Annotated in this window: 56 protein-coding genes, 1 tRNA gene and 2 pseudogenes (1 of these 59 cut by a window edge); 35 read left to right on the top strand and 24 right to left on the bottom strand. The window is 66.2% G+C overall.

Features of this window, described 5'->3' with window-relative positions; all coding sequences use genetic code 11:
• Positions 1–405 (top strand): annotated as a pseudogene (locus tag QM682_RS11400) (hypothetical protein); the annotation flags it as partial.
• Positions 406–909: 504 nt separating this feature from the next.
• On the opposite strand, the gene mdh reads toward QM682_RS11400, so the two are convergent.
• A complete protein-coding gene (gene mdh / locus QM682_RS11405) occupies positions 910–1,872 on the bottom strand; it encodes a malate dehydrogenase (protein WP_415129800.1) in 963 nt (320 codons plus the stop codon).
• A gap of 190 nt (positions 1,873–2,062) precedes the next feature.
• On the opposite strand from mdh, the gene QM682_RS11410 reads away from it, so the two are divergent.
• From QM682_RS11410 to QM682_RS11470, 13 genes are all read left to right on the top strand, one after another.
• Positions 2,063–2,803, top strand: coding sequence for a sulfite exporter TauE/SafE family protein (locus QM682_RS11410; protein ID WP_415129802.1), 741 nt, complete (start codon positions 2,063–2,065; stop codon positions 2,801–2,803).
• A 79-nt stretch (positions 2,804–2,882) separates the two neighbouring features.
• Entirely contained in the window at positions 2,883–3,734 is an 852-nt protein-coding gene (locus QM682_RS11415) for an HpcH/HpaI aldolase/citrate lyase family protein (RefSeq protein ID WP_415129804.1), read from the top strand.
• 42 nt (positions 3,735–3,776) lie between these two features.
• Positions 3,777–4,328, top strand: a complete 552-nt coding sequence (locus tag QM682_RS11420) for an NnrU family protein (RefSeq protein WP_415129806.1) — start codon at positions 3,777–3,779, stop codon at positions 4,326–4,328.
• Between the two features lie 7 nt (positions 4,329–4,335).
• On the top strand, positions 4,336–4,542 hold the full coding sequence (locus tag QM682_RS11425) for a DUF1737 domain-containing protein (protein ID WP_415129808.1): 207 nt from the start codon (positions 4,336–4,338) through the stop codon (positions 4,540–4,542).
• The gene (locus QM682_RS11430) at positions 4,539–5,573 is read left to right on the top strand and encodes a MaoC family dehydratase (RefSeq protein ID WP_415129810.1); all 1,035 of its coding nucleotides are present in this window, start codon (positions 4,539–4,541) and stop codon (positions 5,571–5,573) included. Before QM682_RS11425 ends, QM682_RS11430 begins: the two co-directional genes overlap by 4 nt.
• 320 nt (positions 5,574–5,893) lie before the next feature.
• Complete coding sequence (gene sdhC / locus QM682_RS11435; RefSeq protein ID WP_415129812.1) at positions 5,894–6,286, top strand: succinate dehydrogenase, cytochrome b556 subunit; 393 nt, start codon at positions 5,894–5,896, stop codon at positions 6,284–6,286.
• Between the two features lie 9 nt (positions 6,287–6,295).
• Positions 6,296–6,685 carry a succinate dehydrogenase, hydrophobic membrane anchor protein gene (locus QM682_RS11440; RefSeq protein WP_415129814.1) on the top strand — a complete coding sequence of 130 codons (390 nt, stop codon included), beginning with the start codon at positions 6,296–6,298 and terminating at the stop codon, positions 6,683–6,685.
• Between the two features lie 9 nt (positions 6,686–6,694).
• Complete coding sequence (gene sdhA / locus QM682_RS11445; RefSeq protein ID WP_415129816.1) at positions 6,695–8,497, top strand: succinate dehydrogenase flavoprotein subunit; 1,803 nt, start codon at positions 6,695–6,697, stop codon at positions 8,495–8,497.
• A complete protein-coding gene (locus QM682_RS11450; protein WP_415129817.1) occupies positions 8,497–8,865 on the top strand; it encodes a hypothetical protein in 369 nt (122 codons plus the stop codon). Before sdhA ends, QM682_RS11450 begins: the two co-directional genes overlap by 1 nt.
• 1 nt (position 8,866) lies before the next feature.
• Positions 8,867–9,178 carry a hypothetical protein gene (locus QM682_RS11455; RefSeq protein WP_415129819.1) on the top strand — a complete coding sequence of 104 codons (312 nt, stop codon included), beginning with the start codon at positions 8,867–8,869 and terminating at the stop codon, positions 9,176–9,178.
• On the top strand, positions 9,178–10,023 hold the full coding sequence (locus tag QM682_RS11460) for a hypothetical protein (protein WP_415129821.1): 846 nt from the start codon (positions 9,178–9,180) through the stop codon (positions 10,021–10,023). Before QM682_RS11455 ends, QM682_RS11460 begins: the two co-directional genes overlap by 1 nt.
• Before the next feature lie 10 nt (positions 10,024–10,033).
• Positions 10,034–10,813 (top strand): succinate dehydrogenase iron-sulfur subunit, encoded by a 780-nt coding sequence (locus QM682_RS11465; RefSeq protein WP_415129823.1) that lies wholly within the window; start codon positions 10,034–10,036, stop codon positions 10,811–10,813.
• A gap of 119 nt (positions 10,814–10,932) precedes the next feature.
• Positions 10,933–11,073, top strand: a complete 141-nt coding sequence (locus QM682_RS11470) for a hypothetical protein (RefSeq protein WP_415129825.1) — start codon at positions 10,933–10,935, stop codon at positions 11,071–11,073.
• Between the two features lie 667 nt (positions 11,074–11,740).
• Here the strand turns inward: QM682_RS11470 and QM682_RS11475 are convergent.
• Positions 11,741–12,433, bottom strand: coding sequence for a metal-dependent hydrolase (locus tag QM682_RS11475; RefSeq protein ID WP_415129827.1), 693 nt, complete (start codon positions 12,431–12,433; stop codon positions 11,741–11,743).
• A gap of 130 nt (positions 12,434–12,563) precedes the next feature.
• On the opposite strand from QM682_RS11475, the gene gatC reads away from it, so the two are divergent.
• The 4 genes from gatC to QM682_RS11495 are packed head-to-tail and all read left to right on the top strand — an operon-like array spanning position 12,564 to position 15,481.
• Positions 12,564–12,851: an Asp-tRNA(Asn)/Glu-tRNA(Gln) amidotransferase subunit GatC gene (gene gatC / locus QM682_RS11480; protein ID WP_415129829.1), complete on the top strand. Its 288-nt coding sequence runs from the start codon at positions 12,564–12,566 to the stop codon at positions 12,849–12,851.
• On the top strand, positions 12,848–14,332 hold the full coding sequence (gatA, locus tag QM682_RS11485) for an Asp-tRNA(Asn)/Glu-tRNA(Gln) amidotransferase subunit GatA (protein ID WP_415129831.1): 1,485 nt from the start codon (positions 12,848–12,850) through the stop codon (positions 14,330–14,332). Before gatC ends, gatA begins: the two co-directional genes overlap by 4 nt.
• Before the next feature lie 22 nt (positions 14,333–14,354).
• Positions 14,355–14,858 (top strand): hypothetical protein, encoded by a 504-nt coding sequence (locus QM682_RS11490; RefSeq protein WP_415129833.1) that lies wholly within the window; start codon positions 14,355–14,357, stop codon positions 14,856–14,858.
• Positions 14,855–15,481 carry an N-acetylmuramoyl-L-alanine amidase gene (locus QM682_RS11495; RefSeq protein WP_415129835.1) on the top strand — a complete coding sequence of 209 codons (627 nt, stop codon included), beginning with the start codon at positions 14,855–14,857 and terminating at the stop codon, positions 15,479–15,481. The genes QM682_RS11490 and QM682_RS11495 overlap by 4 nt, the downstream gene beginning before the upstream one ends.
• An 823-nt stretch (positions 15,482–16,304) precedes the next feature.
• Here QM682_RS11495 and QM682_RS11500 read toward each other — a convergent pair.
• A complete protein-coding gene (locus QM682_RS11500; protein ID WP_415129837.1) occupies positions 16,305–17,465 on the bottom strand; it encodes a calcium-binding protein in 1,161 nt (386 codons plus the stop codon).
• A 774-nt stretch (positions 17,466–18,239) separates the two neighbouring features.
• Between QM682_RS11500 and QM682_RS11505 the strand changes: the two genes are divergently transcribed.
• The 5 genes from QM682_RS11505 (at position 18,240) to QM682_RS11525 (ending at position 23,980) form a co-directional block, all read left to right on the top strand.
• Positions 18,240–19,343 carry an ABC transporter ATP-binding protein gene (locus tag QM682_RS11505; RefSeq protein ID WP_415129839.1) on the top strand — a complete coding sequence of 368 codons (1,104 nt, stop codon included), beginning with the start codon at positions 18,240–18,242 and terminating at the stop codon, positions 19,341–19,343.
• A 28-nt stretch (positions 19,344–19,371) separates the two neighbouring features.
• Positions 19,372–20,454, top strand: a complete 1,083-nt coding sequence (locus QM682_RS11510; protein ID WP_415129841.1) for an ABC transporter substrate-binding protein — start codon at positions 19,372–19,374, stop codon at positions 20,452–20,454.
• 103 nt (positions 20,455–20,557) lie between these two features.
• Positions 20,558–21,640: an ABC transporter substrate-binding protein gene (locus tag QM682_RS11515; RefSeq protein WP_415129843.1), complete on the top strand. Its 1,083-nt coding sequence runs from the start codon at positions 20,558–20,560 to the stop codon at positions 21,638–21,640.
• Between the two features lie 79 nt (positions 21,641–21,719).
• A complete protein-coding gene (locus QM682_RS11520) occupies positions 21,720–23,021 on the top strand; it encodes an ABC transporter permease (RefSeq protein ID WP_415129845.1) in 1,302 nt (433 codons plus the stop codon).
• 5 nt (positions 23,022–23,026) lie between these two features.
• The gene (locus QM682_RS11525; RefSeq protein ID WP_415129847.1) at positions 23,027–23,980 is read left to right on the top strand and encodes an ABC transporter permease; all 954 of its coding nucleotides are present in this window, start codon (positions 23,027–23,029) and stop codon (positions 23,978–23,980) included.
• A 73-nt stretch (positions 23,981–24,053) separates the two neighbouring features.
• Here the strand turns inward: QM682_RS11525 and QM682_RS11530 are convergent, their stop codons facing one another.
• The 14 genes from QM682_RS11530 to QM682_RS11595 form a co-directional block, all read right to left on the bottom strand.
• Positions 24,054–24,998, bottom strand: a complete 945-nt coding sequence (locus QM682_RS11530; protein ID WP_415129849.1) for an AEC family transporter — start codon at positions 24,996–24,998, stop codon at positions 24,054–24,056.
• Positions 24,995–25,795 (bottom strand): MBL fold metallo-hydrolase, encoded by an 801-nt coding sequence (locus tag QM682_RS11535; RefSeq protein ID WP_415129851.1) that lies wholly within the window; start codon positions 25,793–25,795, stop codon positions 24,995–24,997. The genes QM682_RS11530 and QM682_RS11535 overlap by 4 nt, the downstream gene beginning before the upstream one ends.
• Complete coding sequence (locus tag QM682_RS11540; RefSeq protein WP_415129853.1) at positions 25,792–26,592, bottom strand: TatD family hydrolase; 801 nt, start codon at positions 26,590–26,592, stop codon at positions 25,792–25,794. Before QM682_RS11540 ends, QM682_RS11535 begins: the two co-directional genes overlap by 4 nt.
• Before the next feature lie 16 nt (positions 26,593–26,608).
• The gene (locus QM682_RS11545; protein WP_415129855.1) at positions 26,609–27,697 is read right to left on the bottom strand and encodes a DNA polymerase III subunit delta'; all 1,089 of its coding nucleotides are present in this window, start codon (positions 27,695–27,697) and stop codon (positions 26,609–26,611) included.
• The gene (gene tmk, locus QM682_RS11550; protein ID WP_415129857.1) at positions 27,694–28,290 is read right to left on the bottom strand and encodes a dTMP kinase; all 597 of its coding nucleotides are present in this window, start codon (positions 28,288–28,290) and stop codon (positions 27,694–27,696) included. Before tmk ends, QM682_RS11545 begins: the two co-directional genes overlap by 4 nt.
• 4 nt (positions 28,291–28,294) lie before the next feature.
• On the bottom strand, positions 28,295–29,452 hold the full coding sequence (locus tag QM682_RS11555; RefSeq protein ID WP_415129859.1) for a D-alanyl-D-alanine carboxypeptidase family protein: 1,158 nt from the start codon (positions 29,450–29,452) through the stop codon (positions 28,295–28,297).
• A gap of 237 nt (positions 29,453–29,689) precedes the next feature.
• Positions 29,690–30,388, bottom strand: a complete 699-nt coding sequence (gene lexA / locus QM682_RS11560) for a transcriptional repressor LexA (RefSeq protein WP_415129861.1) — start codon at positions 30,386–30,388, stop codon at positions 29,690–29,692.
• 102 nt (positions 30,389–30,490) lie between these two features.
• Complete coding sequence (gene glp / locus QM682_RS11565; RefSeq protein WP_415129863.1) at positions 30,491–31,663, bottom strand: gephyrin-like molybdotransferase Glp; 1,173 nt, start codon at positions 31,661–31,663, stop codon at positions 30,491–30,493.
• A gap of 12 nt (positions 31,664–31,675) precedes the next feature.
• Positions 31,676–32,146: a cyclic pyranopterin monophosphate synthase MoaC gene (gene moaC, locus QM682_RS11570; RefSeq protein ID WP_415129865.1), complete on the bottom strand. Its 471-nt coding sequence runs from the start codon at positions 32,144–32,146 to the stop codon at positions 31,676–31,678.
• Positions 32,143–32,934: an indole-3-glycerol phosphate synthase TrpC gene (gene trpC, locus QM682_RS11575; RefSeq protein ID WP_415129866.1), complete on the bottom strand. Its 792-nt coding sequence runs from the start codon at positions 32,932–32,934 to the stop codon at positions 32,143–32,145. Before trpC ends, moaC begins: the two co-directional genes overlap by 4 nt.
• Before the next feature lie 8 nt (positions 32,935–32,942).
• Complete coding sequence (locus QM682_RS11580) at positions 32,943–33,596, bottom strand: uracil-DNA glycosylase (RefSeq protein ID WP_415129868.1); 654 nt, start codon at positions 33,594–33,596, stop codon at positions 32,943–32,945.
• A complete protein-coding gene (trpD, locus tag QM682_RS11585) occupies positions 33,593–34,621 on the bottom strand; it encodes an anthranilate phosphoribosyltransferase (RefSeq protein ID WP_415129870.1) in 1,029 nt (342 codons plus the stop codon). The genes QM682_RS11580 and trpD overlap by 4 nt, the downstream gene beginning before the upstream one ends.
• Positions 34,618–35,208, bottom strand: a complete 591-nt coding sequence (locus tag QM682_RS11590; protein WP_415129872.1) for an anthranilate synthase component II — start codon at positions 35,206–35,208, stop codon at positions 34,618–34,620. Before QM682_RS11590 ends, trpD begins: the two co-directional genes overlap by 4 nt.
• Positions 35,209–35,373: 165 nt before the next feature.
• Complete coding sequence (locus QM682_RS11595; protein ID WP_415129874.1) at positions 35,374–35,556, bottom strand: hypothetical protein; 183 nt, start codon at positions 35,554–35,556, stop codon at positions 35,374–35,376.
• Positions 35,557–36,121: 565 nt separating this feature from the next.
• Between QM682_RS11595 and QM682_RS11600 the strand changes: the two genes are divergently transcribed.
• From QM682_RS11600 to QM682_RS11625, 6 genes are all read left to right on the top strand, one after another.
• A complete protein-coding gene (locus QM682_RS11600; RefSeq protein WP_415129876.1) occupies positions 36,122–36,595 on the top strand; it encodes a hypothetical protein in 474 nt (157 codons plus the stop codon).
• A gap of 4 nt (positions 36,596–36,599) precedes the next feature.
• On the top strand, positions 36,600–37,775 hold the full coding sequence (locus QM682_RS11605) for an aminotransferase (RefSeq protein ID WP_415129878.1): 1,176 nt from the start codon (positions 36,600–36,602) through the stop codon (positions 37,773–37,775).
• Between the two features lie 121 nt (positions 37,776–37,896).
• Positions 37,897–39,828, top strand: coding sequence for a SurA N-terminal domain-containing protein (locus QM682_RS11610; protein WP_415129880.1), 1,932 nt, complete (start codon positions 37,897–37,899; stop codon positions 39,826–39,828).
• Positions 39,828–41,333, top strand: a complete 1,506-nt coding sequence (gene trpE, locus QM682_RS11615) for an anthranilate synthase component I (protein WP_415129882.1) — start codon at positions 39,828–39,830, stop codon at positions 41,331–41,333. The genes QM682_RS11610 and trpE overlap by 1 nt, the downstream gene beginning before the upstream one ends.
• 147 nt (positions 41,334–41,480) lie before the next feature.
• Entirely contained in the window at positions 41,481–42,098 is a 618-nt protein-coding gene (locus tag QM682_RS11620; RefSeq protein ID WP_415129884.1) for a hypothetical protein, read from the top strand.
• Positions 42,099–42,533: 435 nt separating this feature from the next.
• On the top strand, positions 42,534–43,310 hold the full coding sequence (locus QM682_RS11625; protein WP_415129886.1) for a helix-turn-helix transcriptional regulator: 777 nt from the start codon (positions 42,534–42,536) through the stop codon (positions 43,308–43,310).
• 60 nt (positions 43,311–43,370) lie between these two features.
• Here QM682_RS11625 and QM682_RS11630 read toward each other — a convergent pair whose 3' ends face one another.
• The 4 genes from QM682_RS11630 to fabI are packed head-to-tail and all read right to left on the bottom strand — an operon-like array spanning position 43,371 to position 45,803.
• Complete coding sequence (locus QM682_RS11630; RefSeq protein WP_415129888.1) at positions 43,371–43,850, bottom strand: DUF2127 domain-containing protein; 480 nt, start codon at positions 43,848–43,850, stop codon at positions 43,371–43,373.
• A gap of 7 nt (positions 43,851–43,857) precedes the next feature.
• The gene (gene gpt / locus QM682_RS11635) at positions 43,858–44,355 is read right to left on the bottom strand and encodes a xanthine phosphoribosyltransferase (protein ID WP_415129890.1); all 498 of its coding nucleotides are present in this window, start codon (positions 44,353–44,355) and stop codon (positions 43,858–43,860) included.
• Positions 44,356–44,367: 12 nt separating this feature from the next.
• Positions 44,368–44,967, bottom strand: coding sequence for a LysE family translocator (locus QM682_RS11640; RefSeq protein WP_415129892.1), 600 nt, complete (start codon positions 44,965–44,967; stop codon positions 44,368–44,370).
• Between the two features lie 8 nt (positions 44,968–44,975).
• Positions 44,976–45,803 carry an enoyl-ACP reductase FabI gene (fabI, locus tag QM682_RS11645; RefSeq protein ID WP_415129894.1) on the bottom strand — a complete coding sequence of 276 codons (828 nt, stop codon included), beginning with the start codon at positions 45,801–45,803 and terminating at the stop codon, positions 44,976–44,978.
• Between the two features lie 82 nt (positions 45,804–45,885).
• On the opposite strand from fabI, the gene pdxH reads away from it, so the two are divergent.
• From pdxH to QM682_RS11665, 4 genes are all read left to right on the top strand, one after another.
• Complete coding sequence (pdxH, locus tag QM682_RS11650) at positions 45,886–46,548, top strand: pyridoxamine 5'-phosphate oxidase (protein WP_415129896.1); 663 nt, start codon at positions 45,886–45,888, stop codon at positions 46,546–46,548.
• A 142-nt stretch (positions 46,549–46,690) separates the two neighbouring features.
• Positions 46,691–47,284 carry a cold-shock protein gene (locus QM682_RS11655; protein WP_415129898.1) on the top strand — a complete coding sequence of 198 codons (594 nt, stop codon included), beginning with the start codon at positions 46,691–46,693 and terminating at the stop codon, positions 47,282–47,284.
• Between the two features lie 17 nt (positions 47,285–47,301).
• Positions 47,302–47,775, top strand: a complete 474-nt coding sequence (locus tag QM682_RS11660) for a DUF192 domain-containing protein (protein ID WP_415129900.1) — start codon at positions 47,302–47,304, stop codon at positions 47,773–47,775.
• 60 nt (positions 47,776–47,835) lie between these two features.
• A tRNA-Pro gene (locus QM682_RS11665) sits at positions 47,836–47,912 on the top strand.
• Positions 47,913–48,310: 398 nt separating this feature from the next.
• On the opposite strand, the gene QM682_RS11670 is transcribed toward QM682_RS11665, so the two are convergent.
• Together QM682_RS11670 and QM682_RS11675 are read right to left on the bottom strand one after the other, a co-directional pair.
• Positions 48,311–49,285: a tetratricopeptide repeat protein gene (locus tag QM682_RS11670; RefSeq protein WP_415129902.1), complete on the bottom strand. Its 975-nt coding sequence runs from the start codon at positions 49,283–49,285 to the stop codon at positions 48,311–48,313.
• A 45-nt stretch (positions 49,286–49,330) separates the two neighbouring features.
• Positions 49,331–51,067: a hypothetical protein gene (locus QM682_RS11675; RefSeq protein WP_415129904.1), complete on the bottom strand. Its 1,737-nt coding sequence runs from the start codon at positions 51,065–51,067 to the stop codon at positions 49,331–49,333.
• Positions 51,068–51,394: 327 nt separating this feature from the next.
• Between QM682_RS11675 and QM682_RS11680 the strand changes: the two genes are divergently transcribed.
• Positions 51,395–52,651 carry an aspartate kinase gene (locus QM682_RS11680; RefSeq protein WP_415129906.1) on the top strand — a complete coding sequence of 419 codons (1,257 nt, stop codon included), beginning with the start codon at positions 51,395–51,397 and terminating at the stop codon, positions 52,649–52,651.
• 30 nt (positions 52,652–52,681) lie between these two features.
• Positions 52,682–54,925, top strand: coding sequence for a phosphoenolpyruvate--protein phosphotransferase (gene ptsP / locus QM682_RS11685; protein WP_415129908.1), 2,244 nt, complete (start codon positions 52,682–52,684; stop codon positions 54,923–54,925).
• Positions 54,926–55,031: 106 nt separating this feature from the next.
• On the opposite strand, the pseudogene QM682_RS11690 reads toward ptsP, so the two are convergent.
• Positions 55,032–55,138: pseudogene (locus QM682_RS11690) on the bottom strand (DIP1984 family protein); it runs 431 nt beyond the window's last position.

Genomic DNA, 55,138 nt, shown 5'->3' on the forward strand with positions numbered 1-55,138 from the left:
CGCACTCATGCCATGGAATTACAAACCCTGAACGGCCTCAACTCCGCGCTTACGTCGGTTGCCTCGCTGCTGGAAGCGGCGGGCATTATCCTGCGACAGAACACCAAGAGTTCCCCGCTGAAGGTGTGCGGCATGGCCTTGGCGAAACGGCGTGGGCCGGCCAAGGCGCTCGTCGGGGCGGCGCGGCGGCTGGCCGTGATCCTGCATCGAATGTGGATCGACGGCACGGAATACCGCTGGCAACCGCGGACCGCGCGAGCCGGCCTTCTGCATTCGCGCCAAGGCACGGATAAAGGCCCCGCGCAGGGACGGGTGGGCAGGTATAACCCCGAGCGAGGCTTGAACGCGGCCCATGCCGCGGTTCGCAAAAAGATTGGGATGCCTCTCCTTGCGACCCTATCATGAAGCGGCCCGGTGCCGACTTCGGAGAGAAGCAAGACACCTGCCGGGATCAACCGCCATGGGCGGTGAGGCAGTCACAAACACAGGCGGACTGCGAACCCAGGTTGAAGGTGCTTTGAGCCCTTATCAGTGGTAGACCACTCCCGGCCCCAATATCTCAAACCCCTTTATCTCAAACTCATACATGCCCGAGCGGTCTGCCTTCTCGGCTCTCGCGATCAGCTTGCCCTCAGAGTCCCGAAAAACGGCGTGAGCAGAATGAATTGCCCGATAGCAGTGCGTTCCGTCCGGGTAGGTATACTTCAGCATTCCTCGGCCTCCGATTCGAACTACAGATAGCAGATCGTTCTTGAAGTGTTTCCATTGCCTCACGGCCTGTCAATGGCTGCTTCGTCCCGCGAAGCAGACCACAAGATCATAGTTGTTGACTGACATACCCCCAATAGAGAAAGCCCCGCGGGAGCGGATCCCGCGGGGCGTTTCGTGTGACGTTTCGCGTGGTGGGGATCAGGCCAGCGAGCTGTCGATACCCTTGCAGGCCGAGACAAGACCCTTCACCGCATCGACCGATTTGTCGAACATGGCCTTTTCTTCGTCTTGCAGGTCGATCGCGATGACCTTCTCGATGCCGTTCGCGCCGATCACGGTCGGCACGCCCACATACAGCCCCTCCAGCCCATAGGCGCCATCCACATAGGCGGCGCAGGGCAGGACGCGCTTCTGATCCTTGAGATAGGCTTCCGCCATCTCGATGGCCGAGGTCGCGGGCGCGTAATAGGCCGAGCCGGTCTTCAGCAGGCCGACGATCTCGGCGCCGCCGTCGCGGGTGCGCTGAACGATGGCGTCCAGTTTCTCCTGCGTGGTCCAGCCCATCTTGACCAGATCGGGCAGCGGGATGCCGGCGACGGTGGAATAGCGGGTCAGCGGCACCATGGTGTCGCCATGGCCGCCCAGCACGAAGGCCGTCACGTCGCGCATCGAGACGCCGAATTCCAGCGACAGGAAATGGCGGAAGCGGGCCGAATCGAGCACGCCGGCCATGCCCACGACCTTCTCATGCGGCAGGCCGCTGAACTCGCGCAGCGCCCAGACCATCGCGTCCAGCGGGTTGGTGATGCAGATCACGAAGGCGTTCGGGGCGTGCTTGGCAATGCCTTCGCCCACGGATTTCATGACCTTGAGGTTGATGCCCAGCAGGTCGTCGCGGCTCATGCCCGGCTTGCGCGGCACGCCGGCGGTCACGATGCAGACATCCACGCCCGCGATGTCGGCATAGTCGTTCGCGCCGCGCAGGGCGGCGTCGAAGCCTTCGGACGGGCCGGACTGGGCGATGTCCAGGGCCTTGCCCTGGGGCGTGCCCTCGGCGATGTCGAACAGGATGACATCACCCAGTTCCTTCATCGCGGCCAGGTGCGCCAGCGTGCCGCCGATCTGCCCCGCGCCGATGAGCGCGATCTTGGGTCGGGCCATTGTAACCTCCGATTTCCATGATGTTCGGCCGGTTGGGTAGCTGCTGGAAGGGAAAATCGCAAGCCCGGCCAGTCGCATCGCCGTGATTTCACCGGGCTTGCCGCCGCGATTTTACGCAGTTAGCGATAGCAGTCGGGATTGAGGCGCGGCTAGGTCGCGCCGGGCCGGCCCCAGGACAAGGAGAAGCGCGATGGGATTGGATCTTTCCGGCTGGGTTCTGGCCTGGATCGCGGCCTTCGCGGTCGGCATGTCGAAGGGCGGGCTGGCGATGGTCGGCATGATCGCGGTGCCGCTGATGGCGCTGGTGATGTCGCCGGTCCAGGCGGCGGGCATCCTGCTGCCGGTCTATGTCGTCTCGGATATCGGCGGGCTGATCGCCTTTCGCCGCAGCTTCGACCGCCGCGTGCTGGCGACGCTGCTGCCCGGCGCGGTGGCCGGGATCGCCCTGGGCTGGGCCACGGCGCATGTGGTCGATGACCGCATGGTGGGCCTGATCGTCGGCGTGATCGGCCTGGCCTTCGCCCTGAACGCGCTGCTGCGGCCGGGCCGGGGCGCCCGAGGCCGCGCGCCCGGCTGGGGCCGGGGCAGCTTCTGGGGGATGCTGGCGGGCTATACCAGCTTCGTCAGCCATTCCGGCGCGCCGCCCTATCAGATCTATGCGCAGCCGCTGGGCCTGCCGCCGCTGCGCTTCGCCGGCACCACGACGATCTTTTTCGCCATCTGCAACGCGGTGAAGCTGATCCCCTATGCGGCGCTGGGGCAATTGTCGCTGCACAATCTCTCGGTCGCGCTGGTGCTGATGGTGCCGGGCGTGTCGGGTGTGCTGGCGGGGCTATGGCTGCTGAAGCGCATGTCCGCCGATTTCTTCTATCGCTTCATCACCTGGGCGCTGGTGCTGGTTTCGGCCAAGCTGATCTGGGACGCGCTGTAACGCTGCGGCGCGGCGAAACGGTCTTGTCACTCGGAACTTTTCAGGGCAGGTTCTCGCAACTTTATTGCTTGAGGACCGCATGACCCGTCCCTATCGCTCCGTTCTCTATATCCCCGCCGCCAATGCCCGTGCCATGGAAAAGGCCCAGGGGCTGGCCGCCGACGCCATCATCTTCGATCTTGAGGATGCGGTGGCGCCCGCCGAAAAGCAGCAGGCCCGAGAATTGCTGGGCCAGGCGCTGCTGAACGATTACGGTGGCCGGGCGCGGATCGTGCGGATCAATGGGCTGGATACGGAATGGTTCGACGGCGATGCGCGCGCCTTTGCTCATACCCTGGCCGGAACCGCCGACGCGGTGCTGATCCCCAAGGTCAGCCGCGCGACCGACCTGGACCGCGTTGCCGCGCTGATTCCCAATGCGCCGCTTTGGGCGATGATGGAGACGGCCGAGGGCATGCTGAACGCGGCCGAGATCGCCGCGCATCCGCGTCTGGCCGGCATGGTCATGGGCACGAACGACCTGGCGAAAGAGCTTGGCTCGCGCTTCCGGTCCGACCGGCTGGCGATGATGGCGGGGCTGGGTCTGTGCCTTCTGGCCGCGCGGGCGCATAGGCGGGTGGTCGTGGACGGGGTCTTCAACGCCTTCAAGGACGAAGAGGGCCTGCGCGCGGAATGCGTCCAGGGCCGCGACATGGGTTTCGACGGCAAGACCCTGATCCATCCCGCCCAGCTTGCCGTCGCGAACGAGGTCTTCGCGCCGTCCGAGGACGAGATCGCCCTGTCGCGCCGCCAGATCGAGGCATTCGCCGAGGCCAAGGCGCAGGGCAAGGGCGTTGCCGTGGTCGATGGCCGCATCGTCGAGAACCTGCATGTCGAGACCGCCCGCGCCACCCTGGCCAAGGCCGAGGCGATTGCGCGACTGGCCGGCTAGGCGCAACCTGCTGACAGACGCATCCAGCAGGAGAAAAGCCAGATGACGATCCTGATCCTTGGCGTGGCTCTGTGGTGGGGCGCGCATTTCTTCAAGCGGCTCGCGCCCCGCGCCCGCGCCCGGCTGGGCGACAAGGGCAGGGGGCTGGTCGCCGGCGCGCTGATCGCCGCGATCGTCCTGATGATCGTCGGCTATCGCATGGCGGACGGGCCTTACTGGTGGGGCGTCTCGGCGCCGCTCAAGGGGATCAACAACCTGCTGGTGCTGGGGGCCTTCTACCTGTTCGCGGCGGACGGGATGAAGACGCGGATCGCGGCCCGCATCCGCCACCCGCAATTGACGGGTTTCGCGCTTTGGGCCGGGGCGCATATGCTGGTCAATGGCGACCTGCCGAGCCTCGTGCTGTTCGGTGGGCTGCTGGCCTGGGCGCTGGCCGAGATGGCGGCCCTGAACCGCGCCGCGTCGGCCTGGGTGCCGCCCTCGGGGCCGTTCCCGATGCGCCGCGAAATCATGGCCGCCGTCGGCGCGGTCGTCCTGTTGCTGGTCGTGGGCCTGATCCACCGCTGGTTCGGCTACAACCCGTTCGGGAGTTGAGGGAAACATGCCAAGGATCTATCGCCTGCTGACCGAGGACGACACCTCGGATTTCTGCCACAAGGTCAGCCTGGCGCTGTCCAGGGGCTGGGACCTGCATGGTTCCCCCGCGATGGCCTTCGACGCGGCGCGCGGCGTGATGCGCTGCGCCCAGGCCGTGACCAAGGACATCGCCGACGATTACCATCCCGATATGAAACTGGGGCAGCAATGAGCAAGACCAATCCGGGCCGCTTCTTCGAGGATTACCAGCTTGGCCAGGTGATCCGCCACGCCGTTCCCCGCACCGTGGCCGAAGGGGAAAGGGCGCTTTACCACGCGCTTTATCCGGCACGGCACGCGATCTATTCCTCGGACGAGTTCGCGGCCGCCTGCGGGCTGGACGGCTCGCCCATGGATGACCTGATCGCGTTCCATACCGTGTTCGGCAAGACCGTGCCCGATATCAGCCTGAACGCGGTCGCCAATCTGGGCTATGCCGAGGGCCGCTGGCTGCGCCCGGTCTGGCCCGGCGACACGCTGCGCGCGGAATCCGAGGTGATCGGGCTTAAGCAGAACTCGAACGGCAGATCCGGCGTGGTCCATGTCCGCACCCGCGGCCTGAACCAGATGGGCGAGGTCGTGCTGGAATATGTCCGCTGGGTCATGGTGCGCAAGCGCGACGAATCCGCCCCCGCGCCGGAAGCCCTGCTGCCCGATCTGGCCAGGGTCGTGCCGCCCGAAGCCCTGGTCGTCCCCGAGGGGCTGGATTTCAGCGCCTATGATTTCGAACTGGCCGGAGAGCCGCATCGTTGGGGCGATTACGCGGTGGGCGAGATCATCGACCATGTGGACGGCGTCACCATCGAAGAGGCCGAGCACATGCTGGCGACCCGCCTGTGGCAGAACACCGCCAAGGTGCATTTCGACGCCACCTTCCGCGAGGATGGCAGGCGGCTGATCTATGGCGGCCATGTCATCAGCCTGGCCCGCGCCCTGTCCTTCAACGGGCTGGCGAATGCGCAGATGATCGTGGCGCTGAACGGCGGGGCGCATGCCAATCCCTGCTTCGCGGGCGATACCGTGCGCGCCTGGTCCGAGGTGCTGGACAAGGCCCCGACCCAGGTGCCCGGCATCGGCGCGATCCGGCTGCGGCTGGTCGCGCATAAAGGGGCGGCCGGTGATCGGGGGCTGAAGGACGAGGCGGGGAAATATCTGCCGCATGTGCTTCTGGACCTGGACCTGTGGGCCTTGATGCCGGTCTAGGCCAAAGATGGGGGGAGGGATTCGATGCCTGAACGGGTAAGGCATTTCCGGGTAAAACTCTCGGAAAACAGGGATTATCCAAGGACTTCGGCGTCGGAGGGTGCCGTTAGCGCAATCAGTCCGCCGGACTGTGATCACGGGCCGGGATTGCGTGATCACAAAGCGGAAAAATTGACCAGTTTCAGGGTTCCGTCTGGTCTCGGCCCGTGACAGATGCGACAAAACGACTAGAAGCAGACCCAAAATCTCGGCCAGCCCTTGCCGCCAGCCAAAGCTGCGCAATGCGATGCAAGGGCCTTTGATACGCAGGAGAGCGCACCATGGCTGACGTCAACCGGGGTAACCGGCCGCTGTCACCGCATTTGCAGGTTTATCGCCTGCCCATCGCCGCCGTCACCTCGATCATGACCCGCATCACCGGGCATGCGCTGGTGGCGGGCATCGTCCTGATCGTCTGGTGGCTGGTCGCCGCCGTCAGCTCGCCCGGCGCCTTCGCCTGCGCGGATTGGGTGATGCGGTCCTGGATCGGCTTCATCGTGCTGACCGGCTCGATGTGGGCCTTGTGGTATCACCTGCTGGCGGGGCTGCGGCACCTGTTTTACGACGCGGGCTATGGTTTCGAGATCGCCGAAGCCAAGAAGTCCAGCTATGCGCTGATCGCCGGCTCGGTCGGGCTGGCGCTGCTGACCCTGATCATCTTCTTTGTGTTCTGAGGCCCGGACATGCGTTTCATTACCCCGTTGAAAGCCGCCGAGGGTCTCGGCTCGGCCCATTCCGGCACCAAGCATCACTGGGCCATGACCGTCTCGGCCGTGGCGCTGCTGATCCTGACGCCGCTTTTCATGATCACCGTCGCGCGCGCCATCGGCCTGCCGCGCGAACTGGTCCTGGCCTATTTCGCGCGCCCGTTGCCGGCGCTGATCACCGCGCTTTTCGTGATCGTGGGCATGCTGCACTTCATCAAGGGCACGCGCATCATGATCGACGACTATTTCCAGGGCGCGACGCGCAAGGGCGCGATCATCTTCTCCGTCATCTTCGGCTGGGCGGTCATCGCCGCCGCCGTCTACGCGCTGGCCCGCATGGGCCTGGGCGCGATCATCGTTCTCTGAGGTTTCGCCATGGCTGCTTACAAATACGAAACGCACGATTATGACGTGGTTGTCGTGGGCGCCGGCGGGGCTGGCCTGCGCGCGACGCTGGGCATGGCCGAACAGGGCCTGCGCACCGCCTGCGTGACCAAGGTGTTCCCGACCCGCAGCCATACCGTGGCGGCGCAGGGCGGCATCGCCGCCAGCCTGTCGAACATGGGGCCGGACAACTGGCAGTGGCACATGTATGACACCGTCAAGGGCTCGGACTGGTTGGGTGACACCGACGCGATGGAATACCTGGCGCGCGAGGCGCCCAAGGCCGTCTACGAGCTGGAACATTACGGCGTGCCGTTTTCGCGCACCGAAGAGGGCAAGATCTATCAGCGCCCCTTCGGCGGCCATACCACCGAATTCGGCGAAGGCCCGCCGGTGCAGCGCACCTGCGCCGCCGCCGACCGCACCGGCCACGCCATCCTGCACACGCTTTATGGCCAGTCGCTGAAGGAAAAGGCCGAGTTCTTCATCGAATATTTCGCGCTGGACCTGATCATCACCGATGACCGCTGCACCGGCGTCGTGTGCTGGAAGCTGGATGACGGCACCATGCATATCTTCAACGCCAAGATGGTGGTGCTGGCGACGGGCGGATATGGGCGGGCCTATTTCAGCGCGACCAGCGCCCATACCTGCACCGGCGACGGCGGCGGCATGGTGGCGCGCGCGGGCCTGCCCTTGCAGGATATGGAATTCGTGCAGTTCCACCCGACCGGCATCTATGGCTCGGGCTGCCTGATCACCGAGGGCGCGCGCGGCGAAGGCGGCTACCTGACGAATAGCGAGGGCGAGCGGTTCATGGAACGCTACGCGCCGACCTACAAGGACCTGGCCTCGCGCGATGTGGTGTCGCGCTGCATCACGCTGGAGATCCGCGAGGGTCGCGGCGTGGGCGAGCACAAGGACCACATGTTCCTGAACCTTCAGCACTTGCCGCCGGAAAGCCTGCACGAGCGCCTGCCGGGCATTTCCGAATCGGCCAGGATCTTCGCCGGCGTCGATGTCACGCGTGAGCCGATCCCGATCCTGCCGACGGTGCATTACAACATGGGCGGCATTCCCACGAACTACTGGGGCGAGGTGCTGAACCCGACCGAGGAAAGCCCGGATCGCATCTTCCCCGGCCTGATGGCGGTGGGCGAGGCCGGCTGCGCCAGCGTGCATGGCGCGAACCGGCTGGGCTCGAACTCGTTGATCGACCTGGTGGTGTTCGGCCGCGCCGCCGCGATCCGCGCGGGGCAGGTGATCGACCGCAAATCGGCGATCCCGTCCACCAACCAGGCCGCCGTCGACGCGATCATGGAGCGGTTCGACCGTATCCGCTTTGCCGACGGCTCGGTCCCGACCGCCGAGTTGCGGCTTGAGATGCAGCGCACCATGCAGGCTGACGCCGCCGTGTTCCGCACCGACAAGACCCTGGCCGAGGGCATGGGCAAGATGCAGGTCATCGCGGCCAAGCTGAACGATGTGAAGGTCACCGACCGCAGCCTGATCTGGAACAGCGACCTGATGGAGACGCTGGAACTGACCAACCTGATGCCGAACGCGCTGGCCACCATCGTCGCGGCCGAGGCGCGCAAGGAAAGCCGTGGCGCCCACGCGCATGAGGACTGGCCCAATCGCGATGACGCCAACTGGCGCAAGCACTCTCTTGCCTGGATCGAGGGCAACGATGTTAAGCTGGCCTATCGGCCCGTCCATCTTGACCCGCTGACCACGCAGGACGAGGGCGGGATCGACCTTAAGAAGATCGCACCAAAGGCGAGGGTTTACTGATGCGTCTTTCCCTGATCCTGCCCGTCTCGATGGGCCTTGCCACGCTGGCCTTGTCGGGCTGCGTGGTGCAAAGCCCGGCCAGCATCGCGCCCGGGCCGGTGCCGGTGCCGCCGGTGGCCGCGCCCAATCCCGACATCGCCGTGCGGAATTCCGCGCGGGTGGTGGTCAACCGCGAGATGGCGCGGCGTCTGCCGGGGGCGAACGTGGCACCCTATACCGATTGCGTGATGCAGAACGCGACCACGGCCGAGATGGCTGGGATCGCCGATGCCGCCGATCCCAGCGGCGCGGTGGCCGCCGTCGTCGGCCGTCCGGCGACGACGCAATGCATCGCCGGGGCCGCCGCCGCGGCCAAGCGGACCGTCTGACATGACCGGGCGCGGCGCGCTTCCGCTTCTGGGGCTGGCTTTGCCGGCGCTGGTGGCCTGCGCGCCGCTTTCCGTCGATCAGGCCGAGCGGGTCTGCCTGGACCAGGCCCGCGACGCGACCGGGCCGCGCACCGAAATGGGCATGGGAATCGGCTCGGGCGGCTATCGCGGGGGTTTTGTCCAGGTCGGCCTGTCCTCGGACTACATCATGGGGCGCGATCCCTCGAAGGTCTTCGCGGATTGCGTTCAGCGCCGCTCGGGGCAGAAGCCCACGCGTCCGCTTTACGACCAACCGGGGTGGGGTGCGCGCTGATGTCCCAGGCCCCTCGCCGATTGCTGGTCCATGTCGGACTGCCCAAGACCGGCTCGACCTCGTTCCATCACTATATCAAGCGCAATGCCCAGGTCCTGGCCAAGGATCTGGTGATCCCGAACGAGCTGATCGGCATCCCGATGCGCCCCATCGGGCGCGCGGCCATCGCCTATAGCCTGTCGCCCGACGCCCCGCGCGAGGCGGATCTGCGCGGCGCCTTCGCCGATCTGTTGGCCGCGCTGCCGGATAACGGCTTGCCGGTCCTGCTGACGCATGAGAACCTGGCCGGCGCGATGCCCGGCAATGGCGGCGAGACGCGGCTTTTCCCGATGCTGCCACGGATCGCGGCGATTCTGACCGAGATGGCGCCGGGCTTCGACCCGCATTTCGCCTATTACAGCCGCCCGATGCCGGCCTGGCGGGAAAGCGTCTGGGCGCAGGCGGTGCGCACGGACGGCTATTGCCGGACCTTGCCCGAATTCCTGGCCGAGACGGCGGCCCTGGAAACCGGCCCGGATGCCGGCTGGGACGCCCTGACCGCGCGGCTGGCAGCCCGGATCGGCGCGGATCGCGTGACCCGCCTGCCGCTTGAGGAGGAGCGCGATCCCCTGCGCCCCGGCCATGCGCTGCTGCGGCTGGCGGGCCTTGCGCCGGGCATGCTGGCGGCTTTGGCGCCGCTGGAGCAGCCCGCGATGGCCCGGCTGAACGCGGGTGCCCTGGAATTCCTGCGCCAGGTCAACGCGGCGCCCCTGAACCCCCATGCTCGGGACAAGGTCGTCCGCCTTGTCGCCCGCTGCCAACCCTTGTTCAACGCTGATTTTCGGCCCCAAGGAAACCTCTCATAGGAGCTACCCAATGGTCCAACTTACCCTTCCCAAGAACAGCCGCATGCGGGTCGGCAAGACCTGGCCCAAGCCCGAGGGAGCCAAGAACACCCGCCGCTTCAACATCTATCGCTGGGACCCGGATACCGGCGAGAATCCTCGGATCGACACCTATTTCATCGATCTGGACAAATGCGGCCCGATGGTTCTGGACGCGCTGATCAAGATCAAGAACGAGATCGACCCGACGCTGACCTTCCGCCGCTCTTGCCGCGAGGGGATCTGCGGCTCCTGCGCGATGAATATCGACGGCGGCAACCATCTAGCCTGCATCTATGGCATTGATGAGGTCAAGGGCGACGTGAACATCTATCCGCTGCCGCATATGGCCGTGGTCAAGGATCTGATCCCCGACCTGACGCATTTCTATGCCCAGCACGCCTCGGTCCAGCCATATCTGATCACCGAAAGCCCGACTCCGGCCAAGGAATGGCGCCAGTCGATCGAGGATCGCAGGAAGCTGGATGGTCTTTATGAATGCGTGATGTGCGCGTCCTGTTCGACCTCGTGCCCCAGCTACTGGTGGAACGGCGACCGCTACCTGGGTCCGGCGGCCTTGCTGCACGCCTATCGCTGGATCATCGATTCGCGCGATGAGGCCACGGGCGAGCGGCTGGATTCGCTTGAGGATCCCTTCAAGCTTTACCGCTGCCACACGATCATGAACTGCACCAATACCTGTCCCAAGGGGCTGAACCCGGCCAAGGCCATCGCCTCGATCAAGCATATGATGGTGGACCGGATCGTCTGACCCGCGCGTGCGGTGCATGGGTGCCATGGGTTTTACGCCGCGACGCAGCACTGGAATTTGCTGCGTCGCGGCGTTATCTGTCGGGGCGGGGGGAATGACATTCGACCCCGGAGAGACAGATGACGCCCAAGAACATGCCGGCCGTTCCAAAGCCCGCCGCCGACCGCGAAGCCGCCGAGGCGCTGGCCGTGCTGGATCAGATGTATGGCTATTTCAGCTTCGAGATTGCCGAGCCCGCGAAATTGCGCCGGGCCGCCTGAGGCTTATCCCCGCTTGATCTGAAGCGCGGTCTTCGGAGCCGCGTTTTTCGCCGCGCCCGGCGTCCGGGCGGGATGGCGGCGCGGATGCATGGGTATTTGGAAAACGAAGAAGGGCCGAACTGGATCCCGGCGGGTGCCTGGATTCTTCATGCATGTGAAACCTATTCTCGACGGGGTGATTGCGGGTGCCTCTTTGGCGCCGATCCTGAATTTCTGTGCGGGCGGTATGTCGCGAGATCGTGAGCGGGCCGCTTAATTCGGGGGCGGATAGCCGTCGAGGGGCGGTGTCGGCGTTGGCGGTGGTATCGCGATGTTGTCGGCGCGGGGCTGGCCCGCGTTGCCCAAGCCATGGTTGCCTGGACCTTATGCGCGTGGGAGCGGCCAGGGCATGTTCCGGGCGGGCTTATCCGGCGGAGCATCGAATATGGGCCTGCGAGCATCGGTCTGCCGCCAGTCGCGGGCGGCGTGCTTTGGTGGCTGGACCGTTCGGGCGGGCCATGGGCTGGCTAGGCAGGGTCCAAGGCGCCGCCGGAGGCCGCGGGTTGTTTCGTCCGCCGCGTCCAGGGGCGTCTGGCCTGTCCAGGGAATGCGGCGCGAACCTTCTCCGCCGCGGATCGGTAGGCATATCGTGACCGCATCCGGCCCAGTTTGGGACGCAGCGCATGCGCTAGAGTTCCAGCGGGGTCATCACCTCGGGTTCGATGACATCGACGCCGGGCAGGCCCGCGCGCAGGGCGTCGGCACTTTGTTCGAGCAGCGGGAAGGTCTTGTAGTGGCAGGGCACCACCGTCTTGAAGTCGAAATATCTTTTCGCGGCCCAGGCGGCGCGCTTCATGTCCATGGTGAAATGGCCGCCGGCGCAGAGGATGCCGATATCGGGCCGGTGATATTCGCCCATCCATTCCATGTCCGCCATGATGTCGGTGTCGCCGGTGACATAGATCACATGCCCCTCTCCCGCGATCATGTAGCCGGATTCGTGGCCGGCATAGATCGGGCCCTCATTGCCTTCGATGGATGAGCTGTGGGTCGCGTTGACCATCGTGACCTTCGCGCCCCCCAGATCGACCGTGCCGCCCTTGTTGAAGCCGATCCCCTGGATGCCCTGATGCGTCTGCCAGGTCGAGATCAGGTCGTAGATGCCCACGACCGGGATCTTGAGTTCGCGGGCGATGGCCAGTGTGTCGCCGCTATGGTCGCCGTGCCCATGGGTCAGAAGCACATGGGTCGCGCCCTGGATCGCCTCGCCGCGCCGGTCCTCGGGGAAAACCGGGTTGCCCGAAAGCCAGGGGTCGATCAGGATCACCGCCTGTTCGATTTCAAGCCTGAAGCCGGAATGGCCGAGCCAGGTGAGTTTCATCGCGGGGACTCCTTTTCGCGTGACGCCCATATCCTGCCAAGGTCCGGGGTGGTCGTAAAGTTCCGGCGCCGCCATGGCTTGCCCCCTGGGGGCCGGCTTTGTAAAACCCGCCCAAGCGAAAGGAACCCCCATGGCTATTACTCAGGATGAGGCCCGCAAGGTCGCGCATCTGGCGCGCATCGCGGTCGAGGACGCGGACCTGCCGGCTTTGGCGCAGGAGCTGAACGGCATCCTGCATTTCATGGAGCAGTTGAACGAGGTCGATGTCGAGGGCGTCGAGCCGATGACCGGCGTTGAGCCGATGCGCCTGAAGCGGCGCGAGGATGTCGTCACCGATGGCGAGATCCAGGGCCTGATCCTGAAGAACGCGCCCGATGCGCGCGAGGGCTTCTTTGCCGTGCCGAAGGTGGTGGAATGAGCGATCTGAACCAATTGACCATCGCCGATGCCCGCGACGCGCTGGCCAAGGGCGAGACCACGGCGGTCGAACTGACCGAGGCATGTTTGTCGGCGATCGACGCCTCGGGCGCGCTGAACGCCTTTGTGCATAACACGCCCGAGAAGGCGCGCGAGATGGCCGAGGCCGCCGACGCCCGGATCAAGGCGGGCGCAGCGGCGCCGATGACGGGCATTCCGGTCGGCGTCAAGGATCTGTTCTGCGTGCGGGACGTGCCCTCGCAATCCGCCAGCCGCATCCTGGAGGGTTTCCTGCCGCAATACGAATCGACCGTGACCCGGAACCTTTGGGATCAGGGCGCGGTCATGCTGGGCAAGCTGAACCAGGACGAATTCGGCATGGGCTCATCGACCGAGAACAGCGTTTATGGCGCGACGGTCAACCCTTGGAAGCTGGAGGACGGCGTGGCCCGGACCTCGGGCGGTTCCTCGGGCGGCTCGGCGGCGGCGGTGGCGGCGGATCTGTGCCTGGGGGCGACTGCGACCGATACCGGCGGCTCGATCCGGCAGCCGGCGGCATTCACCGGCACCGTGGGGCTGCGCCCGACCTATGGCCGCGTCAGCCGCTGGGGCGTGATCGCCTATGCCAGTTCGCTGGATCAGGCCGGGCCGATCACCAAGACCGTGCGGGATGCCGCGATCATGCTGGGGGCCATGGCCTCGGTCGATCCCAGGGATTCGACCAGCGCCGACCGCCCGGTCCCGGATTACGAGGCCGCGCTGACCGGCGACATTCGCGGCAAGCGCATCGGCATTCCGCGCGAATACCGCATCGAGGGCCTGTCGGACGAAATCGACGCGCTGTGGTCGCAGACCGCCGCCATGCTGCGCGACGCCGGCGCCGAGATCGTCGACATCAGCCTGCCCCATGCGCGATACGCGCTGCCGGCCTATTATGTCATCGCGCCGGCCGAGGCTTCGTCCAATCTGGCGCGCTATGACGGCGTGCGCTATGGCCGCCGCGCCAAGCTGGGCGCGGGCGACGGCGTGGTCGAGATGTATGAAAAGACCCGTGCCGAGGGTTTCGGTCCCGAGGTGCAGCGACGTGTCATGATCGGCACCTATGTGCTGTCGGCGGGTTTCTACGATGCCTATTACAACCGCGCGCGCAAGGTCCGCGCGCTGATCAAGCGGGATTTCGATCTGGCCTATGCTGGCGGCATCGACGCGATCCTGGCGCCGACGACGCCAAGCGCGGCCTTCGCGCTGGGTTCGTCCGACAAGAGCAACCCGGTCGAGATGTATCTGAACGATGTCTTTACCGTGACGCTGAACCTTGCCGGTCTGCCGGGCATCTCGGTGCCGGTGGGGCTGGACGGGCAGGGCCTGCCTTTGGGGATGCAGTTGATCGGCCGTCCCTGGGAGGAAGGCGCGCTCTTGAACCTTGCGCAGGCGCTGGAATCTGCGGCAGGCTTCTTGGCGAAACCCAAACGCTGGTGGTGACCGGCCCCCTGGAGGCGAAGCGATGCGGAAACTGGTGATCTTCTTGGCGCCGCTGCTGGCTCTGGCGTCCTGCGGCGAGAATGGCGGCTGGAATCCGAATTACAGCGCCATGCATAACGGCTCGGGTTACGCTGGATATATGAACCAGCGCGAGGCCGCCTTGCAGGGCAGGGGCGCGGTGCCGCCGGTAATCCCGGTCGAACTGCCGGCGCAGGCGCCGACGGCCACGGATCTTTCCGGCCTGCCGATCTGGAAGCAGCCGGGCGGGGGCAAGGCGCAGCGCGTGGTGGTCGCGCCCGATCTGCGCGGCTATGCGCGTCGCGAGCGGCAGGCGCCGGGAACCGAGGTCTATCGGCGCACGGGCGGCACGGGCGCGGCGGCGTCGCGAAACTGCGCGGGCTATCCTTCGGCGGATGCGGCGCAGCGGGCGTTCATCGCGGCGGGCGGGCCGGTCCTGGACCCGCGTGGCATGGACCCGGACGGCGATGGTTTCGCCTGCGGCTGGGATCCGCGCCCGCTGCGGTGAGCCTGTCGCCCAATCATGGCGACCGGCGCGGGCAGCGGCCCGAACTGGTCGTGATCCATTACACCGGCATGGCGGATGGCGCCTCGGCCCGCGCGCGGCTTTGCGATCCGCTTGCCGAGGTCTCGGCGCATTGGCTGATCCATGAGGATGGCCGGAGCGAGGCCCTGGTCCCCGAGGACCGCCGCGCCTGGCATGCGGGCGCGGGCGCTTGGCAGGGGCGCGGGGACGTGAACTCGCGCAGCATCGGCATCGAACTGGTCAATCCTGGCGACCGCCCTTTCCCCGAACCGCAGATGGCCGCGCTGGAGGGGCTTCTGCGCGGGATCATGGCGCGCTGGAGCATCGTGCCGGCGGGGGTCATCGGCCATTCCGACATGGCTCCCGGACGCAAGATCGATCCAGGCCCGCGCTTCGACTGGCGCCGGCTGGCGTTGCAGGGGCTGGCGATCTGGCCTTCAAGGTCCGGTCCCGACCTGCCGCTGGAAGACAGCCTGACCCGGATCGGCTATCCTGACAGTCCCGTCCGGCTTGCGGCGTTCCGGTTGCGTTTTCGGCCTTGGGCGGAGGGACGGGAAACGCCCGAGGACAGACGATGCGCGGCGGGGGTGGCGTGCGAAGGATGAGAGTGCGGCGGGGGTAGCCAGGCGGCGCCGGTCGGATGGGGCGAAGGGCCGTTCGCAGGGGGCATTGGGGGTAGCGGGGACGAAGGGCCGCGAGAAACTCGTCGCGACATGGCGAACCGCCTGAGCTTGTGTCCGATTTTATTCGGAGCGCGCGGCTGGGGGCTTCGCCCCCGCGCGTTCCGCGCTCCCCCAGGATGTTCGGGCAAGAAAGACGGAGCCGGGGGTATGCGTTGTTGGGGTGGCCTGGCGGGCTTGTCGGTGGGCCGGCCTTGGCGGGCCGAGGGGGGCTTTCGTGCCGATATGTGCCGGCATCCGGCGCATGTGGAGAATGGTCTTGTCCCGAGCCATTGCTGGACGGGAGGTCGGATGGACTTGCTGGATCGCTGATCCCATCGCTTTCGCGAACGGCGTGGGCATGGCAAGGGCGCAAGGGTCATCACCGCGCGGTTCGATATCGAGGTGGGGCCGGCCTGTTGGCGGAAGGCAGGGTTCAAATGCGCGCGCCGATCCTGCGGGGGAAATGGGGTCGACATGCCTGTCATCCTGGCGCCGGCGCCAAAGCGGCCTTTGCCGGGGGTATCGCCCTAGCCGGCGCGTTGTCCGCCATGGCGCTTTGGGGCCGACCGTCAGGACAGCGAGCTTTCCCGATACGTCCATTTGGCAGAGGCTCGTTCTGGGTTCGGGTCGGGCGCGCGGTGATATCGTGGCCCGGCTGCAAGGCGGGGCTTTCGCGGATCCGGGGCGCGCGGCCATGGGAGAGGCCGGTGCGAAGGGATCGCACCGGCCCGAGGGTTAACCCTATGCCCTGTCCGCCGGAGGTGCCTTACCAGTCGAAGACATGCGCCAGCAGGATGGTGTTGGTGCCGACCGTGATCAGCGTGCCTTGCGAGGTCACCGTCTCGCGATAGGAGGCGCCGCCCAGGTCGATCACGTCCACCCCGGCATCGAAGCCGAGGACCGTGTCTTTGCCGAACGCGCCGCGGAAGATCAGCGTGTCGCGGTCGCCGTCTCCGGGGGCGTAGCTGTTGTAGAACTCGCCGTTCGCGCTGATCAGGTCATTGCCGGCGCCGCCGGTGATGGTGTCGCGCCCCTCGCCGCCCTCCAAGGTGTCATTCCCGCGCGAGCCGATCAGGACATCGTCGCCCCAGCGGGTATTGCCGTGAAAGCCCGTGCCCGTGGAGCTGATCGTGGCATTCGCCCCGGTCATGGTGTCGCGCCCCTCATGGGTCCAGACGGTTTCGAATTGGGAATAGGTCAATGTGCTGCGCGCGCCGCCGATATTGGTCGCGGCATTGCCCGCGGTCGAGCCGTCCGCCGCGATGCTGGTGATGTTGGTCGCGACACCCGCCGAATTCTCCCAGCCGGCCTTGATCCAGATGTTGATCACGTCCGAGCCGGCGCCGCCATAGATAGTGTCGTTCCCGACGACCTCATCGAAATTGCCCTGACCCCAGCGGATGTTGTCAGTGCCCGCGCCGCCGAAGATCAGGTCGTTTCCGGTCGAGCTTTGGACGAAGTCGTCACCCGCACCGGCGCGGATCGTGTCATTGCCCGAACCGCCATCGATGAAATCGCCGCCCCGGCTACCGATGATGCTGTCATTGCCGCCCCCGGCATAGAGGGTCAGGCCGTGGACGGGCGTGCCGCCATGCGCCGATTCCAGCGTCGCGCTGGCGGCGTTGACGGTGTCGTTGCCGTCGCCCAGGTGGATGCGCTCGATCCCGGTAAAGGTCAGCCGGCCCTTGCTGCTGGTCGCGACGCCGTCCTCGCTGGTGCTGAAGGTCAGCGAGACGGGACTGGTTTTGAAATACAGGCGGTCGCCGCCGGTTTTCTCACCATAGACATTGCTGTCGTAACGCTCGTTTAGATCGCCGCCATGAATGGTGGCATTACCGCTGGTGTAATAGAATTCGTCCGCGCCATTCAGGCCCGAGACGGTCTGGTTCGCGATGATGGTGATCTTATCGTCTGAATTAGTAGGCAAGTTACCCTCGCAACGATGCTTGGCCCTTTATTTGGCCTGGTTGATTGCTCTCCGGTTCTGGATCGCATGGGGAGGTGGGGCCGGCACGGATCGCCTATAGGATGTTTTTCATATTAATCATGACTATAGAGGGACCAGAATCGCGGATTCGCCGCGTTCTGGTCGGTTCACATTGACCCCATCGTTAACCACGCCGCGCGAAGGGCGCGGCATCAGGACACAACAAACCATATCCGGCGACCTTGATGGACCGTCGAGTGGCATGCAGATACATCTTTTACGGGAGTTTATTTTATAATATTCCCGTGACGCTAGTGACATCAAGGGATCGATAACCCCTGATTCCGCGAATCGCTAGCACTTCATCGTGCTTTCCTTCAATTGGACCAGATTTGGCACGTTTCCGCCGCATGGCTGCGTGAAATTGCCGATCTGAACCTGTCCGTTTGGTTTAGGACCCGCCAATTCGCAATTCGCTGCGACACTAAAATTGCATAATTGCGACATGCCTGCGGTTTCGCGTCGATGACACGCGGGGAAAGCTGCGCCATAAAGCAGTGCCCGACGCCTCCGCGCAGCCGGAAAGGGACGATTCTGCGAGCTTTTTCCAGATCCTGCGGTGGGTGTGAATGGCACGGAACCGGCACTCGGTGCCTTGATGCTAGGCAATGCCGGCATGGTTGCCCAAGTCGTGCACATGCCGGTTGCAATAGCGCGGGGCAGCCGCTTAGGCTTGATCAGCGGAACAACAAAAATTGAACAGGGGGCCCGCATTTGGCAATCGCAGCCGGTAATGACGCGTTCGTCGTCTTCGATCATGTGCAGAAAAGCTATGATGGCCAGACGCTTGTGGTTAAGGATTTGAACCTCAGGATTGGCCAGGGCGAATTTTTGACCATGCTGGGGCCGTCCGGCTCGGGCAAGACCACCTGCCTGATGATGCTGGCGGGGTTCGAGACCGCCACCCATGGCGAGATCCGGCTGAACGGCCGCAATATCAATGACGTGCCGCCCCACAAGCGCGGGATCGGCATGGTGTTCCAGAACTATGCGCTGTTCCCGCACATGACCGTGGGCGAGAATCTGGCCTTTCCGCTGGAAGTGCGGGGGATGGATTCCTCGGAACGCAATACCCGCGTCGCGAGAGCGCTGGATATGGTGCAGATGTCCAAATTCGCGAACCGCCGCCCGGCCCAGCTTTCCGGCGGCCAGCAGCAGCGGATCGCGCTGGCCCGCGCGCTGGTCTTCGACCCGGAACTGGTCCTGATGGACGAGCCTCTGGGCGCGCTCGACAAGCAGTTGCGCGAGCATATGCAGCTTGAGATCAAGGCCCTGCACGACCGGCTGGGCATTACTGTGGTCTATGTCACCCATGACCAGGGCGAGGCGCTGACCATGTCGGATCGCATCGCCGTCTTCAACGATGGCCGCATCCAGCAACTGGCGCCGCCGCCGGTGCTTTACGAACAGCCCGAGAACAGTTTCGTCGCCGGCTTCATCGGCGAGAACAACGCCCTGCGCGGCAAGATCGAAAAGCTGGACGGCACCCGCGCCCTTGTGCGGCTGGGCAATGGCGATCTGATCGACGCGACGGCCGTGAACATTCACGACACCGGGCAGGCCACGACCGTCTCGATCCGGCCCGAGCGGGTCGAGTTCAAGCCCGACCTGATGCCCCCCGGCGCCCATACGCTGGAGGCCCAGGTCCGCGACGTGATCTATATGGGAGATATCCTGCGGGCGCGGTTGAAGGTTGCGGGCCAGGACGACTTCGTGATGAAATACCGCAATACCTTGGGTCAGGTCCGGCTTAGCCCCGGCCAGAGCATTCGCATCGGCTGGCACCCCGAGGATGCCCGCGCGCTGGACCCGGTATGACTTTCCTCTTTTGCTGCCAGGAGCCACTATGAGAACTACCCTTCTGCTGAGCACCGCCCTGATCGTCATGGGTGCAGCCGCCCAGGCCCAGGACAAGTCGTTGACCATTCTGGGCTGGGGCGGCGCCTATGGCGCGGCGCAGGTCGAGGCATATCTGAAGCCCTTCGAGGCCAAGACCGGGATCAAGGCAGTGATGGTCGATGCCGATAACCCCGCCACCCCGATCAAGGGTCAGGTCGAGGCCGGCAACGTGACCACCGATGTCGCCTCGGTAGAATATGCCGATGCCGTGCGCCTTTGCGACGAGGGGCTGGTCGAGCAGATCGACCCGGCCATCCTGACCCCGGCGCCCGACGGCACCTCGGCCCAGGACGACTTCCTGTCCGGCGCCGTGACCGATTGCTTCGTGGGCACGGATGTCTATTCCTCGGTCATCGCCTATGACGAGACCAAGTTTCCCGATGCCAAGCCGACCGGCCCGGCCGATTTCTTCGATCTTGAGAAATTCCCCGGCAAGCGCACCATGCGCAAGGGCGCGAAATTCGGCCTGGAGCTGGCACTGATGGCCGATGGCGTGCCCCCCGAGCAGGTCTATGAGGTCATGGCCACGCCCGAGGGCGTCGACCGCGCCTTCAAAAAGCTCGACACGATCAAGAAGGACGTGATCTGGTATGAGGCCAACTCCCAGGCCCCGCAGCTTCTGGCCGATGGTGAGGTCAGCATGGCCTTTGCCTTCAACGGCCGGATCTTCGACGCCGCCTTGAAAGAGAAGAAGCCCTTCAAGATCGTCTGGAACGGCCAGGTCTATGAGCTTGAGGGCTGGGTGATCCCCAAGGGCGCGCCCAACCTGGAGGCGGCGAAGGAATTCGTGGCCTTCTCGACCTCGACCGAGCCGCAGGCCCATGCGGCCGAGTTCATCAGCTATGGCCCGCCGCGCAAATCCTCGGCGGCGATTGTCGGCAATGTCGTGGGCACCGATGTGCCGATGGCGCCGAACCTGCCGACCTATGCCGACAACCTCGTCGGCTCGCTGGCGATCGACACCGACTTCTGGGCCGATCACGATACCGAGCTGAAAGAGCGTTTCAGCGCCTGGCTGGTCGCGAACTAAGCCTTTTCGGATCGCGGCGTCCCCCTTGCCGCGATCCGGTCCGCATCCCCGGATGCCAATAAAGGCGGCCAATGCGCCGCAAGCCACCAAAGGGAGAAAGACCATGAAGAAAACTTTTATTCTGACCTCGGCGCTTTGCGGCGTGGCCTTCGCGGCCCATGCCCAGAACAAAGAGGTCAACGTCGTCTCATGGGGCGGCGCCTATGAGACGTCCCAGGTCGAGGCTTATAACAAGCCCTTCGCCGCGAAGACCGGCATCAAGGTCAACATGATCGCCGCCGACAACCCGGCGACGCCGCTGAAGGCGCAGGTCGAGGCGAAAAACATCACCGGAGACGTTTTCGACATCGAGGTCTCGGACGCGATTCGCATGTGCGACGAGGGCGCGTTGATCGAAATCGACCCGGCCAGCCTGCCGCCCGCGCCCGACGGCACGCCCGCGATCGACGACTTCATCCCCGGCGCGCTGCTGGATTGCGCGGTGGCGAATATCTTCTGGGGCACGGTCATCGCCTTCGATCAGACCAAGTTCGGCGATGCCAAGCCCGCGACCGCCGCCGATTTCTTTGATACCGCCAAGTTCCCGGGCAAGCGGGGCCTGCCCAAGAACCCCAAGCGCACGCTGTATCTGGCGCTGATCGCCGATGGCGTGGCGCCCGACAAGATCTATGAGACCCTGGCCACGCCCGAGGGCGTGGACCGCGCCTTCGCCAAGCTGGACACCATCAAGTCCAGCGTGGTCTGGTGGGAAGCTGGCGCCCAGCCGGTGCAGCTTCTGGCCGATGGCGAGGTGGCGATGACCACCGTCTATAACGGCCGGATCTTCGACGCCATGGTAGGCGAGGGTAAGCCCTTCGAGATCATCTGGGACGGGCAATACATGGACATGGACATGTATGTCATTCCCAAAGGCGCGCCCAACCCCGAGGCGGCGCTAGAATATCTGAAGTTCTCGACCGACACCCAGCGTCTGGCCGATCAGGCGAAATGGATCGCCTATGGCCCGTCGCGGAAATCCTCGGCGGCGCTGGTCGGCCTCTACAAGGACGGCAAGACCGAGATGGCGCCGCATATGCCGACCAGTCCCGAGCATATGAAAACCGCCGTCATGGACGACCCGGAGTTCTGGGCTGATCACAGCGCCGAGCTTGCCGAACGGTTCAACGCCTGGCTGGCCGCGAACTGACTGCCGCGCGCTCCGTGGCTCGGTTCCGGCCGGGCCACAGGGTTTTCGAATAACCAGCAGATCGACAAGGGCACCCAGGATGGCCAACGCGCTTGACCCCCATGCCGCCATCGCGACCCAGGCCGGCGGCCCTGACGATGGCGGGATGCTGAAGACCGCCGACGGACGGCCGCTGAAATCGGCGCTGGCGCGCAGTTCCCGCCGCGCCCGGCGCCGGGCCTTCCTGCTGGTGCTGCCGCTTTTGCTGTTCATCGTGCTGACCTTTATCGTGCCCATCGGGCAGATGCTGCAACGCTCGGTCAAGAATGACGGCTTCTCGGCCAATATGCCGGCGCTCAGCGCCTGGTTCGCCGAGAATCCGGCCGGCACGCCCCCCGACGATGCAGGCTGGCAGGCGCTTGCCCAGGACCTGCAAGCGGTGGCCCAGGCGCGCACCATCGGCATTGTCGGCACCCGGATCAATTACGACCTGCCCGGCACGCGCTCGCTCTTCACGGCGGCGGGACGCAAGGCACGGGACGGCATCCAGCCCCCTTACCGCGAGAATGTCCTGGCGATGGACCAGAAATGGGGCGATCCCAAGCTCTGGTCGGTGATGCGCGAGGCGTCCTCTCCCTATACTAGCAATTTCTATCTCGCGGCGATCGACCGCGCGCGGGACGAGAAGGGCGAGATCGTCCAGGCACCCGAGCAGCAGCGGATCTACGTCAAGCTTTTCCTGCGCACCTTCTGGCTCTCGCTGGTCATCACCTGCACCACCTTCCTGCTGGGCTTTCCCATCGCGCATCTGCTGGCGACGCTGCCGATGCGCAAGTCGAACCTGCTGATGATCCTGGTGCTCCTGCCGTTCTGGACCTCGCTCCTGGTGCGGACCACCGCCTGGATGGTGCTCTTGCAACAGCAGGGCGTGGTCAATGATATCCTGGTCTGGCTGGGGGTGATCGGCGACAATCAACGATTGCAGATGATCTTCAACCAGACCGGCACGATCATCGCGATGACGCATATCCTGCTGCCCTTCATGATCCTGCCGCTTTATTCGGTGATGCGGACGATCAACCCCAGCTACGTCCGGGCGGCGCGATCCCTGGGCGCGACAAGCTGGACGGCCTTCCGTAGGGTCTATTTCCCGCAGACCCTGCCGGGGCTGGGCGCTGGGGCGCTTCTGGTCTTCATCCTGGCGGTCGGTTATTACATCACACCGGCACTGGTCGGCGGCTCCAGCGGACAGCTCATCTCGAACATGATCGCGATGCATATGACGCAGACGCTGAACTGGTCCATGGCGGCGGCGCTGGCGGCGCTTCTGCTGGGCGGCGTCCTGATCCTTTACTGGGTCTATGACCGGCTCGTCGGCATCGACAACCTGAAACTGGGGTAATCACCATGGCGCTTCCGACCTATGCCTCGCCCTTGGAGAAAGCCTGGCACTATGCCTATCTGGCGATCTGCGGGGCGATCTTCTTCTTCCTGATCGCGCCCATCGTCGTGGTGATCCCGCTCAGCTTCAACGCCGAGCCCTATTTCACCTTCACCGACAAAATGCTCTCCTTCGATCCCGACGGTTATTCGATGCGCTGGTATGACAGCCTGCTGACCTTCGGCATGCAGCAGCCCGACACCGCGCGCGGACTAAGCTGGTGGGCGGATGCCTGGCACAACGCGAAATGGATCCAGGCGACGAAAAGCTCGCTCATCGTGGGCTTTTTCGCGACGATCCTGGCGACGGTGCTGGGCACATTGGCGGCGCTGGGCCTGTCGCGCCCGGAAATGCCCTTCCGCCGGATCATCATGGCGATGCTGATCTCGCCCATGATCGTGCCGATCATCATCACGGCGACGGGGATGTTCTTCTTCTACTCGAACCCCTGCGAGCCGCTGACCTGGATCGGGCTGAACCTGCAATGCGGCAAGCTCGCCGGCACCTACCTGGGCGTGATCCTGGCCCATGCGACGCTGGGCATTCCCTTCGTCATCATCACGGTGACGGCGACGCTGATCGGCTTCGACCAGTCGCTGGCCCGCGCCGCCTCCAGCCTGGGCGCCAACCCGCGCACCACCTTCTTCCGCATCATCATGCCACTGATCCTGCCGGGCGTGATCTCGGGCGCGCTCTTTGCCTTCGTGACCTCCTTCGACGAGGTCGTCGCGGTCCTGTTCATCGCCGGTCCAGATCAACAGACCATCCCGCGCCAGATGTGGAACGGCATTCGCGAACAGATCAGCCCCGCGATCCTGGCCGTCGCGACGCTGCTCGTCATCTTCTCGATCGCGCTGCTGGCGGTGGTGGAGCTCCTGCGGCGCCGCTCGGAACGCCTGCGCGGCATCACGCCCCACTGACCAAGGCCGCCCTCAAGGGGCGGCCTTCTCTCGGGCTTCTTCGTTTCACAAATACCCCCCGCCGGAGGCGCCTTCACGGCAGGACCAGGATCCAGAACCAGATCGTCAGGATGGATAGCGCGGTCGAGACCAGCACCGTAGAAGCCGCCACCCGCTTGGCCGAATTGTAGATCGAGGCGAACAGATAGGCGTTCACCCCCGGCGCCATGCTGGCGGTGATCACGGACGAGCGCATGGCCCCGGTGGGAAGCTGGAACAGATGCCCCAGCCCATAGGTCGTGACCGGGTGGATCACCAGCGAACACAGGCAGCATATGGCGATGGCGGTGCTGTCCCCCTCGGGGCGATAGCGGTAAAGGACGCCCCCCAGTCCGAACAGCGCGGCGGGCAGGGCGGCGCGCGCCATCATGTCGGCGGCGGCCCAGAAACCCTGCGGCAGGACCAGCCCGGCATGGGTCAGGAAATTCGTCGCTGCCCCGCACAGGATGCCGATGATCAGCGGCGTGTGCAGGACGCCCGACAGCGCGCGCATGGCGATCTGGCCCACGGCCAGGCTCTGCCCCCGCGCGCGGGCGATTTCCATCATGGTGATGCCGAAAGTGTAAAGCAGCGGCGAATGGATGGCGATGATGGCGATGTTGCCGGCCACCGCCTCGGCGCCATAGGCGCGCTCCATGATCGGGATACCCAGCAGCAGCGAATTCGAAAACAGGCAGCAGAACCCGATCGCCACCGCATCCATGGCGGGCCGCTTCAGCCAGAAAAGCGCCAGCGTCCAGCCGATGAAATAGGACAGGAACGCCCCGGTATAGAAGGCGATCCACATGCCCAGGTTGAAATTCTCGGCCATGTCCAGCCGCGCCACCTGCGTGAACAGCAGGACCGGCACCGCGAAATTCTGGGCGAATCGCATCAGCCCGTCGACGGCCACCTCGCTGAAGACCTTGCGCCATGCGACCAGATAGCCAAAGCCGATGATCAGAAAGACCGGCAGGATGACATCGATCAGAACGGTCATGTCAGATGCAGTTCCATTCCGTCATAAGCCGGGACCACATGCGCGGGCGTCTCGGCCATGACCGCGTCGTAGTCCAGGTCGAAATGCATATTGGTGATCACCCCCCGCCGCGCGCCCGAGCGGGAAATCCATTCCAGCGCCAGGTCCAGATGGGCATGGCTGGGATGCGGGCGGCGTCGCAGCGCGTCGCAGACAAAGATCTCGGCGCCCCGGATTTCGGGCCAGGCCGCTTCGGGGATCGCCTTCACATCCGGCAGATAGACCAGCCCGCCCGCCTCGGCCTCGATCCGAAAGCCAAGCGCGTGGATATCGCCATGCGAAACCTCGAAGGGCCGCATCCGCAATTCGCCCCCGGCCCCGGCCACCGCGAAAGGCCCGGCGATCCGCACCAGCCGGCAGATCGGCGGATAGGATGAGCCGGGCGGCGTCTGGAACACATAGCCAAAGCGCGTCGCCAGCACCTCGGCGGTGGCCGCGTCGGCATGAACCGGCAGCATGCGGTCCATGTTGAACACGATCTGGCGCAGATCGTCGATGCCGTGGATATGGTCGGCGTGGGGATGGGTATAGACCACGGCATCCAGATGGCCGATCCCCGCATCCAGAAGCTGCGGCACCAGATCGGGCCCGGTGTCGATCAGCACCCGCGTCACTCCGTTCTCGGCTTCGCGCTCCAGCAGAAGCGCGCAGCGGCGGCGGCGGTTCCTGGGATTGGAGGGGTCGCATTCGCCCCAATGCCCGCCCAGTCTGGGAACCCCACCGGACGACCCGCAGCCCAGGATCGTCGCCTTGATCATGCGGCGGCCTTGCTGAAAAGCCGGTCGAAGTTACGGCTGGTCCGGGCGCGGAACTCGGCCTCGTCCAGCCCTAGCGCCTCGGCCCCGATCCGGGCGGTATGGGCGACATAGGCCGGCTCGTTGCGCTTGCCGCGATGGGGTGGCGGGGCCAGATAGGGGGCGTCCGTTTCGACCAGGATGCGGTCCGGGGGGGCGGCGGCGAAGATCTCGCGGATCTCGGCCGAGCGCGGGAAGGCCGCGATTCCCGACATCGAAAGATAAAAGCCCAGATCCAGCGCCGCTCGTGCCAGTTCCGGCCCGCTGGTATAGCAATGCATCACGCCGGAGAAGGCGCCGGCGCGGTGCTCTTCGGTCAGGATGCGGGTCATGTCGGCATCGGCATCGCGGGAGTGGACGATCAGCGGCAGCCCGGTGCGGCGCGCGGCCTCGATATGCAGGCGCAGGCTTTCGGCCTGAACCGCCGCGCTTTCGGCGGTGTAGTGATAGTCGAGGCCCGTTTCGCCGATGCCGACGAATTTCGGGTGCCGGGCCAGGGCGACCAGTTCCTCGACCCGGATCAGAGGCTCTTCGGCGGCATGCATCGGATGGACGCCCGCGGCATAGAACAGCCCCTCATGCGCCTCGGCCAGGGCGCGGACGGCCGGCTCTTTCGGCATGCGGGTGCAGATCGTGACCATGCGGGTGACGCCGGCGGCGCGCGCGCGGGCGATCAGTTCGGCGGTCTGGCCCTCGAAATCCGGGAAATCCAGGTGACAATGGCTGTCGACCAAGTCGGGAAGGGCAGGGCTGTCGGACATCGGGGTTCCTGTCGGCTCAGGCTTGCGGGACAGGCTGGTTCGCAAGCCCGATCAGCATATCCATCACCAGCGCCGCCGGGTCAAGGTTGACTGCCCGCCCGGCGCGTGCGCGCGCCGAAAGCTCGGCCTGGGCACTGGCCCAATGGCGCGCGGCCGCCGCATCGGGGGCCAGGCGGGTCAGGGTCTCGGCCTCGCCCTCGGCGGCTTCGGGGAAGGGGGCGCCCAGCAGGCCGGTGCGGGCGGCGCGGGTCAGGAAGCGATCCAGCAGCGTCACCATCAGGTCGAAGGGATCACCCTCGGCTCCGGCGCGGCCTGCCGCCGCTTCGGCTAGGGTCGCCGCCGCGCGCCGGTCCATGCGGGGGAAATCGGCAAAAAGCCGGACGATTCGATGGTAAAGCGCCAGGCCGTCCTGGCCCGTCAACCGCACCGCCTCGCCGACCGAGCCGCCGGCCAGCGCCGCCAGCCGTGCCGCGTCGTCCGTGATGCCCAGATCGGCCAGGATCCGCGCCATCTGCGCGGGGTCCAGCGGATGCAGCCGCAATTCGCGGCAGCGCGAGCGGATCGTGGGCAAAAGCCGCCCCGGCTGATGCGCGACCAGGATCAGAACCGCGTCCCGTGGCGGCTCTTCAAGCTGTTTCAGCAGCGCATTCGCGGCGGCCTGGTTCATCTCGTCGGCGGCGTCGATGATGGCGACACGGCGCCCGCCTTCGGCCGCGCTCATGTGAAAGAAGCTCTGCAAGCGGCGGATCTCGTCCACGGTGATCTCGGCCCGGACGCGCCCGGTCCTTTCATCGACCGGGCGGCGGACCAGAAGCAGGCGCGGCTCGGACAAGGCGCGGATGCGGCGCACGGGCGCGGCCTCGGGGTCGGTTTCCAGCCGGTCGGGGGGGCCGCCCGCCAGCAGCCATTTCGCCATCGCCCAGGCAAGCGTGGCCTTGCCGGTGCCGCGCGGGCCGCATAGCAGCCAGCCATGGTGCAGCCGTCCCGCCTGGGCCGAGGCCAGGAAATCGCCCACCGCCGCGTCCTGGCCAAGGATCCGCAGGGCATCGCGCGGATGCGGCGCGCCGGGCACGCGGTCGGGTTCGGGCGGCGTCTCCTCGGTCATAGCGCGGCCAGGACGCGCGCGGCGACCTCCTCCTCCGAGCCGCGCCCGTCGATCACGCGGATTCGGTCGGGGAATTCCGCGGCCAGGTCCAGGAAGCCGTGGCGCAGCCGTTGCTGGAATTCCACGCCCAGGCTTTCGTAACGGTCCTCGGTCCCGCCCCGCGACCGGCCGCGTGCCAGCGAGACGGCGGGATCGATGTCGATGACGAAGCTGCGATCCGGCTCAAGTCCGATCACCAGGGCGTGCAGCGCCTCGACCAGTCGGCGGTTCTCGGCGCGGACAAGGCCCTGATAGACACGCGAGCTGTCGGCGAAACGGTCGGTCACGACCCAGGCGCCGCGCGCCAAAGCCGGACGGATCAGCCGCTCGACATGGTCGCGGCGGGCGGCGTTGAACAGAAGCAACTCGGTCTCGGGGGACCAGCGTTCGCCGCCCCCCTCGACCAGAAGGCGGCGGATCTCTTCGGCGCCGGGGCTGCCGCCCGGCTCTCGCGTGGGAATGCAGTCCTGGCCGCGCGCGGCCAGGGCAGCTACCAGCCTGCGCGCCTGGGTCGATTTGCCCGAGCCGTCGATTCCCTCGAAACTGATGAACATCGGATCAGTTCGAGACGGCCTGAACCGCGCGATGCCCCAGCCGCACGGCGGCGTTTTGCAGCCGCCCGACCACGCCCGCGCGGGCGATGTCCTCGGCCGCCAGAAGCGGCAGGCGCGATTGGCCGGCACCAGGGATGTTGACCAGAAGCTCGCCCAACTGATCTCCTTTCGTGATCGGCGCCTCGATCGGGCCATTGAACACCGCCTCGGCGGTCACGCCGGATTGCGAGCCGGCGGGGATCAGCACACGAACGCCGTCCCTGGTGGTCAGCCCGACGCGGCCGTGATCGCCCAGCCAGACCGGCGCCTGCGCCACGACCTCGCCCTGGGGCAGGATGGTGCGCATGGTGAATTGGCGATAGGCCCAGTTCACGATCCGCTCGGCCTCCTCGGCGCGGGCGCGGTCGCTGGGCAGGCCGGCGATGACGAAGACGATGCGTCTATCCCCCTGAACGGCCGAGCCGACCAGGCCATAGCCCGCCTCTTGCGTATGCCCGGTCTTCAGCCCATCCGCCCGCCAATCCGCACCGCCCAGCCGCAGCAGCGGATTGCGGTTGTTGGCGTTCGAGGGCACGCGGTTCTTGTAATTGTATTCCGTCAGCGCGAAATTCCTGTAAAGCTCGGGGAATGCGGTGATCAGCCGGGTCGCGAGGATGCCCAGGTCATGCATGCTCATGCGGTGATCGGGATGCGGCCAGCCCGAGGCATTGGCGAAATGCGAATTCGTCATTCCCAATTGCCGTGCCCGTTCGTTCATCAGTCGGGAGAAGGCTTCTTCGGTCCCGGCCAGCCCCTCGGCGACGACCACGCAGGCGTCGTTGCCCGAATTGATGATGATGCCGTGGATCAGCTCCTCGACCGTGGGGCGGTCGGCCGGCTCGACGAACATGCGCGAACCGCCCATCTGCCATGCCTTGTTCGAGACGGGGAAGGTCGTGTCCATGGCCACGCGCCCGTCATGCAGCGCCTCGAACAGCATGTTCAGCGTCATCAGCTTGGACATCGAGGCGGGCGGCAGCGGCTGGTCCGAGTTCTTTTCCATCAGCACGGTGCCGGTCGCCAGGTCATAGACCCAGGCGGCCGAGGCATTCGTGTCGAAGGCGCGCGCGGGCAAGGCCAGCACCAGGGTGAAGGCGAGGATGCGGAAAAGCAGAGCGCGCATGGTATCGTCCTTGGCAAGTCGTTCTGACCGCTATGGTTAGCCCAGTAGGGGCCGGCCCGCAACGCGGCAGGCCGGGCCTGCCGGCGAATTGAACAGCCTATGGTTGCGAGGCCACGGGCCGCGGGCCCGTCCCCCCATTTTTCCGCGCGACCTGGGCGTCGCGGCGATGCCGCTGCGTGCCTGCGGTGCGATCCTGCCGCCCCTAACCGCTTGCCCCCTGCAAGGCACCAGTGCGCTTCAATAGCTGCGGATCAGCCCGACCAGACGGCCTTGGACGCGGATCTTGTCCTCGGGCAGGATACGGGTTTCATAGGCTGGGTTCGCGGCCTCAAGCGCGATCATGCCGCCCTTGCGGCGATAGCGTTTCAGCGTCGCCTCGGACCCTTCGACCAGGGCCACGACGATCTCTCCGTTTTCGGCCGTGTCCTGTTCGCGGATCACCACCACGTCGCCGTCGTTGATCCCCGCCTCGATCATCGAATCGCCTTTGACTTCAAGCGCATAATGGCGTTCCTGGCCTGCCAGCATCGAGCCGGGCACGGCAATGTGATGCGAGATCTCGGAAATCGCCTCGATGGGCACGCCGGCCGCTATACGGCCCATCACCGGCAGATCTACCGCCGAGACCGAGATGGGCATCGCCCCGCGCGGCAGGGGCGCCGGCTGATCGGGGGCATCCCCGTCGATCACGCGCGGCTGAAAGCTTGTGCCCTTGCTGAGGCTGTCGGGCAGGCGGACAATTTCCAGCGCGCGGGCACGATGCGGCAGGCGGCGGATGAAGCCGCGTTCTTCAAGGGCGGTCACGAGGCGATGAATTCCCGATTTAGAGCGCAGGTCCAGCGCCAGTTTCATTTCGTCGAACGAGGGGGGCACCCCGTCGCGGGCCATGCGCGCCTGAATGAATTCAAGCAACTGGATTTGCTTCTTCGTCAGCATTGTCTGTCCCTGCTGTTCTGCGAATGCCATCGTGTTCCTTGAATGTTCTAGACGACCCGATCCCTTGCGTCAATCACTATGCCGATTCGGGTAAAGAAGCGGTTAAAGCGCCAGGAACGAAACTCTTTCCCCCGCCTTTCGCGCCGGATCGTGGGCCGGGCGGATCAGCAGCGCATCGGCCTGGGCCAGCAGCCACAGCCTTGCGCTGTCCTGATCGGCGAAGGGCTCGATCAGGGGCAGGTCGTCGCCCGGATGCAGGCGCGCGCGCAGGTAATGCTGGCGGTCCCCCTCGGGGGGGATGTCGCGGGCCAGGCGCGCATGGGCGGGCCAAGGCCCCGGCGGCAGGCCCTGCATGGCGTGGATCAGGGGCTGCATGAACAGTTTCGCGCAGACCACGGCCGAGACCGGGTTGCCCGGCAGGCCCAGCATCGCCGCCGTTCCCAACCGCCCCGCCATCAGCGGCTTTCCGGGCCGCATGGCCAGCTTGTAGAAGCTGCGCGCCATGCCCAGATCGGCCGCGACCCGTGCGATCAGGTCGTGATCGCCGACCGAGGCGCCGCCGATGGTCACGATCAGATCGGCACCCTCGGCCTGGTAGAAACGCTCGCGCAGGCTTTCCGCGCTGTCGCGGGCCAGCGGCAGGATCGCGGCCTCGGCCCCGGCCTCGCGGGCCAGCGCGGCGATGGCGATGTCGTTGCTGCTGACGATCTGGCCGGGCGCGGGCTCGGTGCCGGGGGGGACCAGTTCGTCCCCGCCGGCCAGCACCACCACCCGAGGCCGCCGCGCCACCGCGACCCGCGCGACATTCATCGCCGCGATCAGCGCCAGGTCCGAGGCGCGCAGGGGACGGCACGGATGAAACGCCTGCCCCCGCGCGAAATCATTGCCCTGGGGGCGGATGTTCAGGCCGGGGCCGGAGACCGGGATGGTGATGTCGTCGCCCTGACGGGTGACGATCTCTTGCATGATCACCCGGTCATAGCCCGCCGGGACGGGCGCGCCGGTGAAGATGCGCAGCGCCGTGCCGGGGGGCGTCGGGCCGTCATAGGGCGCGCCCGCCGCCGCCGTTCCGATCACCCGCAGCGGTCCGGGCAGGTCGGCCCCACGCAGCGCGTAGCCGTCCATGGCCGAGGCATCGAAGGGCGGTTGCGTCAGCCGCGCCAACGCCGGCCGCGCCAGCGCGCGCCCCAGCGCATCCTCGACGGCGATCTCCTCGGTTTCGGAAGGCATGGCAAGCGCCAGCACCAGGGCGCGGGCCTCATCGACGCCGATCATCATCTCCCCCTTTCAGGGCGCGTGGAAATCGCCCGATTTGCCGCCGGTTTTCGAAAGCAGCCGGATGCCCTCGATCCGCATATCCTTCTGCGCGGCCTTGAGCATGTCGTAAACGGTCAGGCAGGCGGTGCTGACGGCGGTCAGCGCCTCCATCTCCACGCCGGTCTTGCCCGTCGTGCGGACGGTCGCGGTGACGCGGATGCCCGGCAGGGCGGGATCGGCGGCCAGATCGACCGAGACCCTGGCGATCGGCAGCGGATGGCATAGCGGGATCAAGTCCGAGGTGCGCTTGGCCCCCATGATCCCCGCCAGCCGCGCCACGCCCAGCACGTCGCCCTTGGCGGCGCCACCTTGCGCGAGCGCCAGCGTCTCGGGGGCCATCACCACCAGCCCCTCGGCCACGGCTTCGCGCGCGGTGTCGGGCTTTTGCGACACATCGACCATATGCGCCTGCCCCGCCGCATCGAAATGCGTCAGGCTCATGCGGCGAGGCCCAGGATCTCGCGCGTCGCGGCGGTCACGTCCTGCCGCCGCATCAGGCTTTCGCCGATCAGGAAGCGGTCGATCCCGGCCTTGGCCATGCGGTCCAGGTCGGCGGGCGTGAAAAGCCCGCTCTCGCAGACCAGATCGCGCTCGTCCGGCACCATGGGCGCCAGCCGCAGCGTGGTTTCAAGGCTGACCTCGAAGGTCTTCAGATTGCGGTTGTTCACCCCGATCAGCGGCGATTTCAGGCGCAGGGCACGCTCTGTCTCGGCCTCGTCATGGACCTCGATCAGCGCATCCATGCCCCAGTGGAGGGCGGCATCCTCAAGCTCGGCGGCAAGGCTGTCCTCGACGCTCGCCATGATGATCAGGATGCAGTCGGCGCCCCAGGCGCGGGCCTCGGCGACCTGATAGGTGTCGTAAAGGAAATCCTTGCGCAGCGCGGGCAGCGCGCAGGCGGCGCGGGCGGCGGTCAGGAATTCGGGCGCGCCCTGAAAGCTGGGACCGTCCGTCAGGACCGACAGGCAGGCCGCCCCGCCGGCCTCATAGGCGCGCGCCAGCGCGGGCGGATCGAAATCGGGGCGGATCAGTCCTTTCGAGGGGCTGGCCTTCTTGATCTCGGCGATCAGCGCATGGCCCTGCGCGGCCTTGCCGGTCAGGGCGCGGGCGAAGCCGCGCGTCGGGCCTGCCTCGCGCGCGGCGGCCTCGACCTGCGACAGCGGGCGCGCGGCCTTGGCGGCGGCGATTTCCTCAAGCTTGTAGGCTTTGATGCGGTCCAGAATATCCATGCCTGTCCTTACTCCGACGGGGCGGTTTCGGAAAGAGCCCAGTCGATGGGCGCCTCTCCGCGCGCCGCCAGCCAGGCATTCACCCGGCTGAAGGGCCGTGATCCAAGAAATCCCCGCCGCGCCGACAGGGGCGAGGGGTGGGCGCTTTCGATCACCAGATCCTGCGGGCGCGGCAGCCCCGCCAGCGCCTTCTGCGCATGGGCGCCCCAAAGGATGAAGGCAAGGGGCCGCCGGGCCTGCGCCCGCGCCACGGCCTGGCGCGCCAGCTTCTGCCATCCCCATTTCGCATGGGCGCCGGCCTGGCCGGGCGGCACCGACAGCGAGGTGTTCAGCAAAAGCACCCCTTGCCGCGCCCAGCCCGACAGATCGCCGTTCACGGGCGCCGCACCCAGGTCGCCCTGCATTTCGGCATAGATGTTTCTCAGCGAGCGGGGCAGAGCGGTGTCAGGCGTGACCGAGAAGGCCAGCCCGTCGGCGTGCCCCGGCGTTGGATAGGGGTCCTGGCCCAGGATCACCGCCCGCGCCGTCTCGGGGGGCGTCAGCGCCAGCGCGGCAAAGACCTGCTCGGGGCCGGGCAGCCAGTCCCGGCCTGAAAGCCGTGCGTGGATCCCCGGCCAGTCGTCGCGGAAAAAGGGCAGATCGGCCCAGGCTTCGGGGATCATTGCGGCTCGGGGGCGCCGACCTGCTGGGCCAGGGCCGCCAGCTTGGCCGCGGCCTGGCCGCCATCAATGGATTCGGCGGCGCGCTCGGCCCCCTCGCGCAGATCCGCGGCCTTTCCGGCGATCAGCAGCGCGGCGGCGGCGTTCAGCAGCACCGCGTCGCGATAGGCCCCCTTCTCACCGGCCAGCAGCGCCCGCAGCGCCCGCGCGTTCTGGGCCGGATCGCCGCCCAGAACCGCCTCGAAGGGATGGACCGGCAGGCCCGCATCCTCGGGCGAGATCTGGAATTCGGAAATCTCGCCGCCTTTCAGCTCGGCCACCCAGGTCGGCCCGGCGATGGAAATCTCATCCGTGCCGTCGCTGCCATGGACCAGCCAGGCCATGTCCGAACCCAGCGCGCGCAGCGTCTCGGCCATGGGCCGGTTCCAGACCCTGTCGAAGGTGCCGGTCAACTGCCGCCGAACCGAGCCGGGATTGGTCATCGGTCCCAGCAGGTTGAAGATCGTGCGCGTGCCAAGCTCGGTCCGCGCCGGCCCGACATGGCGCATAGCCGGGTGGTGCATCGGTGCCATCATGAAGCAGATGCCGGTCTCGGCCAGGGCCCGCTCGGCCACCTCGGGGGGGATCATCACGTTCAGCCCCAGATGGGTAAGCGCATCGGCGGCGCCGGATTTCGACGACAGGTTGCGGTTGCCGTGCTTGGCCACCGGCACGCCCGTCCCCGCCACCACGAAGGCCGTCGCGGTCGAGATGTTCAGCGTGCCCTTGCCGTCGCCGCCGGTGCCCACGATGTCCATGGCACCCTCGGGCGCCTTGATGCGGTTCATGCGGGCGCGCATGGCGCGGGTGGCGGCGGCCATTTCCTCGACCGTTTCGCCGCGCACGCGCAGCGCCATCAGCAACCCGCCGATCTGGGCGGGCGTCGCCGCCCCCTCGAACAGCGCGCCGAAGGCATCCTCGGCCTCGGCCCCGGTCAGGGCGCGGCTGGCGGCGATGCCGATCAGCGGGCGGATATCGGTGACGCTCATGCCGCGGGCTCCAGATTGCCGCAGCGGCGCAGGAAGTTGCGGATCATGTCATGGCCGTATTCCGAGGCGATGCTCTCGGGGTGGAACTGCACCCCCTCGATGGGAAGGCTCTTGTGGACCAGCCCCATGATCGTGCCGTCCCCCGCCGTCGCGGTCACGCGCAGACAGTCGGGCAGGCTCTCGGGCTCGACCGTTAGCGAGTGATAGCGTGTCGCCGTCAGGGGCGAGGGCAGGCCGGTGAATATCCCGGTCCCGTCATGGCTGATCGCGTCGGTCTTGCCATGCACGATGCGGCTCGCGCGCACGACCCTGCCGCCGAAGGCTTCGCCGATCGCCTGATGGCCCAGGCAGACGCCGAACAGGGGCACCCCGCGCGCGGCCGCCGCCTTGATCAGCGGCACGATGATCCCCGCCTGCGCCGGATCGCATGGACCGGGAGAGATGACGATGCCCCGCGCGCCCATGGCCAGCGCCTCCTCGACGGAAAGCGCGTCGTTGCGGCGCACGACGACTTCGGCCCCGGCCTCGCCCATGTAATGGACGAGGTTCCAGGTAAAGCTGTCGTAATTGTCGATAAGCAGGATCATCGGGACGGGCCTTTGCGCTTATGGGCCTTGCATGTTGGGGAGGAACCCCGGAAATTCTGGGGCTATAGATGGTCCAAAGCCCTGCGGGGGGTCAAGCCCGCGAGGCAATAAAAACAGGTTCGGACGGGGCGCGGGCATGGCCAAGGGATTCGCTGCGGGATTGTTTCACGGGGCGTTGGTCTGTGCCGCGGGATTGGCGGCCTTGTCGCTGATCGCGCCGCAGCCGCCGCGCTCGGCGCCCCCGGCATCGGCCGAGGCGCCCCAATCCGCCGCCCCGTCCCAACCGGCCCCTTCGTCTCGACCCTCGTCCCCGCCCGAGCCGGCGCCGTCGGGCGAGGCCCAGCCCATGCCGCCGCTCCTCGCTGCTTCGGATGCCACGCCTTCCATCTCCGCTCCGAAAGCGGCCACGGCCCGGCCCGCCGACGCCCCCGTTTCGGCTTCGCGGGATGCGGCCGCCCCCCCAGGCCCAACTGCCGTCATGGCCCCGCCCGCCACCACCCCGTCCACTGCGGTCCCGGCCGTCGATGCGCCCCAATCGGCGGATGAAAGCGCCGCCCCGCCGGCCACAGCCGATCTGCACCTGCCCCAGAATTCCGCTTTCGCCCGAACCGGGGATCTGCATCCGCGATTGCCCGCCCCGCTCGCTACGCCGGGACCGTCCCCGGTCCCCGCCGCGCCCATCCCCGCTCCGGCGGATGAGCGCGCGCGGGCCACGGCCTCGGCGCGCCCCCCCGAGGCCATGGGCGATGCACCGGGATCTCTCCCGCAAATCCCCCCGCTGCGAAATCTGTCGCAAAACCCGCCATCGCAAAACCCGCCATCACAAAACTCCGCGCCGCCCGACGCTCCCGCGCTTGCCGAATCCGCTCCGGCGCCCAGCATCGCGCCCGCCGCGCCCATGGCTGGCGGCTCCATGCCCACTCCGGCGCTGGCCGCCGATCCCGACCCGGCCCCCGCCCGGATCGCGGCCGTCCCCGACATGCCCGCGACCCCGCCCGACGCCCCATCGTCGACGGACGCCGCTTCCCCCGTAGATCCCCCGGCCATCGAAGAGGTCCCGGCGGAAACGGCCAAGCACTCCTCGCCGACAGAGCCCGCTTCCGCCGGGAAGGCCGCGCCCGATCCCATCTTCGTTTCCCAAATACCCATGCCGACCGCGCCCCCAGGGGATGCCGGCTCGGGTAAGGACCAGGATGCGCCGGGCGACGTGGCCGCCGTCCCGCCCGGCCAGGCATCGATGACGCCAGCCGCGCCGGTGGCCGTTGCGGCGTCCGCTCAGGCCCGGCCCGCTCAGGCCCGGCCCGTTCAGGCCGCGCCAGTTCCGGCCCCCGACCTGACCACGCCGCCGGATTTCGGCGCCCTGAACCTGACCCCAGCCCGAGAATAGGCCCATGCTCCCACTCAACCCTGCCATCGCCGCCACCTTCCGCCCCCCCGTGATGGAGGCGCGGCGCTGGCTTCAAGGAGTGACCTTCACCCCCGAGCGCCCGCTGATCAATGTCAGCCAGGCCGCGCCCGTCGATCCCCCGCCCGAACCTCTGCGCCGGGCCATGGCCGAGGCGGCGCTGAACCAGCCCGACGCGCATTTCTACGGTCCCGTCCTTGGCCGCGACGAGCTGCGCGAGGCGGTCGCCCAGGATTGGAGCGCGGCCTATGGCGGCACCATAAACCCCGGCCAGGTCGCGATCACCCAGGGCTGCAATCAGGCGTTCTGCGCGGCGATCCAGACACTGGCCGGGCCGGGGGACGAGGTGATCCTGCCTCTGCCCTGGTATTTCAACCATAAGATGTGGCTCGACATGCAGGGCATCCGCGCGGTGGGCCTGCATTGCGGCCAGGGCATGATCCCCGACGCCGAGGCGGCGGCGCGGCTGATCACCGAGCGCACCCGCGCCATCGTGCTCGTCAGCCCGAACAACCCTTCGGGCGCGGAATACCCGGCCGAGACGCTGCGCGCCTTCCTTGACCTGGCCCGCGCGCGGGGCCTTGCCTTGATCGTGGACGAGACCTATCGCGATTTCGACAGCCGCGACGGTGCCCCGCATGCGCTGTTCCAGGATCCAGATTGGAGCGACACGCTGATCCATCTCTACAGCTTCTCGAAGGCGTATCGCCTGACCGGCCACCGCGTCGGTGCGCTGATCGCCAGCGACGCGCGGATGGTCCAGATCGAGAAGTTCCTCGATACGGTGGCCATCTGCGCGGCCCAGATCGGCCAGATCGGGGCGGTCTGGGGCATGCGCAACCTGCGCGACTGGGTCGCGGGCGAGCGCCTGGAGATCCTGCGCCGGCGCGATGCGATGGTCCAGGCCATGGCCGGCCTTCCGGGCTGGCAGGTCAAGGGCTGCGGCGCCTATTTCGCCTGGGTCCGCCACCCCTTCGCGGAAAGCTCGGCCGAACTCGCCGCGCGGCTGGTGCGCGAGGCGGGTGTCCTGATGCTGCCCGGCACCATGTTCATGCCCGAGGGCGATGCCGAAGGTGCCGCTCATTTCCGCATCGCCTTCGCCAATGCCGATCCTCAGGGGATCGCGCGGATGGCCGACCGCCTGCGCGACTGGCGGTCCTGATTTCCCCCGCCCCCCGCTTTTGTGAGGCGGGGGCGGGGCCTCGTCCGGCTCCGGCCCTTGCCGCCGGGGGCGCATACCCCTAAAGACTGCGCTCAGGACGAAAAAAGGGCAGGGCGGACAGATGCGCGGCAAGGGAAAACAGACCATCGTCTGGGTGCTGATGGGGATGCTGGTCCTGGGCCTTGGCGGCTTCGGCGTGACCAATTTCTCGGGCGGCACCTCGGATATCGGCGCCGTGGGCGAGGTCGAGATCTCGTCCCAGGACTATGCCCGCGCGCTGCGCAACGAGATGCAGGACTTCTCGGCCCGCACCGGCAAGCAACTGACCGGCGCCCAGGCCAAGGCCATCGGCATCGACCAGATGGCGCTGTCGCGGCTTTACCTCTCGGCCGCGCTTGAGGCCGAGGCGAACCGGCTGGGTGTCTCGGTCGGCGACAAGGCCGTGGGCGAGCAGATCGCCAAGGCCCCGGCCTTTCAGGGCGCGAACGGCCGCTTCGATCGCGCCCGCTATGCCGATATCCTGCGCCAGCAGGGCGTGCGCGAGGCCGAGTTCGAACATGACATCCGCATGGATGAGGCCCGCATGATCCTGCAACGCGCCTCGCTGGCCGCCGTGACCGCCCCCGAGGTGGTGACCGATCATGCGCTTGGCTGGCTGCTGGAAACCCGCGACATTCATTGGCAGGAAGTGACCGAGGCGGATCTGGCCGCGCCCGTCGCCACGCCCGACGATGCGACCCTGGAAGCCTGGCACAAGGCCAATGCGGACCGCTTCACCCGTCCCGAGACGCGCCAGATCACCTATGTCTGGCTGACCCCCGAGATGCTTGAGGACGAAGTGCAGGTCGACGAGCAGGCGCTGCGCGACCTTTACCAGACCCGCATCGACGAATATCGCCAGCCCGAGCGCCGCATGGTCGAGCGTCTGGTCTTTCCGACCATGGCTGCCGCCGAACAGGCCAAGGCCCGGCTGGACCAGGGCCAGGCCACGTTCGAGCAACTGGCCGGCGAACGCGGGCTGACCCTGAACGACATCGATCTGGGCGAGGTGACGAAGGCCCAGCTTGGCGGGGCGGGGGATGCGGTCTTCGCGCTGGATCAGCCTGGCATCGCGGGGCCGGCGAACAGCGACCTTGGCCCGGCGCTTTATTCGATGAACGCGATCCTGGATCCGGTGGACGTGCCCTTCGAGGCCGCGCGCGAGGATCTGCGCGTCGAGGCCGCCGTGGACCGCGCGCGCCGCCAGATCGACGACCAGGCCAGCGATTTCTCGGACCGCATCGCCAGCGGTGCCTCGCTTGAGGATCTGTCCAAGGAAACCCCGCTGAAGCTGGGGCATATCGACTGGACCGGCCAGGACGAGGCCGCGCCCGACAGCATCGCCGCCTATCCCGAGTTCCGCCAGCAGGCGGCGGCGGTCGGGGACAAGGACTTCCCGGAACTGCACCAGTTCGAGGATGGCGGCGTCTTCGCCCTGCGCCTGGACAAGGTGCTGGCGCCGGCGCTGATCCCCTTCGCCGAGGTCAAGGACCGCGTGGCCGAGGATTGGCGCCGCAACGAGACCCACCGCCAGCTTCTGGCCCTGGCCGAGGAGCGCAAGGGCCAGGCCGACGCGGCGGCCGAGCAGGCCGTCTCGCCGCTGCCGGCCGCGACCACGCCCGTTGCCCAGGCGGTCGGCGCCGTTCCCGCCGATGTCGGCGCCCCGGCCCCGGCCGTCCCCGAAATGGGCCAGCCCGAGATCGGCCTGCCGCGCGGCGGCTTCATCAGCGGCGCTCCCGCCGGCCTGGTCGCCCAGGCGTTCGAGATCAAGGCCCCCGGCACCACCGAGGTGGTCGAGGCCGAGAACCGCGTGTTCCTGGTCACGCTGGACCAGATCCATACCGCCCAGACCACGGGCGAGGATGCGGGCCAGTTGCGCGACGGCATCCGGCACCGCCTCTCGGATTCGCTGCGCCAGGACGTGTTCGACTATTTCAGCCGTGCCCTTCAGGCCCAGGCCGGCATCACGGTGAACCAGACCGCCGTGGATGCGGTCAATGCGCAGGTTCAATGATGGACATCTCTCCTGGTTTTTCCGAATTCGAACGCGGCTGGAACGCGGGCCGCAACCAGCTTCTGACCATGCGGCTGGCGGCCGACCTGGACACGCCGGTCAGCCTGATGCTGAAACTGGCCGAGGCGGCGCCGAACAGCTTCATGCTGGAAAGCGTCACCGGAGGCGAGATCCGGGGGCGCTATTCCTTTGTCGGCATGAAGCCGGACCTGATCTGGGAATGCCGCGACGGCAAGGCCCGGATCAACCGCCAGGCCCGCTATGCCGAGGAATGGCAGGACGATGACCGCCCGGCGCTGGACAGCCTGCGCGCCCTGATCGCGGAAAGCCGCATCGACATGCCCGAGGGCGTGCCGGCCGGCGCGGCGGGGCTTTTCGGCTATCTCGGCTATGACATGATCCGGCTGGTCGAGCGTCTGCCCGATGTGAACCCCGATCCGCTGGGCCTGCCCGATGCGATGATGCTGCGCCCCTCGGTCGTGGCGGTGCTGGATGGCGTCAAGGGCGAGGTCGCGCTTTGCGCCCCGGCCTGGGCGCAGGACGGCATCCCGGCCCGCGCCGCCTATGCCCAGGCCGCCGAGCGCCTGGCCGAGGCGCTGCGCTCGCTCGACCGTCAGCCGCAGGAGCCGCGCGCTTTGGGCCATGACCTGAAAGTGGGCGAGTTGCGCAGCAATTTCAGCAAGCCCGCCTATCTGGCCGCGGTCGAGAAGGCCAAGGATTACATCCGCGCGGGCGACATCTTCCAGGTCGTGCCCTCGCAGCGTTGGTCGATGGATTTCCCGCTGCCGCCCTTCGCGCTTTACCGCAGCCTGCGGCGCACGAATCCCTCGCCCTTCATGTTCTATCTGAACTTCGGCGGCTTCCAGATCTGCGGCGCCTCGCCCGAGATCCTGGTGCGCCTGCGCGGCGGTCAGGTCACGGTGCGCCCCATCGCCGGCACCCGCCCGCGCGGCGCGACCCCGGAACAGGACGACGCGCTGCAAGCCGATCTGCTGGCCGATCAGAAGGAACTGGCCGAGCACCTGATGCTTCTGGACCTGGGCCGCAACGATGTCGGCCGCGTCGCGAAGATGGGCACCGTCACGCCGACCGAGCAGTTCATCGTCGAGCGTTATTCCCATGTCATGCATATCGTCTCGAACGTGGTCGGCGAATTGAGCGAGGGCGAGGATGCGCTTTCGGCGCTGCTGGCGGGAATGCCCGCCGGCACCGTGTCCGGGGCGCCCAAGGTCCGCGCCATGCAGATCATCGACGAGTTGGAACCCGAAAAGCGCGGCGTCTATGCCGGCGGCGTCGGCTATTTCGCGGCGAATGGCGAAATGGACATGTGCATCGCGCTGCGCACCGGCGTGATCAAGGACGGCACGCTTTATATCCAGGCCGGCGGCGGCGTGGTCTATGACAGCGACCCCGAGGCAGAGTTCATGGAAACCGTGAACAAAAGCCGGGCCTTGCAGCGGGCGGCGGAAGAGGCCGCGCGCTTTGTGCGCAGCGGCAACGGCTAGGGGGCCGCTTTCCGTTCGTGCGGACGATGCGCCTCGCCGTGCTGCGCTTGTGGTATTTGGTCTATGTATGACGCGCTTGCGTCATGAAGGGGTGCGCTGCTTCGGCTAAGAATCGCTGGTTCTGTAGCGGAATCGGTGGAGAGTTCCTTGAAGAAGTTGTTTTTGATAACCGCACTGGCTTCCTTGGTGGACGCGCATGTTGCCGTTGCAGGGGATTATTGTGAGTTAGATAGTGGTCGCTGCGGTGGCTATTCGGGCGGAGGGGGTGGCATGTCCGACGGCGCCGCCGCCGCCATGGTCTTCGGGACCATCCTGGGCATCATGGCCGAAAGCGCCGCCTCCAGCGATTATGACGAGCCAAGCTATCAGGCGCCTGCGGCGCGCCAGTCGGCGCCTGCCCCGGCGCCGAAACGCCAGATAGCCAAGACGAACAAATCATCCCCGAGGGCACCCTATATCAAACGCTCCTGTGTGCGGGTGATCAAGCAGGGCAAGAGCAATTTCGACTACGATCACGTCTGGGTCCGGAACGATTGCGGCCGCCCGGTCGAGATCCAGTTCTGCACCGTGCCCAGCGACAGGCAAAAGTATAATCCGAACTGTGATGCGGGCAGCGCCGTGCGATGGGGCCTCTCGAACAAGATGGCGCCAGGTGGGAAGGACCTGTTTATCGCCGACGGAAAGCCGCCCTATCGGTTTCGTCTCTTCATCTGCGACCTGACCCCGATCAACGGTCAGAAACCGCTTTGCTTGCTCCCGAAATAGTCCTGGCGCGGCCATGAACGGACCAGGCTGTCCGTTGATCATTCAGCGCTAGAATAAGGCCATGGACGACGATTCGCGCTTTCATGACATCATGGTTCAGCGCCTTCATCACGCGGCGCTGAACCCCGCCTGCTGGCAAGAGGTCATCGCGCAATTCCAGCGCGGGTTTCCCGGTGTCACCTTCTCGATCCATGGGTTGGAGCTTCAGAGCGGAGCGGTGTTCCTGGCCGCGCACAGCGGCTTTCAGACGCCCGCGCAGTCGGCCTATCTGGCGCATATTTCCACGCGCTCAATCCGTTCGTGGCCGCCTCGCAGGCCATGCCCTTCGGCAGCGTGCGCCGATCCTATCTGGACATTCCCGATGACGCCTTGGCCCGGTCCGAATTCTATAACGATTGGCTGCGCCCGCAGGGCGACCTCTTTGGCGCGGTCGCCTTGAAGCTGCCGCCCTCGAACGGGCGCACGCTGGTCCTTGCCGCCAATATCCGCCGGAGTGACCGCGATCATCTGGAACCGCAAATACAACGCGTTTTCGAAAGCCTGGCGCCCCATGTCGATCATGCGTTCCAGATAGGCGAGGTCATCTCCGGGCTGCGGTCGCGTCTTTCCCGCCTTGGCGACGATGGCGCGCCGCAGGGCGGCATCATCATCACCGACGAATCCGGCCGGGTGACATGGACCTGTTCCCAGGCGGCGATGCTGAACGGACGACTGTTCCATATCGACCTGCTGGGGGCCCTGCGATTCACCGACGAGGGCGCGCAGAACTGGGCGCTTGCCCTGCAGCGGCAGGCAGGATCGTCGCGCGTCTCGCCACAGATCGGCATCCTTCATGACGGCCGGCCTTGGCGCATCCGGGCCAGCCTTGCCTCGCGGGACGATCCCACGCTCTTGCACGGCTCGCCGATCTTTCCGGGTGCCGTCAGCCCGGTCGGCGCCGCGCGCGTGGTCTTCGCCCTGTCGCCGGCACACCACGAGCAAACGCCCGAGCTGCTCCTGGCGCGTCGTTTCGGGCTGACCGCTGCCGAGGTTTCCATCGCACGGCTCGTGGCCGCTGGCCTGAGCACCGCCGAGATGGCGGAACAGCGGCAAACCAGTGTGCATACCGTGCGCAATCAGGTCAGGGCAGTGCTCGACAAAACCGAAAGTCGCAGCCGCAGCGACATCGCCCGGCTTCTAACCGCGCTGTTCGGGTCAGGATCGGGTAGTTGACGGTACGGCTGCTCGGGTGTCAACATTCCAGTGTCCCCCTGTGTACAGTCGTTGCGCACGCTAGGCTTTGCCCCGCCATTCGCGCCATGTCAGCCAGATGACGGTGGCATCCAGCAGGCTGAGCGCCAGCAGCGCCGGCGAGTGGCTATGCGTCCAGCGTGTCACCTGCACGGCGATAAAGCCCGAAAACACCGCGATCCCCAGCGGATAGGCGAAGGCCACCTGACGCATCAGCAGCAGGACGATGCCCAGCTTCAGCGCGCCATGGCCCATCAGGTAGAAGGCATAGAAATGCTGGCTTGCCAGGCTGAACTGGGCCAGGGCTTCGGCGATGCTGTTATAGATCGGGCTGCGATGGCCCTCGATCAGCCCGTTCCGGGTCAGCCAGCCGGTGAAATCGGCGATGCGGCGATGCGGGACCAGCCAAAGCCCCAGCCCCGCCGCCAGCTCCAGAAGCGCGAACACCGCCTTGACCAGAAGCGTCGATTCGAACAGCCAGTGAAGCGCCCCAGGGCGCCCCCGGATATGCTTGATCGGCAAGGGAAAATCAGTCCGTGCCCCGATAGGGCTGGACATATTGCAGCGCCATGTCCCAGGGAAAGAAGATCCAGGTGTCCTGGCTTACCTCGGTCACATAGGTCTCGACCATGGGCCGGCCCTTGGGTTTGGCGTAGACAGTGGCGAAATGCGCCTTGGGATACATGGTGCGGACATGTTCCAGGGTGCGGCCCGAATCCACCAGGTCGTCGACCACCAGGATGCCGTCCCCGTCCAGCATCACCGCCGGATCTGGCGCCTTCAGCACGGTGACGCTGCCGCGCTCTTGCCCGCCCTTGCCGTGATAGGACTTGACCGAGATCGTGTCGATCACGCGGATGTCCAGTTCGCGCGCGACGATCATCGCCGGGACCAGCCCGCCGCGGGTGATGGCCAGGATCGCGCGCCAGTTCCGATCCTCAAGCCGCCAGGCCAGGGCTCTGGAATCGCGGTGGATCTGGTCCCAGCTGATATGGAAGCCGCGTTCGTGGGGCAGGCGGTCGTTCATCTGTCTTGGCTCCTAGTGAGTGGCGATCAGCAAAAGACCCAGACCCGCCATGGCAAGGCTGGCGGCCCGGTCGATCCAGAATTTGGCGGCAAAATAGCGCGCCCGAAGGGGTGCTGTCGACATCAGAACGGCAACGCTCGCATACCAGAACAGTTCGATCCCCAGGCAGATGCCGTAAAGCAGCGCCTGCCGGGCCGGACCCATCGGCTCGGGAAAGACCGAGAGGATCAGCGCGGCATAGAACAGCGCGGGCTTGGGGTTCGAAAGGTTCAGCGCCACCCCGCCCAGAAAGCCGCGCGCGCCGCTGGCCGCCGCCGGCAGCGGCCGGGTCGAGGCGCGCCACAGCCCCCAGGCGAACCAGAAAAGATACAGCCCGCCCAATATTTTAAGCGCGGCGAACCAACCCGGATGCAGCCGGAACACCACCGCCAGCCCCAGAAGCGCCGCGACGCACCAGAGTGAGGCACCGAAGGCCAGTCCCAGCCCATAGGGCAGGGCACGGCCCCGGCCATGCGCGGAGGCGGTCTGCACCGTGGCGATGATCGCCGGGCCGGGCGTCAGGATCGCCAGCGACAGCGCCGAGACAAGCGCGATGACCTGCTCGGCGCTCATCGCGGGGGCTATTCCTTCTTGGTCGTGGCGATGTCGGGGGCGTCCACGGCCTTCATGCCGACGATGTGATAACCCGAATCGACGTGATGCGTCTCGCCCGTCACGCCCGAGCCCAGGTCCGACAGCAGGTAAAGCGCCGATTTGCCGACCTCGTCCTGGCTGACGTTGCGGCGCAGGGGCGAGTTCAGCTCGTTCCACTTCAGGATATAGCGGAAATCGCCGATGCCGCTGGCGGCCAGCGTCTTGATCGGGCCGGCGCTGATCGCGTTGACGCGAATGCCGTCCTTGCCCAGATCCTCGGCCAGGTAGCGCACCGAGGCTTCCAGCGCGGCCTTGGCGACGCCCATGACGTTGTAATGCGGCATCACGCGCTCGGCCCCGTAATAGGTCAGGGTGACCATGCTGCCGCCATTCGTCATCATCGCGGCCGCGCGGCGCGCGACGGCGGTGAACGAATAGACGGAAATATCCATCGTCATCAGGAAGTTGTCGCGCGTGGTGTCGGCATAGCGGCCGCGCAATTGGTCCTTGTCGGAAAAGCCGATGGCATGGACGATGAAATCCATGTTGTCCCAGCGTTCGCCAATGGCCGCGAACAGCGCGTCGATCGAGGTCTCGTCCGAGACATCGCATTCGGCCAGCAGGTCCGAGCCCAGTTGCGCCGCCAGCGGCTCGACCCGGCGTTTCAGCGCCTCGCCCTGATACGAGAAGGCAAGCTCCGCGCCCTGTTCCGCCAGCGCCTTGGCGATACCCCAGGCGATGGACTTGTCGTTGGCAAGACCCATGATGAGGCCGCGCCGCCCTTTCATCAGCCCTTGACCGGCTTCACTTGACATGTTGCTGCCTCTCGCGCTTTTTCGGTTTTCGCAGGATTAGGACAACTGCAAGGGGGCATCAAGTGGCGGCAAGGGCGCGGGCATGAGTGATCGTGACGGAATTTTCGCCGGGGACGACCCCTTTGCCATCGCGCGGTCCTGGCTGGCCGAGGCCGAGCGCGTCGAAGTCAACGATCCCGGCGCCATCGCGCTGGCCACCGTCGACGCGCAGGGACTGCCCGACGTGCGGATGGTGCTTCTGAAGGACATCGAGGGCGGCCCGGAACAGGGCAGCTTCGTCTTCTACACGAATTTCGACAGCGCCAAGGGCCAGCAGATCGCGCAGACGGGCGTGGCGTCCTTTGTCATGCATTGGAAATCGCTGCGCCGCCAGATCCGCGTGCGGGGCCGCGTCAGTCAGGTCGAGCCCGAGGTCGCCGACGCTTACTATCGCTCGCGCCCGCTGCAATCGCGGCTTGGCGCCTGGGCCTCGGCGCAGAGCCGGCCCTTACAGGGGCGGGGGGGCTTGATGGCGGAGGTGGCGCGGCTGGGCGTCAGTCTTGGGCTGAACCCGCCGCGTCCGCCACACTGGGGGGGATTTCGCATCATGCCCCTTCAGATCGAGTTCTGGGCCGATGGCGCATTCCGCCTGCACGACCGCTTTCAATGGATCAGCAGGGACTATCTCAACGAAATTAGAAGTCTCGATCATGCCCCTGCGTCGCCGGACGAAAGATTCTGGACCGTCCGCCGTCTTAGCCCTTGATGAAAGGATTGGATTTATCCATGGTAAGGAAAACCTGACTGCCGTAGCCCCCCGGCCTATGTGCCTTGTCCTGAGTGTCGAGGCCGCCTGTCTTGGGGGTGCGGTTAATCGGTTTTTCTTTCGTATGGGATAGCAGAGTGAAATGAGCGAGAACGACGATCAGCCGCGAGAAGTCGCCAGCGTCGTGAAATGGTTCGACGGCAATAAGGGGTTTGGTTTCCTGACCGACCCTGATGGGGGTGCCGACATTCTTCTGCATGCCAATGTCTTGCGGAATTTTGGCCAAAGCTCAGTCGCCGAAGGGTCACGCGTCCGCGCGGTGGTGCAAAAGACGCCACGTGGGGTTCAGGCGGTCGAGATCATCTTGATCGAGCCGCCGGCGACCGACCCGATGCCCGCGATCGCCGACCTGTGCGCCGCGACGCCCGAGGAGGTGGCCAAGCTGCCGCTGCTTCCGGCCCGCGTGAAATGGTTCGATAAGGCCAAGGGCTTCGGCTTCGCCAATATCTTCGAACAGAAGGCGGATGTGTTTCTGCATATCGAGGTGCTTCGGCACTCGGGCTTTTCCGACCTGGCGGTTGGTGAGGCGGTCGCCCTTCGGGTGGTCGATGGTCGACGCGGCATGATGGCCGCGCAAGTGCTCACCTGGGAGCGTGCGGCCTTGGAGGCCCGAGGAACGCAATCGGGGGGAGCGGCCGCGCTCGCTAAACTGCGGCTGGTCGCGGGCGCGGTATGAAATGGCAAGCTGCAGGATTGTTCCTTCTTTTCGTCCAGTCGTTGCCCTCCGGGGCTGAGGCTGCCGCCTGTCAGGCGGACAAGGCGATCTTCACGGGCGGCAAGAAGTCCGTCGCGGTCTCGGTCGAGATCGCGGACAACCCCGAGGAAAGGGCTCGGGGGTTGATGTTCCGGCGTGACCTGAGGGCCGGCAGCGGCATGCTTTTCATCTATGAGCAGCCGCAGCCGGTCAGCTTCTGGATGCGCAACACCTATATTCCCCTCGACATGATCTTCATCGATGCCAGGGGCGAGGTGCGTTATGTTCACCCCAATGCCCGCCCTATGGACGAACGTTCCATTCCCGGCGCCGCCGTCGGCGATCCCGCGCCCGAGCGATTGATGGTGGTTGAGGTCGCGGGGGGGGATGCCGCCCGGCTGGGGATCCATCCCGGCATGGTGCTGCGCCATCCCCGCCTGCCGCAGGCCCACGCGCTAAGTCCCTGCGATTAAGGCGGTAGCGGCGATTCCCCCTTTTCCCCGGCCTCGCCAAAGGCTATGCAGCCCCAGGTTCGGGGCGTGGCGCAGCCTGGTAGCGCGACGGTTTTGGGTACCGTAGGCCGGAGGTTCGAATCCTCTCGCCCCGACCAGCGATCATCCTACTTTGACGATTTCCGGTTTCCGGTTTCCGGTTTGCGGCTTCGTTCCGGGTCCGGGCCTTTCCGGCTAGATTGCCGGACGCTCCTCTGGGCGACAATGCCGCATATCTCTCGATCCCCTGGACGCTGTGCTTTATCGACCGGCCCGTGCGGGTGGGGGTTCCTTTCGGCTCCGGCCCAGGCCGACCGCCATCGCCTGCCGATGGGCGCGGCTTCCCATGTCATGCCGGGATCGCGCCGGGGCGTCAGCCCGCCACGGCGCCTGATCGCTTCGCCGCAGGCTGGCCGATTCCCGGGCTTGCCGGCCCAAGGTCGCGCGTCGCTCATGGTCCAAGGCCGGCCATCCCGCGTTCACAAGGTGAACCTGTCAGGGGGAACTCTTTCGCCTCTCAGTTTCGGTGCTGAATCGGCAGGTCTCGCGCGCGGATCTGTTCCAGCCGCATTTCGGCGATGCGGTGGCCGGGCTTGCAGGCCAGCACCCGCAGATATTCGGCCTCGGCCTGTCCTGGATCGCCCGCCTGGGTGGCGATCCGGGCCATCAGCATGTGATAGCCGGCCGGGTTCGCCTGGCTTGCCCGCGTGGCCAGGGTTTTCGCCAGATCGGGGCGGTGCCGGCGCAGGGCGGTGGCGGCCAGTTCCAGGAAATAGGTATCCGTCTGGCGGCGGCGGCGAAGGCAGAGCCGGTGCAGCGCCCCCGGATCACCGTTCAGCAGGCAGTCGAAAGCGGCCATTGCCGGCACCGAGCCGCGCAGGCACCCGGCCGTGCCATGCGCCATATGGGGCAGGGGCAGCGCCTGAAGATGCGACAGGCCGCGCGCCAGCCTGGCCTGGAAGCGGTCGGGGCGGAAATGCGGATCGAACAGCGCCATGCTGCCCGGCGGCACATGCTCGTTCCTGACCTGCATCCCGGCATGGTGCCTGGCCGAGAAATGCGCGCCGTAGCGGCGATCCTCGGTCCCCGTCACGGCCGGGTCGATGGTGAACTGCGGGCTGCATGCCAGCGCCCGCTCGGCCCCCAGAAGCCGGCCCCAGCGCAGTGCGCCATAGCCGCCCATCGAGGCGCCATAGGCGATGGCCGTCCCTCGGATCAGGTCGCGGCACAGCGCGGCGATTTGCTGCATCTCGGCTTCGGGATACCAGCAGGGATATTTCGGCACGATTCCCAGCAGCGTCAGCCCGTTGCTTTGGCAAAGCTTGCGGGCAAAGGCGTTCCGGCCATTGGCGCGCGCATGCATGATGTCGAAGCTGATCACCGTCATCGGCGCCAGGCCGGGCAGATGGATCAGTTGCAGATGCGCGCCGTCGAACAGAAGCTCGGGCGTCGACGGGACAACCCGCGCATCCCGAGGCCGGGAGTGGAGCATGAGCAAGCCCTTTTGTTTTGCCCCATGGATCGGGGCGATCTGGCTTCAGGCGGCATGCACCTGGGCCGGCGTGGCGCCGGCCGTCTTGGCCGAGAAGCTGTTCACGAATTCGGCCACCTTGAAATAGCCGGTGCGGGTGTAATGGTCGCTGTCGACAAATTCCTCGGGTTGCAGCAGCCGGTCGATGTCGATGAAATGCGCGTTCAGGGCCTCCTCGCAGAATTCGCGGCACATCGCATTATAGGCGCGGCGGATTTCCTGCGTGCGCTTGGCCTGTTCGCCGTGCTCGCTGGCGGCCGAAAGCACGAAAAGCGGCGCATCGGCGCGGCGCATCCCATGCACGCGGTCAAAGCAGCGCCGGGTCAGGTCCAGCCGTTCGTCAAGGGTCAGGCGGCGGTGGAACATCTCCTTGGAGAAACGCGCGGCAAGTTCGGGATTCTTCATCAGCCGCTTGAAGCGGCGCGGCGGGATCGTGGCCCAGTATTCCCCGCCCCATTTGGTGCCGCCATAGGTGAAGAACAGGTCCGACGGCACCGAGAAATACAGCGACAGCAGCACCAGATCGGCCTGTTGCACCGAGGCGTCGAAGGCCAGCATATCGGCATAGCTTTGGCCGACCAGATATTTCAACGCGAAGCTGTGCTTCAGCGACTTGTCGCGCGGGTTCAGGATGAAGCCCACGTCGTCATGACGCACCAGCAGGCCCTGCTCGTCGGGCTTGTTGACGAATTCGTCGCGATTGGTGCCGCAATAGAACGAGACCTGCAACAGATCGCAGCCGCCCACCAGGCACAGGCGGCGCTCTTCCAACTGGTTGGCGCCGGTCTCGAAATCGGTGACCTCGGTGATCCAGTCCACGTCCCCCTGATCGCTCAGCCTGGCTGCGACGGGGCCGACGACATCGAATTCGGGGCGTCCCAGATGCTGCCAGACCCATTGCTCGACCCCCATGTTCAGGGTGCGGCAGGAAAAGGCGAAATGATGCACCGTGGTGCCCGAGAACTTGGTCCGCACGCAGAAAAAGCCCACCACGCCGTAATCGCCGTAGCGGTCTTGGACCTGAACCAGGCCCGCATGCATCCCCGAAACCGAGAGCAGGTCGCGAAGCGCCGCGCGCTCCTCCTCGCTATTGGCGCGGATCTTGGTGAAGTTCAGTTGATTGGTCCGGTTCAGGATTTCCAGCACCCGGTCCATGTGGTTTTCCACATCGGTGATGATCTTGATCTTGATCTGGGACTGACGCAGGAAATCGGTATTCGAGAGGCCCGAACTCTCGCGCTCGTCCTTTTTTTGCTCCATCACCTTGTATTGGGCCAGGCGCGAATGGCCGTGGTCGTCCTTGCCCTTGAGTTGCGGCAGGTCCAGAAGCCCCGGAAGCTGGAGCTTCGAGGCGTCCAGAACCATCAGCTTGGGGTTGAAGAACACCGCTTCTTCAAGGTTCAGGTGGTTGTCGTCCAGAAACAGCACGTTTTCGTCGCGCAGGCCCATTTCCTCGATCATCCGGGCGATGGCCTGGCCCTTGGGCGACCAGGCGATATGCGGAAAGACGAACAGATCCCAGATGCCCAATTCCTCCAGCGCGGCGCGGCCCTGGTCGAAATCGTTCTTGGAACAGATCGAGCACATGATGCCGCGATCGACCAGGGCGCGGATCATCCGCACATGTTCCCGTATCGGGCGGATGCCCTCCTCGGACAGGGTTCCGGTCCAGAATGTCTCGTCCAGATCCCAGATCACAAGCTTGACCTGCGAGGTCACGGCATCAAAGCATGGGTCGGGCATAAGCGTTCCGCCTGAATCATTAAGTTCGATATACCCATGTTATGGATGCGAAATTCGATAAACAACTGAAAGCTGATAATGTCGCCGCAAAAACACGCACGCGAAAGATGTTTTTTGTGGTCGCCGCGCAAGGTCAACCTGTCTCTATGCAGGCATGGCCGGCTTGCGGCCCAAGGGAAAGCGATGTGCTGTCGATCCATCCGGGCGCGCCGCCGCCGGCGTGGGGTGCGGACAGATTCCCTTGCCCATGTCGTTCTTGCCCTTGCCCTTTCCGGGCGCGGCCCATAGAAGGCCCCCCGGAAATCCTGTGGATCCTGGGGGTAGGGAATGCCGCTTCTGGTGATGAAATTCGGCGGCACTTCGGTGGCCGACCTGGACCGCATCAAGAATGCCGCGCTGAAGGTCAAGCGCGAGGTCGAACGCGGCTATGACGTGATCGTCATCGTCAGCGCCATGTCTGGAAAGACCAACGAACTGGTCGGCTGGGTCGAGGCGACCTCGCCGCTGTTCGACGCGCGCGAATACGATGCGGTGGTCGCCTCGGGCGAGAACGTGACCGCCGGTCTGATGGCGCTGACCCTGCAAGAGATGGACGTGCCCGCGCGCTCGTGGCAGGGCTGGCAGGTGCCGATCAACACCACCGCGCAGCACAGTTCGGCCCGTTTCGTCGAGATCCCGCGCAAGAATATCGACGCGAAATTCGCCAAGGGCATGAAGGTCGCCGTGGTCGCGGGCTTTCAGGGCCTGTCGCCCGAGGGGCGGATCACCACGCTGGGCCGGGGCGGTTCGGACACCACCGCCGTCGCCTTCGCCGCTGCCTTCGGCGCGGAACGCTGCGACATCTATACCGATGTGGATGGGGTCTATACCACCGACCCGCGCATCACCTCGAAAGCGCGCAAGCTTGACAGGATCGCCTTTGAGGAAATGCTGGAACTGGCCAGCCTTGGCGCCAAGGTCTTGCAGACCCGCTCGGTCGAGCTGGCGATGCGCTACAAGGTGCGCCTGCGCGTGCTGAGTTCGTTCGAGGACACCGATGAGACCAGCGGCACCCTGGTCTGCGATGAGGATGAAATCATGGAATCGAAAGTCGTCAACGGCGTCGCCTATTCCCGCGAAGAGGCCAAGATCACGCTCGTCACCGTCGAGGACAAGCCGGGCATCTCGGCCGCGATCTTCGCGCCGTTGGCCGAGGCCGGGGTGAACGTGGACATGATCGTCCAGAACATCTCGGAAAAGGATTACGAGGAGTATTCCGGCTCGGTCACCGACATGACCTTCTCTTGCCCGGTGAACCAGGTTGCCCGCGCCAAGAAGGCCATGGAAGAGGCCCGCGCCGCCGGAGCCATCGAGTATGAGGAACTGATCGTGGATACCGAGGTCGCCAAGGTCTCGGTCGTGGGCATCGGCATGCGCAGCCATGCCGGCGTCGCCGCGCATATGTTCCGCGCACTGGCCGAGGAAAACATCAACATCAAGGTGATCTCCACCAGCGAGATCAAGATTTCGGTGCTGATCGACCGCAAATATATGGAACTTGCAGTTCAGGCGCTGCATGATGCTTTCGAGCTGGATAAGGCCTGAGGCATAGCCTGGCCGCAAGCGGAGGTTTGCGTGGCCGAACGCAAGGACAGTGATTCGCGCAAGCTGCTGCTGCGGCTGCGCGAAACCTTGGCTGCCCCGGGCGGCGGCCAGGACAGACTGGATCAGATCACCCATCACATCGCCGATTCGATGGGGACTCAGGTTTGCTCGATCTATCTTTTCCGCGATGCCGAGACGCTTGAGCTTTGCGCGACCGAGGGGCTGAATGCCGCCTCGGTTCATCAGACCCGGCTGCGGCTGGGCGAGGGGCTGGTGGGCCGCGTGGCCCGCACGGGCCGGCATGTGAATACCGCCAACGCCCCCGCCGAACCGGGCTTCCGCTATATGCCCGAGACCGGCGAAGAGGTGTTTTCCAGCTTTCTGGGCGTGCCGATCCAGCGCGTCGGCGAAAAACTGGGCGTGCTGGTGGTGCAGTCGCAAGAGGCGCGGCAGTTTTCCGAGGACGATGTTTATGGCCTTGAGGTCGTGGCCATGGTCCTGGCCGAGATGGCCGAACTGGGCGCTTTTCTGGGCAGCCAGGCCGACAGCATGCCGCTGGCCCATCGCTTTCCGGCCCTGCTCCGCGGCTCCGTCGGGCAAGAGGGCGTGGCCGAGGGGCGCGTCTGGCTGCACGAGCCGCGGGTCGTCGTCACCAATCCCGTCGCCGACGACCCGCTCCGCGAAAAGGCCCGGTTGAACGAGGGCGTGGCGATGCTGCGCACCACCGTCGATTCGATGCTGGCCGCCAGCGACATGGGCAAGGGTGAAAGCGCCGAGGTCATGGAGACCTATCGCATGTTCGCCCATTCCCGTTCCTGGCTGCGGCGCATGGAGGAATCGATCGACCTGGGCCTGTCCGCCGAGGCGGCCGTGGAAAAAGAGCAAAGCCAGGCCCGCGTCCGGCTGGAAAGCGCCGCCGATCCCTATCTGCGGGACCGGCTGCATGACCTGGACGATCTGTCGAACCGGCTTTTGCGCATCCTGACCGGGCAGGGCCGCGACACCGGGGCCGAGATGCCCGAGAATCCGATCCTGGTCGCGCGCAATATCGGCCCGGCGGAACTGCTGGATTACGGCCGCAAGCTGCGCGGCGTGGTGCTGGAGGAGGGCTCGGTCGGCAGCCATGCCGCTATCGTCGCGCGCGCCCTGGCCATTCCCCTGGTGATCCATGCCGAGCGCATTACCACCGAGGCGCTGAACGGCGATCACATCCTGGTCGACGGCGACGCCGGCGCCGTCCATCTGCGCCCCGAGGAGAGCGTCGCCAAGGCTTTCCGCGACAAGATGGCGATGCAGGCCGAAGCGCAAAGCCGCTATGCCGGCTTGCGCGATCTGCCCGCGACCTCGACCTGCGGCGAGACCGTGCAGCTTTACATGAATGCGGGCCTGATGGCCGACCTGCCCAGCCTTGAGAATTCGGGCGCCGAGGGGGTGGGGCTGTTTCGCACCGAGTTGCAATTCCTGACCCGCACCCATGTGCCGCGCCGGGGCGAACTGGCGGCGCTTTACACACGCGTGCTCGACAGCGCGCTTGGCAAGCCGGTGATGTTTCGGACCCTGGACATCGGGTCGGACAAGGTGCTGCCCTATATGAAGCCCCAGGACGAGCCGAACCCCGCCATGGGCTGGCGCGCGATCCGGGTGGGTCTGGACAAGCGCGGCGTGTTGCGGATGCAGTTGCAGGCGCTGATCCGCGCGGCCGTGGGCCGTCCGCTTTACGTCATGTTCCCCTTCATCACCGAGATGAACGAGTTCGAGGAAGCCTATCGCCTGCTGATGGAGCAGATCGCGCGCGAGCAGCGGCTGGGCCATGCGATGCCGACCGATGTGCGGGTGGGGGCGATGCTGGAGACGCCCTCGCTGGCCTTCGCGCCGAAGAAGTTCTTCGAGATGTGCGATTTCATCTCGGTCGGGGGCAATGACCTGAAGCAGTTCTTCTTTGCCGCCGACCGCGAGAATGAGCGCGTGCGCCGCCGCTATGACGCGCTGAGCAGTTCGTTCCTGTCGCTTCTGGACCAGATCCTGCAACGCTGCGCGGACGCGCATGTGCCGGTCTCGTTCTGCGGCGAGGATGCGGGCCGTCCGATCGAGGCGGTCACCTTTGCCGCCCTGGGTTTCCGGCGGCTGTCGATGCGTCCGGCCTCGATCGGGCCGGTCAAGCACCTGATTCGCCGCACCGACCTGACGACGCTGAGGCGGGTGATCGACGATGCGCGTGCCTCGGGCGAGATCAATCTGCGCCCGATCATCATCGACTGGCTGGCCCGGCAATAGGGCCGGAGGCCGGTGCGGCGGCTTGCGCCAGCGCCACCGGCTGGGCGAGCCCCACCTCTCCCGCATCCTCTGGAAAAACTCACCTTCTCCTGGCTACCGCCTTCATTCAAGCGACCGACGCCCTTGCGCGGCGCACTTTGCTGCGGGTGCCGACCATCCATGTCGCTGTGGCTTCCTCGGCCAGATCCCGATAGGCGCGTTGCCGCAGCCGTA

The sequence above is a fragment of the Paracoccus sp. (in: a-proteobacteria) genome (assembly GCF_047605025.1).
Classification (GTDB): Bacteria; Pseudomonadota; Alphaproteobacteria; order Rhodobacterales; family Rhodobacteraceae; genus Paracoccus.

Bases quoted from the DNA above. Each gene is read 5' to 3' on its own strand.
- trpC (WP_415129866.1), bottom strand. From the start codon at position 32,934: ATGGATATTCTGGACCGCATCAAAGCCTACAAGCTTGAGGAAATCGCC.
- QM682_RS11450 (WP_415129817.1), top strand. From the start codon at position 8,497: ATGCGTCTTTCCCTGATCCTGCCCGTCTCGATGGGCCTTGCCACGCTG.
- QM682_RS11655 (WP_415129898.1), top strand. From the start codon at position 46,691: ATGAGCGAGAACGACGATCAGCCGCGAGAAGTCGCCAGCGTCGTGAAA.
- QM682_RS11440 (WP_415129814.1), top strand. From the start codon at position 6,296: ATGCGTTTCATTACCCCGTTGAAAGCCGCCGAGGGTCTCGGCTCGGCC.
- QM682_RS11640 (WP_415129892.1), bottom strand. From the start codon at position 44,967: ATGAGCGCCGAGCAGGTCATCGCGCTTGTCTCGGCGCTGTCGCTGGCG.
- moaC (WP_415129865.1), bottom strand. From the start codon at position 32,146: ATGAGCCTGACGCATTTCGATGCGGCGGGGCAGGCGCATATGGTCGAT.
- glp (WP_415129863.1), bottom strand. From the start codon at position 31,663: ATGATCGGCGTCGATGAGGCCCGCGCCCTGGTGCTGGCGCTTGCCATG.
- QM682_RS11460 (WP_415129821.1), top strand. From the start codon at position 9,178: ATGTCCCAGGCCCCTCGCCGATTGCTGGTCCATGTCGGACTGCCCAAG.
- QM682_RS11515 (WP_415129843.1), top strand. From the start codon at position 20,558: ATGAAGAAAACTTTTATTCTGACCTCGGCGCTTTGCGGCGTGGCCTTC.
- QM682_RS11470 (WP_415129825.1), top strand. From the start codon at position 10,933: ATGACGCCCAAGAACATGCCGGCCGTTCCAAAGCCCGCCGCCGACCGC.
- QM682_RS11430 (WP_415129810.1), top strand. From the start codon at position 4,539: ATGAGCAAGACCAATCCGGGCCGCTTCTTCGAGGATTACCAGCTTGGC.
- QM682_RS11605 (WP_415129878.1), top strand. From the start codon at position 36,600: ATGCTCCCACTCAACCCTGCCATCGCCGCCACCTTCCGCCCCCCCGTG.
- QM682_RS11595 (WP_415129874.1), bottom strand. From the start codon at position 35,556: ATGGGCTGGGCCTCGCCCGACGGCGCCGGCTCGGGCGGGGACGAGGGT.
- QM682_RS11410 (WP_415129802.1), top strand. From the start codon at position 2,063: ATGGGATTGGATCTTTCCGGCTGGGTTCTGGCCTGGATCGCGGCCTTC.
- QM682_RS11675 (WP_415129904.1), bottom strand. From the start codon at position 51,067: ATGCCCGACCCATGCTTTGATGCCGTGACCTCGCAGGTCAAGCTTGTG.
- trpE (WP_415129882.1), top strand. From the start codon at position 39,828: ATGGACATCTCTCCTGGTTTTTCCGAATTCGAACGCGGCTGGAACGCG.
- QM682_RS11530 (WP_415129849.1), bottom strand. From the start codon at position 24,998: ATGACCGTTCTGATCGATGTCATCCTGCCGGTCTTTCTGATCATCGGC.
- QM682_RS11540 (WP_415129853.1), bottom strand. From the start codon at position 26,592: ATGTCCGACAGCCCTGCCCTTCCCGACTTGGTCGACAGCCATTGTCAC.
- QM682_RS11545 (WP_415129855.1), bottom strand. From the start codon at position 27,697: ATGACCGAGGAGACGCCGCCCGAACCCGACCGCGTGCCCGGCGCGCCG.
- lexA (WP_415129861.1), bottom strand. From the start codon at position 30,388: ATGCTGACGAAGAAGCAAATCCAGTTGCTTGAATTCATTCAGGCGCGC.
- QM682_RS11490 (WP_415129833.1), top strand. From the start codon at position 14,355: ATGCGGAAACTGGTGATCTTCTTGGCGCCGCTGCTGGCTCTGGCGTCC.
- sdhC (WP_415129812.1), top strand. From the start codon at position 5,894: ATGGCTGACGTCAACCGGGGTAACCGGCCGCTGTCACCGCATTTGCAG.
- QM682_RS11555 (WP_415129859.1), bottom strand. From the start codon at position 29,452: ATGCGCGCTCTGCTTTTCCGCATCCTCGCCTTCACCCTGGTGCTGGCC.
- QM682_RS11590 (WP_415129872.1), bottom strand. From the start codon at position 35,208: ATGATCCTGCTTATCGACAATTACGACAGCTTTACCTGGAACCTCGTC.
- fabI (WP_415129894.1), bottom strand. From the start codon at position 45,803: ATGTCAAGTGAAGCCGGTCAAGGGCTGATGAAAGGGCGGCGCGGCCTC.
- sdhA (WP_415129816.1), top strand. From the start codon at position 6,695: ATGGCTGCTTACAAATACGAAACGCACGATTATGACGTGGTTGTCGTG.
- QM682_RS11670 (WP_415129902.1), bottom strand. From the start codon at position 49,285: ATGCTCCACTCCCGGCCTCGGGATGCGCGGGTTGTCCCGTCGACGCCC.
- QM682_RS11525 (WP_415129847.1), top strand. From the start codon at position 23,027: ATGGCGCTTCCGACCTATGCCTCGCCCTTGGAGAAAGCCTGGCACTAT.
- QM682_RS11425 (WP_415129808.1), top strand. From the start codon at position 4,336: ATGCCAAGGATCTATCGCCTGCTGACCGAGGACGACACCTCGGATTTC.
- tmk (WP_415129857.1), bottom strand. From the start codon at position 28,290: ATGTTCATCAGTTTCGAGGGAATCGACGGCTCGGGCAAATCGACCCAG.
- QM682_RS11520 (WP_415129845.1), top strand. From the start codon at position 21,720: ATGGCCAACGCGCTTGACCCCCATGCCGCCATCGCGACCCAGGCCGGC.
- QM682_RS11680 (WP_415129906.1), top strand. From the start codon at position 51,395: ATGCCGCTTCTGGTGATGAAATTCGGCGGCACTTCGGTGGCCGACCTG.
- mdh (WP_415129800.1), bottom strand. From the start codon at position 1,872: ATGGCCCGACCCAAGATCGCGCTCATCGGCGCGGGGCAGATCGGCGGC.
- QM682_RS11535 (WP_415129851.1), bottom strand. From the start codon at position 25,795: ATGATCAAGGCGACGATCCTGGGCTGCGGGTCGTCCGGTGGGGTTCCC.
- QM682_RS11455 (WP_415129819.1), top strand. From the start codon at position 8,867: ATGACCGGGCGCGGCGCGCTTCCGCTTCTGGGGCTGGCTTTGCCGGCG.
- QM682_RS11415 (WP_415129804.1), top strand. From the start codon at position 2,883: ATGACCCGTCCCTATCGCTCCGTTCTCTATATCCCCGCCGCCAATGCC.
- gatC (WP_415129829.1), top strand. From the start codon at position 12,564: ATGGCTATTACTCAGGATGAGGCCCGCAAGGTCGCGCATCTGGCGCGC.
- QM682_RS11510 (WP_415129841.1), top strand. From the start codon at position 19,372: ATGAGAACTACCCTTCTGCTGAGCACCGCCCTGATCGTCATGGGTGCA.
- pdxH (WP_415129896.1), top strand. From the start codon at position 45,886: ATGAGTGATCGTGACGGAATTTTCGCCGGGGACGACCCCTTTGCCATC.
- QM682_RS11465 (WP_415129823.1), top strand. From the start codon at position 10,034: ATGGTCCAACTTACCCTTCCCAAGAACAGCCGCATGCGGGTCGGCAAG.
- QM682_RS11580 (WP_415129868.1), bottom strand. From the start codon at position 33,596: ATGATCCCCGAAGCCTGGGCCGATCTGCCCTTTTTCCGCGACGACTGG.
- trpD (WP_415129870.1), bottom strand. From the start codon at position 34,621: ATGAGCGTCACCGATATCCGCCCGCTGATCGGCATCGCCGCCAGCCGC.
- QM682_RS11610 (WP_415129880.1), top strand. From the start codon at position 37,897: ATGCGCGGCAAGGGAAAACAGACCATCGTCTGGGTGCTGATGGGGATG.
- QM682_RS11600 (WP_415129876.1), top strand. From the start codon at position 36,122: ATGCCCACTCCGGCGCTGGCCGCCGATCCCGACCCGGCCCCCGCCCGG.
- gatA (WP_415129831.1), top strand. From the start codon at position 12,848: ATGAGCGATCTGAACCAATTGACCATCGCCGATGCCCGCGACGCGCTG.
- gpt (WP_415129890.1), bottom strand. From the start codon at position 44,355: ATGAACGACCGCCTGCCCCACGAACGCGGCTTCCATATCAGCTGGGAC.
- QM682_RS11420 (WP_415129806.1), top strand. From the start codon at position 3,777: ATGACGATCCTGATCCTTGGCGTGGCTCTGTGGTGGGGCGCGCATTTC.
- QM682_RS11475 (WP_415129827.1), bottom strand. From the start codon at position 12,433: ATGAAACTCACCTGGCTCGGCCATTCCGGCTTCAGGCTTGAAATCGAA.